Here is a 57671-nt window from a genome sequence, read left to right as displayed (position 1 = left end):
TGGTCTTCAATAACGAGTCGAAGAAGGTTGTTCTGGACCGGGGTAAGCGATCTGGGAAGAATCTCAAGCGAGGACAAGCCTACCTGCAAAAGATTTATGACACCATCGATCGGTTGGCAACAGAGCCTGTGAAAGAGGGCAACAGGCATTGAGTTCGCAGAGAATAGCCTTTCACGTCACCCGCGACATGGGCTGTTTCAGTTGGCAAAAACAAATGGTTTGCTGTCTGAAGCAGCCTATTTTATGTTGTTAAAGCAATCGGGTATGGGTGCATTCAGCGTCATGTGCTTGCTCGAGGTGGGATGAATAAAGGTGATGGAAGCAGCATGTAGGTAGAGCCTATCAGCCTGATGGCCGTAAAGTTCATCGCCCAGGATGGGACAATTCAGTCCCTCTTGATGGGCACAGTGCATGCGCAACTGATGCGTACGGCCTGTCATGGGCGAAAGAGCGAGCAGCGTTTTTCCCTGATGTACTGACAACACGCGGTAGAAAGTGATGGCCGGTTTGCCATGAACGCGGTCGACTATTTGTCGTGGACGGTCGAGTAAGTCGGGGCGAAGCGGCAGGTTAATGGAACCATCTTTCTGTGTTACCTCGCCATCCAGTACGGCTATGTATTCCTTTTGGATGGTGTGAGCCTTGAATTGGGCTTGCAAATGATGGTAAACCTTCATGTTCTTGGCCACAATGAGCAGTCCTGACGTTGCCATGTCCAAACGATGTACGGCATGCAAAGGCATGTCTTGAGGCATTATCTCCCGCAAGATTGACAGGACAGAGGAACGACTTGATCGTCCCGGAACGGACAACAATCCGGCTGGTTTGTTCACAACAACGAGGTCATCATCCTCATATACCACATGAAGCTGCATGGGTTCAGCATCATCTGGATATTCATCGTCCACCTCAAGACCTTGCAACATGAAACGAAGAATGGGCAGACATTTGCCTCGACAGGCTGGATAACATTCGCCATGGTGCCGTATGGTGGCCTTCGGTGAGGCTCCCCACCAGAACTCAGCCATGGTGATGGGCTTGTAATGGTGCTGATAAGCGTACTGCAACAGCTTGGGAGCGCAGCACTCTCCCGCCCCCGCAGGCGGAATATGTTGTGGCGTTTCAGCGAAAATATCCAAGAGATTGCGCTGCTCACCCCGTGCGTTGAGCATCACGAAATGAGTAAACAACCACCGTTGCAGTGCGTCTGACTGCTGCTTGCGCTGGTCTTTCAGTCGCCTAATACGCTCATCATACTGCGCCAACTCGGCTCGTTTGTCAGCCAAGACAGTCGCCCAACGGTGCTTGAGGCGGCGCAGTTCGGCCTTCATGAACTGACTTTCCCGAATGAGTTCGGCCTCTTTTTCTACCGAAAGTGAGGAAGTTTGCCGCAGATAATCACGATTCCGTTTGGCCTCTTTCATGCGGTTTTGAAACGCTGCAAGTGCTTGTTGTGCCTCTTCTTCCAAGCATTTAAGCTCATGTTTCAGCGTCAAATAGCCAGCATCCGTTTCCTCTTGCTCTACCAGTGCATTGATAAGCGTGATTTGTTCTTCATGTTTTTTGAAATAACCCTGCGGCTGTAGGTAATCGAACACGGCGGGAACGAAGCCCGACCAATCGCTCTTGCCCTCAATTTGTCCTGAATAAGCCGCCAAAAAACCCAGCTGTTGCTGCTGATTTTCAACCACCAAAACCCCGAACATCTTCCCTTTTGCCACCTCTTCCTGCCACGTTTGCATGCCCTGAATGTACGCTTGGACGTGCTTCATGGCCAACAAAGCCAAAGGATGGGGCTGATAATGAAAGGGATTGTTCAGCCTCAACGGTCGCTCCACGTCCGTGTTCAACGGGTGAAAACACGAGGTTGTGAAGGATGAGGGATGCGACTGGGGAAGATTGGGCATACTACTTGATTTGAAAACATGCGCTAAGGGGCTAGCATGATACACGCCATGCTCCCAATAAGGGGCAGAGAAGAGCAGGCATTCGCCATCCCCTTAACGGCGCACAAGCCTGACTATGGCACACTATTCGAAATAATACAAGAAGGTAGCGATGCCCTCCAAGGCCGGTTTTCGCTGACCTTCAATCTCTATTTTGAAGTTGATTTCGGTCTTGCAGATGCCGCGTAGGTTGCTGATGGCATGCAGCTTGGTCACCATGCGCACCCTGCTTCCCGTGACAACCGCCTGTCCAAAGCGCATCTTGTCCATGCCATAATTGACCAACATCTTGATGTTGTTCACCTCAATGATCTGTGACCAGAGGTAAGGCAACAGTGACAACGTCAGATAGCCATGTGCGATGGTGCTTTGATACGGACTCTCTTTCTTGGCACGGTCAGCGTCTACGTGAATCCATTGATGATCCAATGTCGCGTCAGCAAATAGATTAATACGCTCCTGGTCAATCAGCAACCAGTCTGATGCACCCAATTCTTTGCCCTCAAAGGCTGCAAACTCGTCGTAAGAGTTGACTACTAATTTACTCATACTTATCTCTTTTTACGTTCAATACCTATGGATGCCCTTCATCATGCGCCTGCAATCAGGCGCGAAAGGCTTCTTGTTGTTCGTTCAGACGGCAAAGATAAGCAAACCAAACGAAATGCACAAACAAAGAAAACGTTTACCGGCACCGCGTTGTGTGCCATGCTGCTGTGTACCAAAAATATAAGGGCAAAGTTGTCATTTCTAAATAATTGGTTTATCTTTGCAGTGCATAAACTACGTTCCAGCATTCGGAGAGAGAGGTTGCGGCTTTCTGCTTTCCGCATCATTCTGTTATTACATGAAAGAATTCATACAGGTTTTGCGACGCTTTGTAGCACCCTACAAGCGTTATTTAGGGTTTTCTGTACTGTTCAACATATTGTCTGCGGTATTGAACATCTTCTCTTTCGCAGCCCTCATCCCCATTCTCAACATCCTTTTCAACATTGGTCAGGAGCGCGTAACCACGCTGATGCCATGGCCCTCGTCGATGAGTGAACTGCCCGACGTACTGAGTAATAATGCCAATTACTATGTACAGATGATGATTGACCATTACGGAGCCACCACCACCCTGCTGTTCATCGGCTTGTTTTTGGCCTTCATGACGTTTCTCAAGACAGGTTCTTACTTTCTTGCCTCAGCCAGTGTGATGCCCATCCGCACGGGTGTGGTGCGCGACATACGCAACCAATTGTACCAAAAGATTACGAGTCTGTCCCTTGGATTCTTCTCCGAGGAGCGCAAAGGCGACATCATCGCCCGCATGAGTGGTGACGTTCAAGAGATTGAAAACTCCATCATGGCCTCGCTGGACATGCTGTTCAAGAATCCCATTCTGGTCATTGCCTACTTCACCACGCTGCTCATCATCTCGTGGCAGCTCACCCTGTTCACCATTCTCTTCGTTCCTCTCTTCGGCTGGTTCATGGGATTGGTTGGACGAAAGCTGAAACAAAACAGCGTGAAGGCGCAAAACTTGTGGAGCGACACCATGAGTCAGGTGGAAGAAACGTTGGGCGGACTGCGCATCATCAAGGCTTTTTCGGCCGAAGAAAAGATGAACGCGCGCTTCGACAAGATTAATTCCAACTACCGAGAGAGTATCCTCAAAGTCACCATCCGGCAGCAATTGGCTCATCCCATGAGCGAGTTTCTGGGTACGTTGATGATTGTCATCGTGTTATGGTTCGGTGGTACGCTGGTCTTGAACGAGCAAGTGCTCAGCGGCCCCACGTTTATTTATTACCTCGTGATGCTCTACAGCATCATCAACCCGTTGAAAGAACTGTCAAAGGCGAGCTATGCCATCATGAAAGGACTGGCATCCATCGAGCGGGTAGACAAGATACTGAAGGCCGAAGTAGCCATTAAAGAGCCCGAAAAACCGATTCACCTCAACAGCTTTGAACATCAAATTGAGTTCCGCCACGTATCGTTCAGGTATGCGGAACAATGGGTGTTGCGCGACATCAATCTGGTGATTCCCAAAGGAAAGACCGTAGCGTTGGTGGGACAGAGCGGCAGTGGCAAGTCAACCTTGGTCGACTTGATTCCACGATACTATGACGTGCAGGAAGGTGAGGTGCTCATTGACGGCATCAACGTGCGTGACTTGGGCGTACGCAGCTTGCGCCATCTCATCGGAAACGTCAACCAAGAAGCCATTTTGTTCAACGACACGTTCTTCAACAACATCACCTTCGGCGTTGATCACGCCACGCAAGAAGAGGTAAACCAAGCCGCTCGTATCGCTAACGCTTACGAATTCATTATGGAGTCAGAGGAAGGATTCGACACAAACATCGGAGATCGGGGCAGCAAGTTAAGCGGCGGACAGCGTCAGCGTATCTCCATCGCCCGCGCCATCCTCAAAAATCCACCCATCCTGATACTCGATGAGGCCACCAGTGCGCTGGACACCGAGAGCGAACGCTTGGTGCAAGATGCGCTGGAACGGCTCATGAGCACCCGCACCACGGTGGCCATCGCTCACCGTCTGTCCACCATCAAGCACGCTGACGAAATCTGTGTGCTGCACGAAGGACGCATCGTGGAGCGGGGTACGCACGAAGAACTGATCGCCAAAGAGGGCTATTACAAAAAACTGCATGACATGCAAGAGGTTTAAGGCAATGATGAAACAAGTAAAAGCAACATTCCTACACACTTCTTTCGGGCCTTTCGGCGCCATGATCCTCAACCTGTTGATGGCATTCGTGGTATACTTCATTGCCCGCGTGGAATTCCTTTTCGAGAATTACAGCTATTTCTCCGGCAACCTGTCGGCGTCCCATCTGATCGAATTGTTCTACGGTGGTTACATCTTCGACCGCTCCGCCATCGCCTACACCAATGCCCTGTACATCCTACTGATGCTCTTTCCGCTGTGGATCAAGGAGCGCAGAGGCTATCATCTGATGTGCAAATGGGTGTTTGTGGTCATCAATGCGCTGACGCTGATCATCAACTTGTGCGACTCGGTGTACTTTCCTTACACCCTGCGGCGCACCACGACGAGCGTATTCAGCGAATTTCGCAACGAAAACAACCTCGCCGACGTATTTTGGGGCGAGTTGGTGGGCCACTGGTATCTCGTGCTGTTGGCCATCATAGTCATCACCCTGCTGTGGAAACTCTACGTCATGCCCCGCACCGTACACACACATTACGCCACCGCCACACAGCGATGGAAGTTCGGCCTCATCCAGTTTGTGCTGCTGGCCTTGCTCACTCCCCTCATCATCGGTGCCTGCCGGGGTGGACTGGGGTCGGGAATACGCCCCATCACCGTCAACAACGCCAACCAATACGTGGGCCGTCCAACCGAGTGTGCGCTGGTACTCAACACGCCGTTCTCATTGATCAGAACCATTGGGAAGAACGTTTTCGACGTTCCCACCTACTATCCCAACATCGAGGCTGCCGCCAAAGTGTTCACGCCGATACACCATCCAAAGCCCACTCATGCGTTCCAAAAGACGAACGTGGTGGTGCTGATTGTCGAAAGTTTTGGCCGCGAGTATATCGGAGCTTTCAACCAACAGCTCGAAAACGGTCGGTACAAGGGCTACACTCCATACGTTGACCAGCTTATCAGCCAAAGTGCCACCTACAAATACTCGTTCTGTAACGGACGGAAGAGCATTGATGGCATGCCATCCGTGCTCTGTGGCATTCCTATGTTTAAAGAACCGTTCGTGCTCACCACCGCCTCGATGAACAATTACACCAGCATGGCCGGCCTGTTGGCGCGCGAGGGCTACCACACGGCGTTCTTCCACGGTGCCAACCGGGGCAGCATGGGATTCCTGGCTTTTGCCAACAAGGTGGGCTTCCAAGCGTACTATGGCCGGCAAGACTATGCCGCCGACCACCGATTTGGCGGCGATGCCGACTTTGATGGGCACTGGGGCATCTGGGATGAGCCTTTCCTGCAATACTGGTGTACGAAGATTGGCGAGATGAAAGAACCCTTCATGACGGCCTGTTTCACCGTGTCGAGCCACACGCCCTACGTCATTCCGGAAAAATACAAGGACGTGTATCCCGAAGAGGGGCTGCCCATCCACAAGTGCATACGCTATACCGACATGGCCATCGGCAAGTTTTTCGAAGCGGCCAAGCAGCAACCGTGGTACAAGAACACCCTCTTCGTGCTGACCAGCGACCACACCAACCTGAGCGACCATGCGCAGTATCAGACTGACATCGGCGGTTTTTCGGCGCCGCTCATCATCTTTGATCCCAGCGGAGAGGTGCCCGTGGGCATGCACGACGGCATTGCACAGCAGATAGACATCCTGCCCACCGTGCTGAGTCTGTTGGGCTACGACAAGCCTTTCTTGTCGTTCGGCTGCGACCTGATGACCACTCCCGCCGCAGAAACCTACGCCGTAAACTACCTCAACGGCATCTATCAGTATTGTAAGTATGGCTATGTGTTGCAGTTCGACGGTCAGCAAACGCGTGGCATCTATGCCTTGGACGACCTACTGATGCGCCACAACCTAAAGGGGAGGGTAAAGGAACAGCGCAAGATGGAGCAAGAACTGAAAGCCATCATCCAACAATACATGTACAGGATGGTGAACGACAAGCTGATGCCCCACCCTTGCAGGCACTCGGCCGGCAGTATGACGGGGCAGGTCATCGAATCTGCCCGCTTTAACCGCTCTCTACGAGCTTCACAAAACACAGGCGCATCTGCCCAAGTGAGGGCATTTGCACGCCAAAAATTGTTTAATTTTTTATCCAAAAACAGCCTTAAAACAGCCCTTTAATATTTTCAATCTGGAAAAAATCAATAGGCTTGGAGGATGCATACAGGCAGTTGTCGTAGCAGGAAAAACCGACTTTCACCCTCAAATCTTTGTTTTTACACCATTAAAAGCATCTTTTTGACCGCCAATCTGTATGCCCCAATCAGGTAAAAGCATGGATGTTTCACCCTAATAGCAATGCTTTTAGCTTAAAGGCGCATGTAAGATGGACGCACATCAACACCATACCGACGTAAGATATTAATAATTAGTCAAATAAGAATGCGGCCTATTTTGGATGAATTTGCGGCAGCAATCAAGGTTGTTTTGAAATAAGCGAAATATGAAGCGGTGTGTTGTCAAGAAAATTCATCATCATGACCAGTCATCACTCGCATGATGCTGTGGCTGTTTTTGCAGAAGGGACCACAGGAATGCGTGGCTCTGAAAAAGAAGGGCACCACAGTTTTTCATGTTCTTTCCTTACCGTTTGCCGGGATGGTTTCCGGCATTTTGCTTGCTGTACTCAGATTCATTTCGTATTTTTGCAAAAGCATTTGATAAAGCCACTATGACAATTTCACAATAGTTCGTTAAGAGTTGAGCGAATGCTTACGCGGCTATCCGCCGACAGCCAAGGAGTTCTTTGATGGCATGACTAAGTAACTTTTGGTTAGGTGTGTGCGCATAAGATACGGAATGAACTGAAATTCATGACTCAACCATCTTATTTTTAACCGACTAAATGAGAATTAGCGGAGTTATTGATAAAGAAAAACGTAGATATTGATTGTACACCACCCCTTGGTGAACAACTTAGTACCTAAGCTTTCTCCGTAAGCAGAAAGACATCATGTGGATAACAAGAACGGAAAGGAATAAAATGGAAAAAGACAGTTTGATTATAGTGAGTGGTGGCATGGATTCCATTACCATGCTTTACGAGTATCAACAGCGTATCGCTATAGGCGTTTCATTCGATTATGGCAGCAATCATAACCAAAAAGAAATACCCTTGGCAAAGATGCATTGCGACCGATTAGGCATTCGGCACATCGTCATCCCCCTGTCGTTTATGCACGATTACTTCAAAAGCAGTCTGTTGGAAGGTGATGATGCCATTCCCGAAGGGCATTATGAGGAAGAGAACATGAAGTCGACGGTTGTGCCTTTCCGCAATGGAATCATGCTGGCCGTGGGATGCGGATTGGCTGTAAGCAACCATTTGAAATATGTGATGATTGCCAACCATGGCGGCGACCACACCATATACCCCGACTGCCGGCCTGCGTTTATCGACAGTTTTTCGCAAGCCATGGCTGCCGGAACCTTTGAGGGTGTCACCATCTTGGCACCTTATACGCAGATTAGCAAAGGTGAGATAGCCTTGCGGGGTAAGAAACTGGGTATCAATTATGCCGAAACCTGGTCGTGTTATAAGGGCGGAGACAGGCAGTGTGGCAAGTGTGGGACATGCGTTGAGCGCAAAGAGGCATTGGCGTTTGCAGGTATCAAGGACGACACACCATACGAAGACTAAAAAGGCATTGATAACAAATAGAAATTAAAAGAGGTGAGGAAAGAACCCATGCCGTTCTTTCAACGCCTACTGGTAACATCAAGAAATATGATTTATTGCGTATCCAAACGTATGGAAATCAGTGCGGCTCACCGGCTTTCGCTCTCTTACGAAAGCAAGTGTCAAAGTTTGCATGGGCATAACTGGATAATTACCGTGTATCTTTTTAAGAAAGACAAATTGAACGCCGATGGGATGGTGTTCGATTTTACGCACATCAAAAAGGCCATTCACGACCGGTTAGACCATGCTTACATCAACGACGTCGTTCCCTATAATCCTACAGCGGAGAATATTGCGCGATGGGTCGTTAATCAATTCGACGAGTGTTATAAGGCAGAGGTGCGAGAAAGCGAAGGAAACGTGGCCCTGGCGATAGACGAAACAAAGATAGTGGGTATAGAAAACCTCGTCATGTAAATATAGCTGGAAATGAATCGCGACGCGCGCACCTATAAGGTTAACGAAATATTTTATTCTCTGCAGGGCGAAGGGCATCATGCAGGTAGGGCAGCCGTGTTTGTAAGGTTTGCTAAATGTAATCTACGCTGCTCGTTCTGCGATACGAATTTTGACGCGTATACGGAAATGTCTGGACGTCAAATCATGGAAAACGTGCAACGATATGCGCCCTGTAACTTTGTTGTCATCACCGGAGGAGAGCCTACTTTGCAAGTAACGCCCGCACTGTTGCAGCTTTTTCACGCACATGGTTATTATGTTTCGATGGAAACCAACGGCACTCATCCCATTCCGGAAGGAGTTGATTGGGTAACCTGTTCGCCAAAAAAGGCATTTATAGAAGCTGGTGACGTGCATATTAAGCAAGCCAACGAGATAAAGGTGGTGTATGATGGCATACACCAGATAAGCACGTTTGGCATCGAGTCGGAGGAACGATATGTGCAACCTTGTGACGTGGGCGATGAATTGAGGAATAAAGAAATTATGCAGCAAGCAATCCAGTTTGTGAAAACACACCCCCAATGGAAACTGTCTTTGCAATTACATAAGCTCATAGGAATTCAGTAACGATAATGACAGTTTGTTAAAATTTGGGATAAAGGAGCAAGACTTTTTTAAAATTCTAAAAATGACTCAATTGTTTTGCCTACCAATCGTTTTTTGATAACTTTGTAAATTCAACAGAAATATTCCCCTATGGCACAGAAAGATAAAGGTCTTACACCAATGATGAAACAGTTTTTCAGCATGAAGCGGCAGCACCCTGATGCGCTGTTGCTCTTTCGGTGTGGCGACTTTTATGAGACGTATGGCGATGATGCCATTGAGGGTTCGCGCATCTTGGGCATCACGCTCACGAAAAGAAACAATGGAGGCAATAGTGGCGAAACGGCTATGGCGGGTTTTCCGCACCATGCTCTTGATACTTATCTGCCCAAATTGATAAGGGCTGGCAAGCGCGTGGCTATTTGCGACCAATTAGAAGACCCTAAGAAAAAGCGAGAAGAACTGAAAGGTAAGAAGGGACTTTCCGCCACCGACAAGATGGTGAAGCGGGGTATTACCGAGCTGGTGACGCCAGGTGTGGCAATGGGGGATAACGTGTTGAACTACAAGGAAAACAACTTCTTGGCAGCGGTGCATTTTGGTAAGGCGGCTTGTGGCGTGAGTTTTTTAGATATTTCGACGGGCGAATTTCTCACAGGTGAGGGTACTTATGATTATGTGGAGAAGCTATTGGGCAGCTTTGCGCCCAAGGAAGTGTTGTACGACCGCAACGACAAGCGCAATTTTGATACTCATTTTGGCACCAAATACTGTGTCTTTGAATTGGAAGACTGGGTGTTTACCGAGCAGAGCGCACGCCAACGACTGCTGAAACACTTTGGTACCAAGTCGCTGAAAGGCTTTGGCGTAGAGCAAATGAAAAGCGGTATCGTGGCTTCGGGCGCCATTTTGCAGTATTTGGAGATTACCCAACACACGAATATCGGGCATATCACGTCGCTTGCCCGCATCGAAGAAGAACGCTATGTGCGGTTGGACAAGTTTACCATTCATTCGCTCGAGCTGATTGACACCATGCAAGAGGGGGGACGGTCGTTGCTGAATATCATCGATAAGACCATCACACCCATGGGAGGACGTATGCTTCGCCGCTGGATGGTGTTTCCGTTGAAGGACGTAACGCCCATTCAACAACGCTTGGATGTGGTGGATTATTTCTTCAAAGACCCCGATTTTCGACAGTTGGTGGGTGAACAATTTCAACGCATAGGCGACCTTGAGCGCATTATCTCAAAGGTGGCTGTGGGCAGAGTGTCGCCCCGAGAGGTGGTACAGCTAAAGAATGCGTTGCAAGCCCTACAACCCGTGAAGGCTGCCTGCATGAAAGCATCGAACGAAAGCTTGCGGAGAATTGGCGAACAGTTGCAGCTTTGCGATACCATTCGCGACCGCATTGAACACGAGATACAACCTGATCCGCCCCTGTTGGTGAACAAGGGTGGGGTGATAGCCGATGGTTATGATACCGAACTCGACGAGCTGCGACAAATATCGCGCAACGGTAAGGATTATCTGATACAGATACAAGAGCGTGAAGTAGAGCGAACGGGCATCGCATCGCTGAAGGTGGGATATAACAACGTGTTTGGGTATTACCTCGAGGTGCGCAACATGTATAAGGACAAAGTGCCTGAGAACTGGGTTCGCAAGCAAACATTGGCACAGGCAGAACGCTACATTACCGAGGAACTGAAGGCTTATGAGGAGAAAATATTGGGGGCTGACGAGCGCATCATGATGTTGGAAGATAAGCTGTTTCGTGAACTCATTGTTGATATGCAGCCATACATTCCGCAAATACAACTCGATGCCAACCTGATAGCCCATTTGGATTGTCTGCTTGGCTTTGCGCAGGTGGCGGAGGAAAACCAGTATGTGCGGCCGCAAATAGACGCCACCGACGTCCTTGACATCAAGCAAGGCCGCCACCCTGTCATCGAGATGCAATTGCCCTTAGGCGAGACTTACGTGCCTAACGACATCTACTTGGATACGGAAAAACAGCAGGTCATGATGATTACCGGACCCAATATGGCTGGAAAGTCGGCGCTGTTGCGTCAAACGGCATTGATAGTACTATTGGCGCAGATAGGCTGTTTCGTACCTGCGGAGCGTGCGAAAATAGGTTTGGTGGATAAGATTTTCACGCGCGTAGGGGCTTCTGACAATATTTCCTTAGGTGAATCGACCTTCATGGTGGAGATGACAGAGGCGGCAAATATCCTGAACAACGTCACCAACAGGTCGCTGGTGCTCTTCGATGAGTTGGGTAGAGGAACATCAACCTATGATGGTATCTCCATTGCCTGGGCAATTGTGGAGTACTTACACGAGCAACCGAGGGCACGGGCGCGCACGCTTTTTGCCACACACTACCATGAATTGAACGAAATGGAGAAACATTTCCAGAGGATTCACAATTACAATGTGAGTGTGAAAGAGGCAGATGGCAAGGTGATTTTCATGCGTAAGTTGGAACGTGGCGGCTCAGAACACAGCTTTGGTATTCATGTAGCCGAGATTGCGGGCATGCCACGAAGCATCGTCAAACGCTCTAATGAAATTTTAAAACAATTAGAGTCGGACAACAGTCAGGTGGGTTCGGTGGGCAAGCCCAACGTGAAACATTTGGAAGAGAGCAGGGAAGGCATGCAATTGAGCTTCTTTCAGCTGGACGATCCCGTGCTGTGTCAGGTTCGTGACGAGATACTCGGACTTGACATCAATAACCTTACACCCATGGAGGCATTGAACAAACTTAACGAAATCAAGAAAATCATAGGGGCAGAATAACCAGGTGAAATTCTAATATATGAATCAATTATTTTCCTTGGCACTGGCTTTGTGCTTGTCAGTGTCAGCTTTTGCACAATCAGTAGCTACCACAACCAAAGCTCATGATTATCAACCAACAGCAGAGAATATGGCTTCACGCCAAGCGTTTCAAGACGCTAAGTTTGGTATTTTCCTGCACTGGGGCTTGTATAGCATGTTGGCAACGGGCGAGTGGACCATGACCAACAAGAATTTGAACTACAAAGAGTACGCTAAACTGGCAGGAGGTTTTTATCCTTCTCGGTTCAATGCAGCTGCTTGGGTATCGGCTATCAAGGCATCGGGAGCGAAGTATATTTGCTTTACTACCCGTCATCATGAGGGATTCTCTATGTTCAAAACTCGATATTCTGACTATAATATCGTGGATGCAACACCTTTCAAGCGTGACATCTTGAAGGAGTTGGCAGACGAATGTCACAAGCAAGGCATCCGACTGCATCTGTATTATTCGCATATCGACTGGTACAGAGAGGATGCAGTGTGGGGAAGAACAGGACGAGGAACAGGGCGTCCCAACCCTCAAGGCAATTGGCAGCATTATTATGCGTTTATGAACAACCAACTGACCGAACTATTAACCAACTATGGAAAGATTGGTGCGATATGGTTTGACGGGTGGTGGGACCAGCAACCCGATTTCGATTGGCAACTGGAAGGGCAATATCAGCTCATTCATCGCTTGCAACCAGCGTGCTTGGTGGGTAACAATCATCACACCACTCCTTTCCAAGGCGAGGACATTCAGATATTCGAACGGGATTTACCTGGTGAGAACAATGCTGGTTTGTCAGGGCAAGACATCAGTAGGTTGCCGTTGGAAACGTGCGAAACGATGAATGGTATGTGGGGATATAAGATTACCGACCAGGACTATAAATCGGATACCACCTTGATACGTTACATTGTCAAGGCGGCTGGCATGAACGCTAACCTATTGATGAACATTGGGCCACAGCCCGATGGCGAACTTCCAGCCGTGGCTTTGGAACGCTTGCAGAAGGTGGGACAGTGGATGAAAGTGTATGGAGAAACGATTTATGGCACTCGAGGGGGCATGGTGAAGCCTCACGATTGGGGTGTTACCACGCAGAAAGGCAATCGTCTCTTTGTGCATATTCTAAATCTGCACGACCGTAGTTTGCTGTTGCCCATCGGCAAACAGCGCATCAAGAAAGCCTTTGTCTATGACACCAAACAGCCAGTAAAGGTGGAAAAATGTCAGACAGGTGTGGTGCTTACCTTGCCAACGGCATTGTCAAAGGATTGCATTGATAAGATTATAGAGGTACAATTTTAGGCAAGTTGAGTTTGAGCCGCTACTGAACTTGTAGTGCGTTTTTCCTTGATTCGTTCTTTCACAGAAGCGGTTCTTCCATTAGTTCCTGTGCAGAAATATCGTAGGAAGGTGTATCACAATTCATCTTTATGGTACACCCTCACTATATATGTCCCGCTTATATTCTCGCAGTTATATATCGTGATTTTTATTTAAATGTGCAACATGAATTTTCTGTGCAGCATGTAGATGGTAGCCTAGGGTGGAGCTGTGGGTTCGGCCATGAAGTATCTTAAATTAAAAGTAACACAAGGGCTGACTGGGATATCCTCGTTGAAAAGCTTAACAGACACTTTGTTGGCAATTTTACAGCCCTTTTTGCGCGTGGCCAAGTGATAATCGTGCAGGAAAGTAGGAAAATAAAAACTTCAACTTCGAAGGTACAAACGAGCAAGCGCACGGCAGGCTGGCGTTGATAGTTTGTAAAAAGTACTCCCACCGGGAATCGAACCCGGATCAAAGGTTTAGGAAACCTACGTTCTATCCATTTAACTATGGGAGCGAATCTGCGTGTGCCGCAGCATTGTGTGGGTGTGCAAAGATAAACATTTTATTAGTTCGACCCAAATAAAAGCCCCACTTTTCTATTTGATAGGCTATGTCCACCCCAGCGTTACGTTCGTTAAAATCAAGGATAGACGGAAGGCTTTCGGATAGAATGCACATAGACAGAAATTGAAGCTATTGTGCGCTTTTTTTACCAATAAACGCCCCAAAAACGGCACATTGAAACTTTCAATATAGAAAAAATTAATAGGCAAACAGGCGACAAACAGGAGGTAAATTAGGAAGCAAAATAGATTTTTACCCCCAAATTCTTGTTTTTGATCGATTAAAAGCAGCATTTAGGGTGGCAATGGATAAGGTTTAACCAGGCAAAAGCATGCAAATTGCACCCTTCAAGCAATGCTTTTAACCTACAAAGGCATATTAGATTACGATACGCAGCGATGCCACAGACGTAAACCATTCATAATGAACAACATAGAAAGATGACATTTGTAGGGCAAATTTGCGACACAAGGCAGGTCTATTTTGAAATAAGCGAAATATGAAGAGGTAGGTTGTCAAGAAAATTCATACCGGTGTGGCATGCTGAAATGAAACCTTATTAACTTGTTAAATTAAGCAAAATCTATACAAAAAGACTATATTTGGCGCAATTGATGAGATTATCATTCAAGCATTCAGACTTGATATGGGCCATCCCTAATCGTAATCCTAAATTGAAACCAACAGAGGGGTATCAATACTAACCTGTGGTTGAAGGAATTTATCATCATTGAGAAAGAAGGATCGAGAAACCCTCCTTTATCATTTTTAAATTCTTATAAGTGCGCTGAAATGATTAACTTTGCAACAAGTTAAACTTGTTATTAAACTATTACTAATCATTTTTATGAAGAAATCATTGAAGAGTTTGCTCTTGACCTGTGCCCTTTTGGCATCACAAATGACCTATGCTACAGATGTGGAGAGCCATATCAGTTTGAAACAACCGGGAAACAAGGCCGTTACTTATACCTTAACCGATCGCAATGGGAAGCTAGAAGCCTCTGCTCCATTGCCTTTAACCCTCACCAAGACGGTGAGTCGCAACGGACAAGACGAGGTTATTGCCGTGACTATCCGCGCCAACGAGAAAGTGTATTTCAACTTTGGTGGGGCGGTTAGCACGGGATTCAACACCAACGACTGCGACTTCTACCTGCCGGGATTTTGGTATCATAAGAATTTGCGGTCGCCCAAGGAAGCACCATCCTTCCACACTTCGAAGAGTTGGAACGTTCGGGAAGACCGCTTGTCGTCGCCATTGAGTGGCGCTTTCAACCTGAAATCAGGTCAGGGAATGACTATTTTGCGTCAGTTGGATGAGCCTGCCGAAGCACTAACCACGGCACAAGAAGGTGAGGTTATCGTGTCGGGCAAGACCTCTATCGGCTATGTTGGCTTTGATAACGAGAGCGGAGTAGCCAAGTTGACCTTTGGTTTCCCATACGTGGAAACGCCGAAACGCTATATTCGTAAATTGACCTTGGCACCTGCCATCAAGGCTTTCATGAAGTTGGAAAAGGGTGAGAGCCGCACTCTGACATGGGTTGTGCGCAAGGAGCAGGCTGCCGACTTCAGTGAGTTCTTGACCAACACATGGACAAGCACGTTCGACCGCATGCAACCGAAGCCGCTTCGTGCCTTATATACCGCTGAAGAAATGAAGTCTACCATGAGCAATTACTTCCGCAGGTCGTATGTTTCCAAATATCCTTTGAAGTTTAATTCAGGCATGACGCTACACATCGACCGTTGTACACCGGTAGGTGAGGTTCAGTTGGGCTTCGTGGGTCGCGTGCTGTTGAATGCGTTCAACCAGATAGAATATGGTGAGAAAAACGGACAGGGCGATTTGGTTCGGCAAGGACAGGCCATCTTTGACAGTTATCTCGAGCATGGCTTCACGCAAAATGGCTATCTGCGCGACTTCGTTAACTTCGATCGCGAGGGACTTAACGCCGAGGAGGTGCACTCCATTCGTCAACAGTCTGAGGCGGTTTATGCCATTCTTCATTATCTGAAATACGAAAAGAGCAAAGGACGTAAGCACAAGTCTTGGGAAACAAAGACGCGCGCACTGCTCGACAACCTTATCAAGTTGCAGAAGACGGACGGTCACTTTGCCCGCAAGTTCAACGACGATGGTTCTGATGTAGATGCCAGTGGCGGCAGCACACCGTCGGCCACCTCGACGTTGGTCATGGGATATCGATATTTTGGCAACAAGAACTATCTCAAGTCAGCCAAGCGAACGGTGGACTATGTGGAAAAGAACATCATTGCCCCCGCTGATTATTTCTCATCAACCCTCGACGCCAACTGTGAAGACAAGGAAGCTGCCATCGCCGCCGTCACGGCTACTTACTACCTTGCCATGGTGACCAAAGGCAAAGAACGCCAGCATTATATCGACCTATGTCGCAAAGCTACCTATTTCGCCTTGTCGTGGTATTATCTTTGGGACGTGCCATTTGCCGAAGGTCAGATGCTCGGCGACTTAGGTTTCCGAAGCCGTGGGTGGGGCAATGTGTCGGTAGAAAACAATCATATCGACGTCTTCGTCTTCGAGTTCCCGCACATCATGAAGTGGTTGGGCAAACAGATTAACGAGCCTCGGTTTGGTAGCATGTACGACGTTATCTATTCCTCACTGAATCAACTCTTGCCAACCACCAACCGTATGTGCGGCATTGGCATGGAAGGTTTTTATCCTGAAGTGGTTCAGCACACCGCATGGGACTACGGACGCAATGGCAAAGGATTCTACAACGACATCTTCGCACCGGGCTGGACCGTGGCCTCTCTCTGGGAATTGTATTCTCCTACCCGAACCTCTGATTTCTTGTTGAAAAAGTAATTCCATCCTATTTATGAAGAAGATAAAAACATTTTTATGGATATGGTTGTGCATGACATCAGTCATGCCCATCCATGCTGCGCAGAATGATGCGCAAGTATACCGCAATCCCATTATCGATGTTAGCGTACCCGACCCCACTGTTATTCGTGCAAAGGATGGTTATTTCTATCTTTATGGTACTGAAGACATCCGCAATCTGCCCATCTACCGCTCATCCAACCTTGTAAATTGGTCGTTCGTGGGTACGGCTTTCACGGATGAGACGCGCCCCCAGTGGAATCCGAAAGGGAACATTTGGGCGCCCAGCATCAGTTACATCCATGGCAAGTATGTTCTCCACTACGCCAAATCAGAGTGGGGTGGCGAGTGGACCTGTGGCGTTGGCGTGGCAACAGCCGACAAACCCGAAGGACCTTTCACCGACCATGGTGCCATTCTCATCAGTAAAGAAATAGGTGTGCAAAACAGCATCGACCCTTTCTATTACGAAGACGGAGGGCACAAGTACCTCTTTTGGGGAAGTTTTCGCGGCATTTTTGCCATTGAGCTAACCGATGACGGACTGAAAATCAAGGACGGCGCTCGTAAACAGCAAGTGGCTGGCACCTTTATGGAAGCGGTTTACGTTCATAAGCGTGGCGACTATTATTATTTGTTTGGTTCCGCAGGCAGCTGTTGCGAAGGCAATCGCAGTACCTACCATGTCACGGTTGGCCGCTCTAAGAATCTTTTGGGACCCTATGTCGACAAGCAAGGACGCTCGTTGTTGGACAATCACTACGAGGTGGTGCTGCATGGCAATGAGCTGGTGGCTGGACCTGGACACCATGCCGAGCTGATTTCTGATGACAATGGTGACGACTGGATGCTGTATCACGGCTTCAGTCGCAACGATCCCGATGCCGGACGTAAGGTGTGGCTCGACAAGGTGGAATGGATAGATGGCTGGCCGCACATGCAAGGCAGTCAACCTTCGAAAGTCGCAGCGCGTCCTGTGTTCGACGAAATCACGCTGGCCGACCCTACCATCTTCTTTGATAACGGTACCTATTACCTCTATGGCACATCGCCTGGCCAAGGGTTCGATGTCTACACCTCGAAGGATTTGGAAACGTGGACAGGTCCTGTCGGCGCAAACTACGATGGCATGGCACTGGTCAAGGGCGACGTGTTTGGCACCAAGGGATTTTGGGCTCCACAGGTATTCAAACGCGGTAGCAAGTATTACATGGCCTATACCGCCGATGAGCAAATGGCCATTGCCGAGGCTGATAGCCCACTGGGACCTTTCAAACAAAAGAAAAAACAAATGCTTCCCGCCAAGATGCGTCAGATTGACCCCTTCGTGTTCTTCGACGATGATGGTAAGATTTATCTCTACCATGTACGCCTCATCAACGGCAACCGCATCTTTGTGACCGAAATGAATAAGAACCTCAAGTCGGTCAAAGAGAAGACTGCGCGCGAATGTGTTGCAGCCGAGAACGGATGGGAGGATACTTGGAATGCCGAATGGAAAGTATGTGAAGGCCCAACGGTCGTCAAGATAGATGGAACCTATTACCTGTTCTTCTCTTGTAACGATTTCCGTAATCCCGATTATGCCGTTGGTTATGCCACGGCCAGCTCGCCTTTGGGGCCTTGGACCAAGCACAAAGAACCTCTTATCAGTCCGCGTCTGACGGGTTATAACGGCACGGGCCATGGCGATTTGTTCAAGAATGCGGCCGGCGAGTGGCAGTATGTCTTGCATACTCATCGCAGTACCACCCAGCCGATACCTCGAAAGGTAGCCTTGGTGAAGCTCCGTCATACCGATCGAGGCTTCAGTTTGGTCAACGGTTCGTTCCATTTCCTGAAACAAGATAAACGGTAACGCCGCAAATTCTCATCATCATCTTCGCTCCATCGCAAGATAGAACGGAGTACATTCATAGAAACTTTAATCTATACATCTTATGACCTATACTAAATTGTTCAAATCTTTCATCGTTGTCACGGCGTTTTTGTTGTTACCAGGCCATGGCATGATGGCTCAGTCAAAAGACGTTTCAGCGCAATTGACGCGCTATGTCAATCCTTACATCGGAACGGGTGGACACGGACATGTGTTCCTCGGAGCCAATGTTCCCTTTGGTGCCGTGCAGTTAGGGCCCACACAAATCACCCGTGGGTGGGACTGGTGCTCGGGCTATCATTACAGCGATTCGCTCATCATTGGCTTTGGTCACACCCATTTGAGTGGTACCGGCATTGGCGATTTGGGCGACATTGCCTTCTTGCCAACATTCGATGCCAAGACCTACACCGAGCGTTTCTCGCACGATGGCGAGTATGTGCGTCCCGGTTATTACACTGTTCGCCTAGCCGACAGCAAGATACTGGTGGAGCTAACGGCTACCCAGCGTGCGGGCATGCATCGTTATACCTTCCCGCTTAGCAGTAAAGAGCCTCTCGTGAAGATTAATCTTAAACAAGGCATTGGCTGGGATAAGATGACCAAATGCCAGTTGACGCAGGAAAACAGCACGACGGTGAGTGGTTATCGTTACTCAGAAGGCTGGGCAAAAGACCAGCGCATTTATTTCTTTGCCGAGTTTTCGCAGCCTCTGAAGCTCAAGGAAATGCAAGGCGACAGCGTGGGTGTCTTCTCCGTAGGGCAGAACATGAAGCCTCTGTTGGCGCGTGTTGGCATCTCGGCCGTGAGCGTTGACAATGCCAAAGCCAACCTGCGTGCCGAAATCAAGGACTGGGATTTTGACCGTGTTGTCGACAACGCCGACGCTGCCTGGAACAGAGAACTTGGCAAAATCAAGGTAGAAACCGCCGATCTCAATGACAAAACCATCTTCTACACGGCGCTCTTTCACACCATGACGGCTCCTTCCGTCTTCTCGGATGTCAATGGTGAGTACCGGGGCAGTGACGGTAAAATTCATAAAGGCGACTTTACCAACTACACCACCCTATCGCTTTGGGACACCTATCGCGCGGCTCATCCACTGATGACCATCATCCATCCCGAGAAACAGCGTGACATCGCGCAGACCTTCCTGCACATCTTTGAGCAGCAAGGCAAGCTGCCCGTGTGGCATCTCGTTGGTAACGAAACCGACTGTATGGTGGGCAACCCAGCCATTCCCGTGTTGGCCGATATCGTTCTCAAAGGATTTGACGTGGATAAGCTGGCCGCTTTCAAGGCCATGCGCACCTCTGCCCTGCTCGATGAGCGTTCACTGGACAACCTAAAGAAGTATGGTTACATTCCTTGGAACCGCGATTCTACCTACGAAACGGTTGCCAAGGGTCTGGAATACGCCTTGGCAGACGCCTGCGTGGCCAAGGTGGCCAGACTGGTGGGGGCAAAGAAAGATTACCGTTACTTCATGAAACGCTGTCAGTCGTACAAGTATTACTTTGACAAGAAGACCGGTTTCATGCGCGGTGTGGCCAATGGTAAGTTCCGTGAGCCATTCAATCCGTTCCATTCGTCCCACCGCAACGACGACTATACCGAAGGAAATGCCTGGCAATACACATGGCTCGTGCCTCATGACGTGCCTGGTTTGATTAAACTTTTCGGCGGCAAGCGGAAGTTTGTCACTAAACTTGACTCGCTGTTCACGGTCGTTGGCGACCTCGGTGCCGATGCCTCACCTGACATCTCGGGACTCATTGGCCAATATGCGCATGGCAACGAGCCCAGCCACCACATTATTTATATGTACAACTATGTGAACCAGCACTACAAGACGGCTGAGAAGGTGCGTGAGGTACTGAAAACTATGTACCATAACGACTTTGATGGTCTGAGCGGAAACGAGGATGTTGGACAGATGTCGGCCTGGTACATATTGTCGTCCATGGGTATCTATCAGGTGGAACCCTCTGGTGGGAAGTATATGTTTGGCTCGCCCTTGTTTGACAAGGCTGAGGTGAATGTGGGCCATGGCAAGACGTTTACCATCCTGGCGCATGGCAACAGTCCGAAGAATGTGTATGTCAGCCATATCAAACTCAACGGCAAGCCCTACAATAAGCTGTACATTGATTACAAGGATATCATGGCCGGCGGCACGCTGGAGTTCTTCATGACCGACCGTCGCCCATAAAAATCAACTGCAGTTTTGTTCTTTTGATATTGAAAACATGATGGATGTTTGGTAGCCGGGCAATTTCCTGCCTACCAAACATCCATTCCGTTTCGGTCGTGTTTTATTCCTCTCCCGTCTCGTCTTTCTTCATCTCAGAAAGCAGGTAGTAAGCACCCGACTGCACAATGCGCGAAAGGCGGTCTGCCGGCTCCTTGGTTTCTATGGCCACGAGGTCACCTTCTTCCTTCACTTTCTTGACCATCGTGGGGACAAACTGCCAGTTGCTCCCTTTCTTTGCTGCCGTGAAGATATAGAATTTTCCATCCACTTCGACGATGGCATCAGACGAAACGGCTTTCGTCCTTTCGCTACTTGTCGCAATCTTCGCCTGAACATACATCCCTACAATCAGTCCTGTGTGCTGTCCATCCAAACGAACACGCACATCAACCGTTTGCGTTTCGGCTCTGAAAGTCTTGCCTATGGAGTACACCTTGCCCTTGCAGGCGGTTCCGTCTGCATGAACTATCTTCATTGCTACATCCTGTCCCACCTTGATTTTCGGCACATCACGTTGGAAGACCTGCAATTCTGCATACATGTTGCTGGTGTTGGCAATCTTCATCATGGCCATCTCGGGCGAGACATATTGCCCCGTTTGCACGTTGATTTGTTCCACCGTGCCGTTGATAGGACTGGTCAATGCGATGGCCAGAATTGGCTTTCCCTTGCGAAGGGCAGACGGACTGATACCCAGTTGTTTGAGTTGTGCGGCAAGCATCTGCACCTGACCGCTCACAGTTTGCAGCTCCGACTTCGTGCGGTCGTAGTCTTTGCCGGCTCCTACGCCTTCGTTCAGCATCATGGTCTGTCGGTCAAACTCCTTTTTCAGGTATCTCTGTCGGTTCAATGCCGAGAAATAATCCGTCTGAAGGTTTACCAAATCAGGATGAGACAGATAGGCCACCACCATTCCTTTGGACACAGCTTGCCCTTCATGAACTAATATTTGTTTGACGTTACCGCCCATTTGCGGGGTTATGGTTGCCTCGCTCTGGGGGTCAACGGCCAGCTTTCCATTGACATCCACGCTGCCGATGAGCATCGTGTCGACGACACTTGCCACCTTGATGCCCAGTTCTTTCACCTGTTCATCGGTGAGTTCTACCTTTGTCATGCTGTCCGATGACTTTTTTTCTTGTTCGCCAGCGTCCTTAGTTTGCTTGCCGCAAGCTGCCAAAAGGACGATGAGCGAAAGGATGAGATATGCTTTTGTTTTCATTTTTTAAATGGTTGGATATTGTAAATTGATGATTGTGTTGATGAATTCTTCGTATGCTTTCCAATAATCAAGCTCGGTTTGCACGGCATCACCCATGGTCTGAATGAATCCAATGTAATCGGTTGCGCCCAGTTTGTACGCAGAAGACGCACCACGTTGCTGCGCCCTGGCCGTGGGAAGAGCTGTTTCTCGGTAATATTGCAGTTTGTGAAGCCACTTCTGATACGCTGTCTGCAAGCGTGCTTGGTTGTCACCCAGTTGCTTTTTTAGCAAGTCAAACTGCGTGTTTTCGATGTCCCTGTCCAGGGCGGCAGCCTTTTGTCGGGCCTTGTACGAACGTCTGAACAGCGGAACACTCACACCAACGTCGAATGTCCAGTAGCCGTTTTTGTCGCCAATGCGCTGTGTACCACCCTCCACGAAGAATGCCGGAAGCCCTTTGGACCTTTCCAGTCGGATGTTTTCTTCGGCCAATTTGACCCTCTCCGACTGACAAGTCAATACGGGATTTGCACTGCCTGCGACCTCTCCAAGCGTCTCGTCTGGAGCCGTAGTGGGTTCATAAAGTCCCTCTCCCAGCCACCGTGACAAGGCCTTCAGTGCCACTTGGTAATCAAACACCGACTGCTTGAAGTTTTCTTTGGTTTCAACAGCCTTCTTCTTAGCGGCCAGATAAGCCAGCTTCGACGTTTCCCTGGCCTCGTAACGCACTTTCGCCGCATGCTCAAAGTTCTGGTAGATAGAATCTATCATGGCATGCACGTTCATCCTTTGCCTTAGAATATAAGCCTGCGCATAATCGCGGTAAACGGCTTTGCGCAATTGATGTTCGGTGAGATTCATCTCCGCACGAGCCACATTCACCTGTTGGCGCTGGGTGCGCACGCGCTGTCTGTTCCCCAGTACGTCAATGTTTTGCCTGACAGACAGCAGGGTAAAGGTGGCGTCGTTGCCTCTTCCAAGCTCTTCTACCCCTGCCGACAACTCAGTAAGCCCCACCTCGCTTACGCCCTTGACCATGGCCTCTTCACGACTGACACCCATCCGTGCCACACGAATGCTTGGGTGATATTGCTCAGCCAGCTGCAGGGCTTGTTGCAAATTCACTGGCTGTTGGGCCTGCATACCGCATGGTACCAGCAGTGTCAGCATTAGGGCAAAGGCCGCTTTGGGTATCCTACTGGCAGTTTTTCGCTGCGCTTTCTCTTCCAAGGCGTACAATAAAGGAACGACAAGCAAGGTAAGTAGCGTAGCCGTGAACAGTCCGCCAATGACCACAGTGGCCAAAGGTCGCTGCACTTCAGCACCTGCCGACCCCGACACTGCCATGGGCAGGAAGCCCAACATGGCGGCCGTAGCCGTGAGAAGGATAGGGCGGATGCGCTCTTGCGTACCCTTGATGATTCTGCGGTTGATGTTGTTCATACCTTCTTTCTTTAACGAGTTGAAACGATTGATGAGTACCAGACCGTTGAGTACGGCCACTCCGAAGAGGACGATGAAGCCCACTCCGGCCGAGATGGAGAAGGGCATGCCGCGCAACAGCAAGGCCAATACGCCGCCGACTGTGGCCAGCGGAACCGCCATGTAAATCATGAGGCTCTGCTTGAGCGATTTCAAGGCGAAATAAAGTAGCACGAAAATCAGGAGCAGGGCGATGGGCAAGACAATCATCAAGCGATTCTTGGCCTCCTGAAGTTTCTGGAATTCACCGCCATACGCCAGCCGATAGCCAGCCGGCAGGCGCAGTTGCTGATCGAGTTTGTCCTGTATCTCATCCACAACCGACTGCACATCCCGTCCTCTGACGTTCACGCCGACATAGATGTTGCGCGAGGTTTGTTCGCGGGAAATCTGCATGGGTCCCGACTCATAATCGATTTTTGCCACCTCGCTCAAGGGTATCTGTGCCCCGCTGGGCAGCGGTATGTATAGTTGGCGCAGGTCATCGATACTCTTCCGGTAAGCGTCAGAGAGCCTGATGACAAGGTCAAAACGTTTCTCACCCTCAAACACCGACCCTGCCGAACTTCCGGCAAATGCGCTGCTGACATAGGCATTGAGGTCATCTATGTGCAAACCGTATTGCGCCACCCGCTGTCTGTCGTACTTCACCGTGATCTGCGGCAGTCCGTCCGTGCGCTCAAGGGTCACGTCTTCGGCTCCCTCTATCCTACTGATGATGCTCACCATCCGCTCACCCAGTTCGCCGAGCTTGTCGAGATCGTCGCCATAAAGTTTCACGGCCACATCCTCGCGCACACCCGTGAGCAGCTCGTTGAAACGGAGGGCTACCGGTTGTGAGAACGAGAAGTTGAGCCCCGGCAGGATTTGCAATTTATCCTTAATCTTTTCTATCAATTCTTCTTTTGTCTTGGCCGATGTCCATTTGCTACGATCCTTTTCCAGAATGATGAAGCTGTCCGTGTAGTCGAACCCCATCGGATCGGTGGGTATGTCGGCCACCCCAATGCGAGCGCATACGGTTTTGATTTCCGGAAAACTCTGAAGCAGCAGGCGTTCCACCTCTTCCTCTCGCTTGATGGTTTCCGAGAGCGAACTGCCGGGGCGGAGGAAGGTTTGCATGGCGATGTCGCCCTCATCGAGTTCTGGCACAAATTCGCCTCCCATCCGTGTGAAAGCGAATGCGGCAGCCAGAAACAAAGCAGCGGCAGAAACAAGCACCATCTTTTTATGACGCAGGGCATACAACAGCAGCGGGTGATAAACATGTATGATGCGCCCCGTCACACGGTTGCCCACGCGCTGCAAGCTGCGTTCCATCCGCGCCATCCTTCCGCCCTGATGGCTCAGTGGACGAATTAGCAAAGATGAAATCATCGGCACATACGTCAGACACAGAATGATGGCTCCCAGTACGGCGAACGAGAAGGTGTAGGCCATGGGGGAGAACATTTTTCCGCTGACGCCAGAGAGAAAGATGATGGGGGTGAACACGATGAGGATAATCAGCTGACCGAAGAAGGCCGAATGCATCATCGAAGAGGCGGCCTCGAAGGCGACAGCGTTCATGCCGCCCCGTCCCAGTTGGCTGTACTTCTTGATTCTTTTCTCCATTTCGAACACCGTGCCTTCTACGATAATCACCGCTCCATCGACGATAATTCCAAAGTCGATGGCCCCCAGACTCATCAAGTTGGCGCTCACACCGAAGAGCCGCATCATGATGAGGGCGAACAGTAAGGACAGCGGAATGACCGATGCGGCAATGACACCTCCGCGCAAACTTCCCAACAACAGCACCAACACGAATATCACGATGAGCGCTCCTTCTGTCAAATTGCGCGCGATGGTGCTCGTTGTTCGCTCGATAAGGTCAGACCGATCGAGGAAAGGTTTGATGTCGATGCCGTCGGGCAGCGACTTTCTGACGCTCTCCATGCGCTCCTTCACCGCCCTGACCACCTTGTCAGAGTTGGCACCCTTGAGCATCATGATCATGCCCCCGACGGCCTCATGACCGTCTTGCGTGAAAGCACCGTACCTCACTTGCGAGCCAAAGCCCACCTTGTCGGCTACGTCGCGCACGAGAACAGGGGTGCCGTTGACATTCTTCACCACGATGTTCTCAATGTCGTCAACCGACTTCACCAGTCCTTCGCCCCGGATGAAACTGGCCATGTGGTCACGCTCTATGTAGGCGCCGCCCGTGTTGACGTTATTTTTTCTCAGGGCTTCGTACACCTCGCCCACGCTCACGCGCATGGCGTTGAGCCGCTGGGGGTTGAGGGCCACCTCGTATTGCTTGATGCTTCCGCCAAACGAGTTGACCTCCACCACGCCCGGAATCATGGACAGCTGGCGCTTCACAATCCAGTCTTGAATGGTGCGCAGCTCCTGCGTACTGTAACGGGCGGTGTCTTTGGGAACAAGGGTGTACTGTAAAATCTCGCCCAGTCCCGTGCTGATGGGGCCCATCTCGGGCGTTCCGAAGCCTTTCGGGATGTCCTCGCGCACATCTTCCAGCTTCTCTTGCACCAGCTGGCGGGGCAGGTAGGTGCCCATGCCGTCTTTGAAAACGATGGTAACAACAGACAGGCCAAAGCGTGAGATGGAACGGATGTCTTCAACGCCGGGCAGGTTAGACATGGCCAACTCCACGGGATAGGTAACGAACTGCTCGATGTCGGCCGTCGAAAGATTTTCAGAAACCGTGATGACCTGCACCTGGTTGTTTGTGATGTCGGGCGTGGAGTCTACGTTGATGGTTCGCAATGAATACACTCCGCCGCCGATGATGGCCGCCAACAGGAGTACCACCAGAAATTTATGTTGAATGGAAAAATAGATAATCTTGTTAATCATAACCTTGGTATGAACGTGTACGACTTACTGCGGAACAGTTGTTGACAACTGCTCTGCCGCTCGATAAAAACAATGGGTTATGGGCGGTTCTATAAATTAGCTTTGACAGATTGTGAGACTATTTTTGAGGTCAATTTGTTCGTGAGTGAAGGAGTATAGCGAGCTATACGACTGAACGAACAAGCAAATTGAACCAAAAAGAGTCCACAAGATGACAAAACGTAAAAAGACTGACGTAAAAAAAACTTTACGGTGGTAATTTATAGAACAGCCCTTATGATAAGGTGGGAGGTCCCCTTCGTCCACTTGAGGCTACATGCGCCTCAAGCAATCGGGCGATGGGTTCGGATGTTTCGCTAACTGGCGAAACTTCCAGCACATGCGGGTGCGTGTCGGCAGCGTGGGTGCACAGCCAATGAGGTTGCTGCCGCACCACTTGTATGACGGGCTGCGCATGCTCGTCGTCCTTGACAATGTGCCTGATTTGCTCTACGGGACAGTTGTCCGCCTGCGTTTCCTGTCCGGAAGACTGATGGTGAGTGTGACGGTCATTGATTTGGCCGTCTGTCTCGCACATCTCTTCCACGAAACAAACGTTGCTCAGGTGGTGATGATGAGGCACGGCCAAAACCAGCAACACCATGAGCATTGCCAGCCAAAGACTTACTATGAGCACTTTTCCCCTCATCATGATGCAAAGGTAGCAAAAGATTGTTGCAACTTGGTTGCAAAGTGCGCATCAACCTATTTTTTCAATTGCATTGAGTTTGAACGCCAAAGTCATGTGAATTGGACACCAAAGTCAATGACTTTGGGTGCCAATATCATTGACTTTGGTTTTCAAGGTAAATGCGCTTGTGTACCCATCTTATACAGTTCATCACCGAATGTTCTGATTGTCAGCACACTAACCGTTCTCCTGGCCATAAGAAACAGGCTTTTCCACCACCACTTTCGCATAACACGGCGATTTTGTTTAAGGCTATTGGGGTTGGACAACAAATGATTGTTTTTGCTAACAAGCAACCGTTTTAATGGAAGAGCTGTGACCGCTGAATAAATATTCACTACGCCTTTTCGGTTAAATAAAGTTAATATAATAATTACTTATAGTACTATGTTTTGCAAGGTACTTATATTTTACCTACTTTTGTGACATCAACTTGAAAAATTGATGATTATGAATGTAGACAATGTGAAATCGCAAATGCGCAAGGGAATGCTGGAATACTGCATTTTATTGTTGCTGGAAAAGCAGTCGGCCTACACGTCGGACATCATTCAGCGGCTCAAGGAGGCCGAACTGCTGGTGGTGGAGGGAACGCTATACCCGCTGCTTACGCGACTGAAAAACGACCACTTGCTGAGTTACAAATGGCAGGAAAGCACGCAGGGGCCTCCGCGAAAATACTATATGCTCACCGACAAAGGGGCGGTTTTCCTCCGCGAATTGGACAAGGCGTGGGGTGAGATTGCCGCCACCGTCAACTACCTGAAACAACCTAAGTAAGTTCTATTTATTATTCAACCAGTCATTATGAAAAAGAATATCACCATCAATATGTTAGGCAGGCTTTACGCCATCGATGAAGACGCCTACGGACTGTTGCAACAATATATCGACACGCTGCGCAGCTATTTTGCGCATAAGCCCGATGGAAAAGAGATTGCCGACGACATCGAGGCCCGCATCGCTGAACTGTTTGACGACCTGAAGGCACAAGGTGTTGAGGCTATCAACATCCAGCACGTGCAGAACATCATCACACGAATCGGAGATCCCAAAGAAATGTTCGAAGATGAACCCCAAGACGAGGAGGCGGCAGTGCAAGAGGAGGAGCAGGCAGAGGAAAAGAATATGGGCAACCGACTGAAGGAAGAAGTAGTGGCGTATTTCGAACGATTGAGAAAATCGGGCAAACGTCTTTACCGAGACCCCACCGACAAGAAGATAACCGGACTGCTGGCTGGGTGTGCCCGCTACTTTGGTGGCGACCCCTTGTGGTGGCGACTGGCTTGCGTGTTGCTCGTATTTATCACTTTTAATACATCATTGTCTTCTGGCATGTTCTTCCATGTAACGCCATTCACATGGACACCGCTCTGGCTGGTAATCATCTATTTCATGATTTCGATCATCACACCTGTTGCACAGAATCCCGAAGACCGACTGAAAATGAAAGGCAAGGATGTGACACCACAAAACCTGGCGCAGGAAGTGACCGAAGAACACATTCAGGCCGACACCCCTCAACCTCGCCAGAGTGGAGCGTCGGGATGCGTAGCTGGTTTTTTCAAGATTATCCTGCTGCTGATAAAAGGCGTATTTATTCTTGCTTGTATTGTTGCCGGACTGGTTTTGGTGGCTGCATTGGCCACCCTCATCGTGCTGCTGACCATGCCCGATTTGTTTGGCGACATTGAGTTTGCGAAGCTCTATTCACATGCGGTTAGTCCGTCATTGAGCATCGTGTGTGTTGCGGGTATGGCAGGAGTGCTTTTCATTCCCCTTTATTGTGGCATCCACGCAATACTTAGCAACACTAAGAAACTCACGCCGATGGGCTCTCCACAACGACTGATGTGGGCGGGACTATGGACCGTGAGCCTCATTGTGGCCATCGTCAGTGGTATCGCCATTGGCGCAAGAATGACTATTGCCGAGGAGAAACTGGATGATATAAGGCACGAGGCCTACATCAAGGAGAACACCCACAATGGCGTATTCATCAACGAAACCGATTGGGATTTCCTGAATCAGGGCGGATGGTATCTGCTGGTTGCTCCGTCAAATCGTGAGGACCACTACACTTCAAGTGGAGAATATTATACTGGCAACCAGGGTATGCGCTATCTGAGCGGATACTCTGAATGGGGGTTGAGCTATCAAGTGGAGCGTGAGAAAACTGATGTGACTCCAGGCATATATACCTTGAGCGTGGCCGCTCGCACCAATGGCAAGGGGGCTTATGTATATGCTATTGCCGACGGACGTAAATATACAGTGGAGATACCAGCCAATGGTAATACAGGCGGGAATATCTGGGCAGAGGCCAAACGTAGGTTGAGCATCGCAGACTCGCTGTCATCCGATCCGGACAGGACCTATTATCAGAATATCGTTGACGCTAACGACGGCAATGGATATGGATGGAACCGCATAGAAATCAATAATATACGCAGTACCACAGGCTCCATTCGCTACGGCGTTTCCACAAAATCGAGCTTCACTGGCACCACGTTCGCAGGGCAATGGGTATCAGCAGCAGACTTTAACCTGAAATAGAAAGGGCAATTAAGTTTGTTTTTGCGAACAACAGTGTGGATGTTAGTGTGAAGGGTGGCTTATATTGACTATTTACTAAGAGTTGATGAAAATTCATGATTTTTAGGTATTGTAATACTTTTATTTATTTAATACCTTTGCAAAATGATTTAGTGATTCATCAAATACATTAAAATGAATCGCTTAATATAGTATTTACAAATATTATTTCACATGAAGAAAAAATTTTACTTAATTCTTAGTATGCTTATTACGACGTATGCATTTGGTAATGCCAAAGAGCATATTAAGACAGATTCAACGTATCTTTTAAAGGAAGTCGTTATAAACACTACACGTATCCCTGAAATAAAGTCTAATGCTGCTGCAACTGTAACAATTATAGATCAAAAGCAAATTGCAGCAATGAGTAAAGCTGAACCTGATTTATCTCACCTTTTAGGTTTACTCACTCCAAGCATGGCGTTAGCAAGCAATACAACAAGTTCACGCTCACAAACTCTTCGAGGCAGGGGTGCTCTCATATTAATAGACGGGATTCCACAATCCACTCCATTAAGATCTACAGACCGAGATATACGCTCTATAGATGTCTCTGCTATTGATCACATTGAAATAGTAAAGGGTTCGACTGCATTATACGGAAATGGTGCTATCGGTGGTGTGATAAACATTATCACAAAAAAGAATACAAAGAACAAAAAAATTGCAGGTGAGTCTTCTCTCTCAGGTTCAACTTATAATTTCTATCATGGAACACAAGGAATGGGCTATCGTGTTAACCAACAACTTTATGGTTCTATAGATAAGTTAAACTATCTTGTTAGTGGTTCTCTTGTAAAAACAGGTAGTAGTATTGATGGTTCTGGTGAATATATCTCTCCACGCTATGGGTTAGGTGATACTTATACGTCAAATGCTCTTATTAAATTAGGCTACGCATTATCAGCCAAAAATAAAATAGAATTTATGTATAATTTCTATCGGAGCTTGCAGCATACTGCTCTTGTTCAAAAAAAAGGAGAATATCTAAAGAGTCCAGCTATAGGTATCTTCGGTGAAAAAGACCCACAGGCTGTCGATGAAGGTACACCTTACAATCATAATGCGTATCTAAAATTTTCCTCTCGTAAATTATTTTCAAATACAGATTTTGAAGCGTCCATATATGGTACAAGTTTATATACAATATTTGATTTCAGAAAACATAACCCGAAAAAACCACGCTGGGAAGAAAAAAGTGGACAAGCTACCATCAAAGATCAAAAGATTGGTTTCCGTTCTCAATTTAATACATTCTTGTCAATATCTGACAATCTCTTCACTCGTCTTACTTATGGATATGATTATCTTTTAGATAAAACCTCTCAGCCACTTGTAGATGGACGTTATTGGGTTCCTAATCTTCAGAGTAGTAATCATGCTCCATTCTTGCAAACAAAGACAACTCTTTGGGAATGTCTTAATGTAAAATTAGGAGGACGTTATGACGTTATAGATGTCAACGTACCTGATTACGATATATTGCGTACAAAACTCAGCAGTCCTGAAGTACATGTTAAGGGAGGTAAACTAAAATATGATAATTTCTCATTTAATGCAGGTATATCTTTCAATAAGTTGTCAATATTTCAACCTTTCGTTGCTTTTTCGCAAGGTTTTTCTATTTTTGATTTAGGGCGGACGCTGCGTGCAGCTAAAGAAGACGTTTTATCCAAGATTATTACTGAGCCAGTAAAGACAAATAACTTTGAATTAGGTGTATACTCTGATATCAATCATAGGTTACAGCTAAATGGATCTGTTTTTTATACTTATTCAAAGTTGGGAAGCGATCTTAAAATTGATGAAGCTGGTTTTTGGGTAGTCAACCGTACACCTCAAAAGGTATATGGAATGGAATTGAATGCAGATGCGCAAATATTAAATAACTTAAAAGCAGGTGTTAATTTCACATGGTTTGAGGGGAAGCTCAAGTCTACTTCAGACAAATGGGATACTTATATGTCTAACATATCTATCCCTGCAGCCAAGTTTGCTATGTATATTGATTATGCTCCCGTTAAGAATATGTATATGCAGCTACATTACGTTCATACAGGAGACCGTAACCGCTTTAACACCACAGATAAAGGTAAATATAACGAGGGAGAAGGAAAAGTTAGTAGTATAAATTTACTCAACTTTTCAGCAGGAATAAGTTTAAAGGATTGGGAACTTAATTTAGGTATCTCAAACTTGCTTAATAATACTTATTATACGCCAGCTTCTATGTTGATGGCAAGAGATGCAGAGTATGCGCATGCTGATGGACGTAAGATAACATTAACTGCTACATTTAAGTATTAGAAACTGAGGTCATAATGATGACCAGCATTAAATATATATTGGGAGTTCTACAACAATGTTCTCAAACAACTTGTTCAAAAAGCTCATTTTTTTTGATACAAATTAGAGGAATATAATTCATAAGAATTTCGTACTAATAATATTATAATAATGAGTCAAGATGGAGCGCCAATGCTCCATTGCAATAAGTACGAAATTATAATATTGAAACAAACCCTCTCCTAAAAGATAGAAAGAGCCATATCAACACTCGAAAACAGAGTTTGATATGGCTTTCTTAATATGCTCGTAAGAATCTGATATAGGGCGCCTTTAATGAAGGTTAGTTATTAAAACTCGTGAGGAATGATGATACATTTAGCTTTGTTTTTATAACCACATGAAAATCAAAAATAATCACTGATAAAAGTTGACCAAGTGAGCTGGTTTTGTAACCTTATAAAAAACAAGTAATTATGAAAGAAAAAAAAGCCACTTGACAATACTAATGGGATTGTCGCTAACAGAGTCAACTACACCGCCAAGTTATTAAATACCAAAATTAGAAGGTAGCATTCTCACGGCTCTTTCATTTAAAAATGAAAGAGCCGAGAATGACGGTAAGGGATATGGATGGAACCGCATAGAGATCAAGAATATACGCAGTACCAAAGGCTCCATTCGCTACGGTGTTTCCACCAAATCGAGCTTTACTGGCACTACGTTCGCAGGGCAATGGGTGTCAGCAGCAGACTTTAACCTGAAATAGAAAGGGCAATTAAGTTTGTTTTGACGAACGACATGGTAGCAGCACACAACGGTTAGCGCGGTTCATCCCCCACCCTATAATGGTTGATGCGCATTGAGCGTGATCAAATAAGCATGTACCAATTAGCGTGTTTGGCTCATATAGCAAGCTGTTTATTATTTTAGATAAAGATTTAAATTGAATTACAAATAAAAAGGAGTTGCGAACTTCGTAACTCCTTTTTTTGACTGTGGACCAGCCTGGGCTTGAACCAGGGACCTCCAGATTATGAGTCTAATTGACCTATATTTCATGAAATAACAAATAATCTTAAAATGCAGTAAATAAAGTACTTACACGTTTTGCGCTTTTCACGAAATTCCTTAAATTTGCAGTAGTTTGCACGTTGTAAGGTCACTTGAAGGTCACCCTTTTTAGTGCTAATGCCCCAGTAAACAAAGGAGATTTCAGATATGGAAACAGTCACTAAGGTTACCAAAAGCAAGAAAATGGCTTCAAAAGTAGGTTCAAGAGGCGACAAGTGCCTTGCAAAGTTCACTTCGTCTAACGGCTGTGTATTCGGCTCTTTAACACTCGATATTCGTAAGGCTGCTGAAGATTACACCCAGGAACTTCCTGTAGCTGTTCGTGTGAGTTATGACAGCCAAAAGGTTTTTCTTAGACTTGGGGCGAAGTACACGATGACCGACTGGATGAACCTATGCGATTATGAGAAAATAGGGAGGCGTGTGCAGCAAACAGAACGCACAAACCTGAAAGATCTACTGTATGGGGTGGAAATGATGACCAACCAGCTGATAGCCGAAGGCAACTTCTCGTTGCGGCGTTTGAAAGATAGATTCCAAGGACGAAAGGATGATTCTTGCACCATCTACTCTATCTGGGACGAGTATCTGCAAAACAAAAAGGATGAAGGAAAAGCTGGCTCCGCCCGTTGTAGTGGGGATGTGAAAAGCCGCTTTATCAAGGATATGGGCAAAGATGTTTCTTTGGCTGATATAGACAGGAACTTTATTCAGCGTTGGGTGAGAATAATGAAGAAAGGTGGGTTGAGTGCCACGACTATAGCCATCGACTTGCGTACGTTTCGTACGATTGTCAATATCGCCATAGAGCGAGGACTGATCAATGGCAATACAAAGGAAATGTTCAAAGACACAGGTTACAATAAATGCCAAAGTCGTAAGCATGAATTTCTTGATGTGGCGACCATGCGTAGGCTATATGACTTTTGGGAAGCTGAGATAGCTGTAGATGCTGATGGGAAAGAGTTGTTCTTCCCCAAAGAGAAACATGCTATCTTTCGAGACTTAGGACTATTCCTTTTCATGTATCTCGGTGATGGGCAGAATTTAGCCGACACATTACGTTTGACTTATGATGGCTGGTACTTTGCAACGCATGGCAAACAACTACGCTTCCTCCGTCACAAGACGAGAGATAGAAATGAGAGTGCCAGTGAGGTCATATTCCCCATTACTCCAGAATTGCAGAAGATACTTGACAAGTATGGCAATAAACCAGAGCTCGGCAAGCGTGTGTTCCCTATTATGAGCGAATTTATCACTCCTGAGAAAGAGGTTTGGGTGATTCAGAGATATAATCGCTATATACGAGAGCACATGGCTAAGATAGCAGAACTAATGGATATGGTTCAGCGTCCTTCTTCAACATGGGCTCGCCATAGCTTTGCCACCAACCTGAATAATTCTGGCATTGTTCCCTATAAATACATCAGTGACAGTATGGGGCACAGTGGCAATAGCGACATCACGTCAAACTATATAGGCTCTTATCCTTTGGAAAAGATGCTGGAATACAACTGGTACTTGCTCCACGAAAAAGAAGAGAAAGGTCAACCGCAGTCTGTGGATAAGCAAGCTCTATTGGAGCTTCTGAAGAGCATGAGCGTAGAAGAGCGAAAGGCGCTGCTTTTATCATTCTGATAAATTTTCCCACAACTTGTGGGAAAATTGAGTTTTTTCGTAAATTTGCCAATTATAAGTATTCAAGCCTGTATGATAGACATTAAAGACATAACGAGTTATAAGGAAAACAACCAACTGGAAGCCAAGAAAGCATCAGGTGGCTTGCCAGGTAGTCTTTGGGAAACGTACTCATCGTTCGCCAATACGGATGGAGGCATCATCCTGCTTGGTGTTGACGAAAAGAAAGACGGTGCGTTTGAAATAACGGGTGTACAGGATCCCGACCGTATGCTCAAAGATTTCTGGAATACGGTAAACAATCGACAGAAGGTAAACATCAATATCTTGACGGACAAGGATGTCACAGTAAAGGACTATGAGGGCAAGAAAGTCATTGTGGTCAAAGTACCGCGTGCCGAACGCTATCTGCGTCCTGTCTATGTTGGTACAGACCCTCGCTCTGGTGCCTATCGCCGTAATAACGAAGGGGACTATCATTGTACTCCCGAAGAGGTTTCGGCCATGTTCCGTGACGCCTATCAGCTTACCCAAGACAGAAAACTAATCAAAGGTCGTGATATGAACGTGTTCTGCATGGACACAGTACACAGTTATCGCAATACCTTCAATATCTCTCACCACAACCATGTGTGGAGTAATCTGGACGATGAGGAATTCCTAATCAAGATTGGTGCCATGGGATATAGTTCAGATGATGGCAAGTTCTATCCTACGGCCGCAGGTCTGTTAATGTTTGGTTATGAGTATGAGATTCTCCAAGAGTACCCACTGTATTTCCTCGACTATCAAGACCACCGAGACCCGAGCATCCGTTGGGTGGATAGACTTATTTCCTCCAACGGAGAGTGGAGCGGCAACGTGTTCGACTTCTTCTTTGCCGTATCCAACAAGCTCACATTCAACCTTCCCCGTCCGTTCAGGTTGGAGGGTATCTTCCGTGTGGATGAAACTCCTCTGCACAAGGCGGTGCGTGAAGCGCTGCTGAATACGCTCGTCAATGCCGATTATTACGGCAGACGTGGAGTTGTTATCAAGAAATATCCTGATGGCTTCACCTTTGAGAACCCAGGCGACTTCCGTGTCGGGGTGAAGGAGGCGATGAGCGGCGGTGTGTCTGACCCTCGCAATGCCATCCTCTTCAAGATGTTTGCCCTCATAGACCTTGGCGAGCGTGCTGGTAGCGGCATACCTACTATCATTGATGGCTGGCAGTCGGCATATGGTGAGCAACCTACATGGGAAGATACCCACAATCCTGATCGTACTATTCTAAAATTACATTGCAAGGCTCTATCAGAGGTTCTATTTGAGAAATCAAAGAAGAATGATACTGTAAACGGCGATAAAAATGCAGTAAATGGCGATAAAACGGCGATAAATCAAAAAAACGGCGATAAAACGGCGATAAATAATAATAGAGGCGATAAATCTGACGATAAAATGCAAATGATATTGGAATTTATTGTGAAACATTCGGAAGTGAAGACTTCTGATATTATGCAAGCATTTGGATTGAAAGCTTCGCGATCACGTCTTTATCTAAGTACATTGGTGGAGCAAGGGAAAATCGAGGCTTGTGGAAGTAATAAGAACCGAACCTATAAAGCAATAAAATGACATTATACGATTTCTTTCAGGAGAAGATCCTTCCGTGGTTTAAGGATGATTATCAAGAGTTCAGTTCCAAGACTGTTGATGGATATTCCCTCTATGTTGCCACATGGGATAAGACACCAAGACAAGCCATGATTACCAAAAATGCACCGGCTCTGTTACAGCGCATCTTTGATAAGTTTTCAGCATCCACTGGAAATAAAGAAGCTGGCCTGCAAAGCTCACAAGTTAGTCGATGGTATGTGAATGGTTTTACGTCTGCCTACAATTACTGTCGAAGATATGACCTTGACCATCCTTTTGAACACACCGACTTCGCACAGTGGAGTATAAAATTGAACTCGTCAGACGATTTGGAGCGTGGCGAATGGGACATTGACATGTTCCGTAAATATACGATTAACTTTGGGCGACGTGAGGGAACATTGTTCTATGTTGCAGAAAGGGAAGCTAGTAACGGCAAAATCGAGGATAAACAGGGTGAACTGTCAACGGGTGACAATAACACTCTACCTTCAGATGTGAACAATGAGAAAAAGCTTTATGAATTCTCTAAGGGCTTGATAAATGAACTTTATGATAGGTTCAATGGAGAAATCTTTGAAGATTTAAGTTCTGTAGAAGAATTTGAAAATATTCTCACACGCAAGGATCGCACGAAAACGTTGAAAATATGTTATCGTAAGAAAACACAGATGCAAAAACTTCTGTATAACTTCTACCACATGCTACTGGAGGATTTTTGTGATTCTTGGCTTGTAGATATAGTAGAAGTATGTGGATGTACGGTGGATGATGTCAAGAAAAAGCATAATGCTGGTGACAGCTATTCTGTAAAATATAGAGAAACTTTGGACTTAATCGATAAAATCTTTAATAAATATAGTCGTCCATAGTCATTTTCAATATTCATCTATATACAAATGGCGTATCTCCACTTCGGAAATACGCCATTTGTGCATTTTATACGATACCATGTAATTCTCAAATACGCCCACTTATCCCCACCTTTGATTAACAGACAGAAAGCCTCTAAAATATTTTTGATTGCAACAATTTGATTAACAATGACTTATCATCAATAATCACCAATAAACTTAAAATTCTTTAGGTGCCACTTGTAGTCACTTTTCCACTTACGACATTTGCAGCATCACTTTTAAATTACATAACATGAAAGGAAATTTTATCATGCTGCAAAAGGACGACCTCAAGGAGGCCATTGCAGAAGTATTAGAGACTATGGTTGGCAAGAACCTTCTGGCAGAACAGAAGTCGAAGGACGATGCCGAGTATTTAACCCGTGACGAGCTTTGCGCACGTCTACACATTACTTATACTACACTCTGGCGAATGGAAAAGCGTGGGGAAATCCATGTTCATAAGATTGGACGTCGCAACCTCTATTCTAAGGAGGAGGTGGATGCGCTCATTACACAAGGCTCATCCATGAGCAATACTAATATATAAGGTGGAGTAATATGGACGAACTTATAAAGACAATCCCTAAGCCACCTAATGAGGATTATATCCTTTCTTCATTTCAGCAACTCCAGAATAAAAGTGCTGTTGATGCAGGTGGCTTCCATGTCGCATCAATGAATGAATGTCTTATGAAAGCTAAATCACTTCCCCCTATCGTTGTCCTCTATCCCAACATAGTCCTTGAAGGTGATCTCTGTATTATCTTCGGACAGTCGGGAATCGGAAAGACCATCTTTGCCATGCAGGTGGCAAGGGAAATTGCAGTCCAAGGTAAGCGAGTTCTGTATGCCGACTTTGAGATGACACTGCGCCAGTTGTGCCTGCGCTATGAGTCTGCCAACTTCCCTCCAATCTTCTTCCGTGCCGAGATGGATAAGGACAATCCCATAGATGATGTGTTGAAGGGTATAGAACTGGCTGCTGTGGCAAACTTAGCCGAAGTGGTATTCATCGACAATATCACTGCTCTGAGTCAGTCGCTCGACAAGGGTACTGATGCGGGTTCTCTCATGGCTTCGCTCAATGCACTAAAGAAGAAGTACAACTGGACACTGGTTATCCTGAACCATGTGCCTAAGATGTATTCTGGTTCCGTACCTCTCTCACTTTCTGCCATCCAAGGATCTGCCAAACTCAATCAGCTGGTAGATGATGCTGTGGGACTATCCCAATCATCTAAGGATAAATCCCTTGTTTATGTCAAGCAGTGCAAATGGCGCAACGGAGAGTTGGTACTTGATTCTGAAAATGTTGCTCTCTATGAACGTGGCAAGAATACAGAAGGTAATCTGTGCTTCACCTTTAGGGGATATGACTCTGAATCTTCTCACCTCATTACCGAAACAACCAACGAGCGTGAGGAACTGAAGCGCAGGGTGGAGGAACTGGCAGCTGGAGGTATGCGGCAGCAGGACATCGCTGTTGAATGTGGCGTCTCCCAAAGTAAGGTTTCAAGGCTCCTAAAAAGCTGAATTATTCATTTTATTCACTTTATGCAGTATGCATAACTGAATAATCTGCATAAAACTAAATATGGAGACAACAAACGAGTGTGAAAAATCGAGATGAAGGAGCTGAATTATTCATTTTATTCTCTTTATGCAATATGCATAATTGAATAATCTGCATAAAACTAAATAAGATTAATTATGGAACAGACAGAATTAGAACGTGTAATGATAACGAAACTACCCGAACATAGAAGAATGTTGATAGAAATATCCAAGTCGGATATAGGGTTGCGACATTCTTCCCTCACTGACTATCTCGACAAGGTAGTGGGTTACGATGCAAATATGCTGAGGGAGATTGATGTGCTTATCTCCAGATTTCATCTGGGAGCAGTGAAAAAGTCTATCAACAATCACCTCGGTACGGTGCTTCCACGCATCGACCAAGCAGGAAGAATAGTCGGTGGCAACGTGATGTATTTCGACAGCAATACAGGTGTCATTCTTAAATTGGAGCCTATTACAAGCCACCTCTATCAGTGGTATTGCTTCGACTATTTTATCAATCGTGAGGTATTTTTCGGTGAGCATCTGTTATCAGGTAAGCCCATTGCGGTAGTCATGGAAGAGAAAACCGCTTTGCTCGGTTTGCTTGCCGAACCATCAGTGGACTGGCTTGCTGTGGGAGTGGACTATCTGCTTACCGACAAAATGATGAATAGGCTATCGGGCAAGCGTGTAATACTTTTCCCTGACGGCTTGGGCTATAATTATTGGAACGAGCACTTCGGTGCAAGGTTCAAGGTGGACGGTGGTTTTACCCAGCGTGACATCAACGAATACCTCATTGATAAAATCAAGTGCCGTGGAAGCCCTTAGTCGCTGAAGGGTGGGGTGGACGAACAGGGCTGTGCCCTTGTTATAGCCCACTATAACTACACGGCTAAAGCCTTTCGTAGTTGTGGGCTCAAGGCGCTGCCTTAAGGAACCGGCGGGAGTGACTCTCTCCCTGCACCCTCCACTCATGGGCATCTGCCCCCAAGACCCCTGACCAAAGCGTGACCCTCTCTTTGAATTCTCCGCTTAGGGCTTATCCCTAAGAACCTTTATGAGAATAATAAGAGATTATAATATTATTGTATTATCGAATGAATTAATGATTTTAATTATGGCTAAGACTTCAATACATATCAAGTCCTGTAATATCGGGCAGAGTGAAGCTCACAATAAGAGAACAAAGGAGTACCTTGCGCATATCAATGCTGACAAACTTTACATCAGGGAAGACCTGACTTCCTGTAATCAGTCGTGGATAGCCGAGCAGCAACAAGGTTTATCTCTCCAGCAGTATTATGACAACATCGGCAAGATGGTGAAGGAGAAAACTGGCAGGGCGATGCAGACCAAGGAACGTGAAAAGGTCAACAAGAAGACTGGGAAGATTACCAAGATTGCTGGTTGCACTCCTTTGCGTGAGGGTGTGATTGTCTGTAAGCAGGACACCACAATGGAGGATCTACAGCACTTTGCTTCCCTGTGCCAGTCAAGGTTCGGTATCACCGCCTTGCAGATACACATTCATAATGACGAAGGACACTTCGCTGTTCCCAATGATGCTAACTCATGGAAGTCCAACTATCATGCCCATATCATCTGGGACTGGATGAATCATGATACAGGTAAGTCCTACAAGCTCAACAGTGATGACATCAGCGAAATGCAGGACATGGTGGCCGAGGTACTGGGCATGGAGCGTGGCGAGTCGAAGATGCTTACAGGGACGCAGCACCTGGAACGCAATGACTACATTGTAGCCAAGCAGAAACGTGAGCTGGAGGAAGCCAAGACAAAGAAAACTGAAATGGAAAAGGGGAATGAGGTCAAGGCTCAGCAGAGTAAAGCTCTTGATAGGGAGATTGAACAAAAGCAACAGAAGGCTAATCGTGAGAATGGCAATGCCATCCTGTCGGGTCTGGCTAATCTTGCAGGTAAGGGCAAGTTTGCACAGCTTGAAGCTGAAAATATAGAAATGAAGAAGCAGGTGGCAGTAATCCCGCAAGTGGTAGCCCAACAGGTGGAGAGATTGACCATCACCTATAAAGAAGAGATTGCCAAGGAACAAAAACGAGCAGACTTTTGGCTGGAAGAATGCAATAAGCAAGAACGCATTTACAAGGGGTTGCTTGCCAAGTCGAAGAATCGGGAAGAAACTCTCAGACAGGGAATTCAACAGCGTGACCAAATCATCGAAACGATGAAAGCGAGCCTTGCCGATTTCCTCGGCCAATGCACGGCCATTTGTCAGAACGCCATCAAAGCTGTCATCCAGTTTGCCCATGACACAAAGGCACAGTTCTTCACCTTCCCTCAGGCTTTCGCCGTCAACAATTTTCTCACCACCGAATCGCACGATCGCCGCAGTGGTGCCAACATACTTATCACTTTCACTCGCCCCTTCCTCAACCTATTTGAGCATGAGAAGGGAAAGACGGAAATCAAGAATGTGGCTGATAACTTTGATTGGTACAAGGAAAGGCAAGAACAGAAGCTGAAGCAGCAAGAAGAAGTAAGGACAGGACCAAGATTTAGAAGATAACATCATACATAGACTACCGAACGCAACATTTAGCTGTTTTCGGTAGTATTTAGACTGACAACACCACATTTCTATATTTTTATTTGATAGTATCACTAATAATGTTTATCTTTGAACACATAATGATAAATACGGCTATGACAAAAGATATATTTCACCCCAACAGGCTCAGAGTGGTGCTGGCCGAAAAGCAAATCACCAACCGATGGCTGGCCGAACAATTAGGCGTTACTGATATGACGGTATCGCGCTGGAGTACCAATAAGGTACAACCCTCTGTGTCGCAGTTGGTAGAGATAGCCAAGCTGCTTGATGTGGACATCAAAGAACTGATAGAGGCTGATTTGTAATTGAAGAGGAAAAGCAAACTATGAAATTTCGATTAGAGTCACCAGAGCATCAAATCCAAGCCATCAAAAGCGTGGTAAGCATTTTTGATGGCTTGGAGAAGAATATCCCAGACAACGCTCAGATAGAAGATATCTATGCCAACGTGTGTTCTTTGCGCCCACAACAGATTTGGGACAATATACATCGAGTAGCTGAGGAAAACGGAATCACTGAAGCCAATGCACATTACGCAGAGACCAATGATGTCTGTATTGAGATGGAGACGGGAACGGGTAAAACTCTCACCTATCTGCAAACGGCATACGAACTCTATAAGGAACACGGCTTCACAAAGTTTGTGATTATTGTACCATCTGTACCTATCCGTCAAGGTGTTATTGATACTTTTGAGAACTTCAAAGAACAGTTGGACGACAAATATGGCTTTACGCCCAATGCCTTTGTCTATGATAGTTCTCGTTTGAGTAAACTGCGCGACTTCATCACGCAGGATTATCCACAGATTATGATCCTCACAATGGCATCGTTCAATTCTGAGGATAACATTCTCAATAGGAAAGAGCAAGAAAACCTGTTGAATAATCTGCCCCATATCGAATCTTTGGGGAGAACTCACCCCATCATTTTTATGGATGAGCCACAGGAAGGTATGGACACCGACAACTCTATAGCGTGGCTCGCCAAGATGCAGCCTTTGTTCAAAATACGCTATTCGGCGACCCACAAAGTGAAGTGGAATACTATCTACCGTCTTACGCCTGCCGAGAGTTACAGATTGGGACTGGTCAAGAAGATAGAAGTGCTTACTGTAGCCGAGAAAAACGACGAGGCAACGATGAAGATTGAATTGTCTGCCGTTCAGGAAACCAAAACGGAGCCAAAAGTTAAATTGAAATACTGGAAGCTCAATAGGGCCAAAGATCGTTTTGAGTTCAAAGAGTCGGGGCTCCTCAAGAAAGACGACAATCTGGCCGTGAAGTCGGGTAACGACTCGTATGCCGACTTCAACATCAGCCGTATCTATAAGCAGATGAGCAACCGTCGATGGAAGGTTGTCTTCAGCAATGGCACCTCCGTTGAGGAGAAGCAGACTTCCACCTCTAAGGAACAGGTGTGGGCGCTGCAACTGGAATGGCTCATCCGTAGACACTTCCAAAATAAGGCCTGGCTGAAGCCGCAGGGCATCAAGAATCTTTCGCTCATATTCATTGATCGTGTGGCCAATTACATGAGCGAAGAATACCCCGTGATCAAGCAGCTCTTTGAAGAGAAATATAAGCAGCTCTACCCCGAATACAACAACGGTCAAACGCCAACCGAAGAACAGGTAAAGGCCGTGCAGGGGTTCTACTTTGCCAAGACCACGCAAGGCGAATATACCGACAATGAAACGTCGATGAAAGGCAATAAGGAGATCTACGACCAAATACTCCACCGCAAGGAGTTACTGCTCTCGTTCGACAGCCCCATCGAGTTTATATTTTCTCATTCGGCCCTCGGTGTGGGTTGGGACAATCCCAATATCTTTGGCATTGCTACACTCAATGAGAGCTATTCGGAGAACAAAAAGCGACAGGAAATCGGTCGTGGACTGCGCATCTGTGTCAATCAGGAGGGCCAGCGTGTGTACGACAAGGATGGCACGCCCGAGGACGACTTGATCAATCAGCTCACCATAGTGCCCAATGAGACTTATGAGACTTTTGCTAAAAGCTATCAGGCAGAAATTACCGAAGCCTACGGTACTCCCGATGCCGGACCCAAGATGAAGCCCACACACAAGGGCAACCCCACACATCGTGTGACCTTTAAGCTCAATAGCAAAGACAGCGTACGACAAGCTTTCCGCGAACTGTGGAAACGCATATCGCACCTCACCACCTATCGTGTGCATTTCGACGAAGATACACTGGTAAACCGATGCATCGAAGCGGTGAATACAATCAATATAGAGGATTATATGGCAGAAGTGTCCATGTATCGGGTACAAAACATCAGTGACTTCACGCAAAGAGAATACGGAGGATCGGAGAATTATAATTTGAAAGGACACTTCACTCCGACCGATTTCATCGAGGATGTGAGCGAAAAGACCGGACTTTGTTACCGCTCGGTAATGCGCATCTTCAGCGGTATAAACAACAAACAGCAGTATGTGAAGAATCCGCCCGTGTTCATCGAACGGGCCGTGGTGCAGATCAGGTCTATGCAGCTGGAGGAACTGGTACGCTGTGTGGAATACACGCCATCCGACGAGAGATACAACATCGAGCGATTTGTCGATTACTACCGCGACGACTGCCGAGAGTTTGTTTCCACACCTAATCATGGTTTATGGGACAAGACCCTCTACGACAGTCTGCTCGAACGTGATTTTGCACGCGATGCCGACGAGGAGGACAAAAGTGTGGTGTGCTTCTTGAAATTCCCCACATGGTATAAGATACCCACACCAATAGGAGAATACATACCCGACTTTGGCGTAGTGCTCAAACGCAAGCGGCTCAGCAATGCCGATGAAAAGGAATACTACTTTGTAGTAGAAATCAAAGGCACCAATGACATCAACGACCAGAAGGCGCTCACCCCACATGAAGTAGCACGCATCAAGTGTGCTATCCGCCATTTCGATGCACTCGGCATCGACGTACAATATAAAGCACCCATCAAAGACTTTGAGACATTCACCAAACAGACAGAACTTGAAAGAAAATAACAGCAATGGAAACCTATAAAGACCATATCACCCTCACTCCCGACGTAAACGACGAGCGTCTGCAAACGCTCCGCCGTCTGTTTCCCGACTGGTTTACCCAGGAAGGAAAGCTCGACATCAACGAGGTCAAGAAAGCCGCAGGCTCACAAGATACAGGCGAAACAGAGCGTTACGAGTTTCGCTGGTTTGGCAAGTCGGCTGCCAAGCGCAATGCCTTCTCGCCCACGCGTGCCACCCTGCACTATGACCCAACACGCAGCGTCAATGCCGACAAAACGGAAAACATCATCATTGAGGGCGAAAACCTCGAAGTGCTCAAGATTCTCCAGCAGGGCTATCGCGAGAAGGTGAAGTGCATTTATATTGATCCACCGTATAACACTGGAGAGGATTTCCTTTACGATGATGATTTCAAAGAAGGCAAAGAAGCCTATTGGGAGCATACGGGGGTTAAGAAAGAAGGAGTTACCCTTGATACCAATACGGTGAACGAAGGTCGGTTCCATAGCAACTGGCTTGACATGATGTATCCTCGTCTGCTTGTAGCAAGAACACTGCTCCGCCCAGACGGTGTAATCTTTATCTCTATGGATGACCATGAGATACACCATCTGCGTAAGATATGCGATGAGATCTTTGGGGAAGAAAACTTTGTAGCACAATTTATATGGGAAAAAAGATTAAATAGAGAAAATAGAGTTGAGGTCTCTATAAGGCACGATTATATTCTGTGTTATGCCAAGGATTCCCAAAAGGATATTCGACGTATAGCACAGCTACCGATGAATGAAAAAGCTTTGGCAAGCTATTCCAATCCCGATAATGATCCCCGTGGTCTTTGGAAGTCAGACCCAGCACATGCGCAAGCTGGACATGGCACGAAGTCGCAATTTTATACTCTCGTTGCGCCCAATGGTAAAAAGCATGAATTACCAAGTGGTCGTTGCTGGGTGTATAACCAAAGAGTTATGGAAGCTGCCATTAAAGATAATCGTATTTGGTTTGGAAAGGACGGTAATGCTGTTCCAAGAATAAAAACATATTTAGATGCCAAGGAACGAGGTCTTACGCCTGAGAGTATTATATTCGCCAAAGATGGGTCAACTAATGAAAATGCAAAAGAAGATCTCAAGACACTATTTGATGGCGTTGCAGTCTTTGATACTCCCAAGCCAACAGAACTAATCAGTTACCTCCTTTCCCTGTGCAAGGGCGGAGGCATTGTATTAGACTTTTTTGCAGGTAGCGGTGTAACAGCCCATGCTGTAATGCAAGCAAATTCTCAGCGTACAGCTGAAAATCAATTTCAGTTTATATGTGTTCAAATTCCAGAAATAACCCCAAAAGAAAGTGCACCTTTCAAAATAGGACTGAAAACAATTTCTGAAATCACAATAGAGAGAGCTAAACGTGCTTGCAAACTTGTAAAAGGAGAAGTAAACATTAAGATAAAGGCAGAAAAGGAGAAATTATCCTTTGATGATGAAGAAAATATTTATATGCCGGATTTAGGTTTCAAAGTGTTTACACTTTGTAAATCCAGCTTCCCACGTGTTGATTTTGCGCCTGATTCAGAGAAGACCGATGAGGAAAACCTCCAGCTCTTGCAGGAGTATATCAGCCAAAAGGAGCAGCAGCTCACCATCCAGTTTAATGACGAGGAGCTGATTACTGAGATTCTGATCAAGCAAGACTTCCAGCTTACCTATAAACTTGAACTACAACCGCAGTTTGAGGCCAACCACGTGTTTTTCGCCACCGATGCCACCCACAAGGCCTACATCACCGTGGATGATAAGCTGAACGATACCACTGTAGATTACTTCCTTACCCATACCGACACGAAGTTTATCTGCATCGAGCGGGCCCTTGATACCACAAAGAAGTATAACCTGAAAAAGGCAATGGACACCAAGTTCTTTGCCTTCTAAATACTGCACATTATGGAATATAGTAACATTTCAGGTATAGCTCAGAAAATACTGTCAGACATTATGAATGATGCACCATTATCAAGCATAATGCTAAAAGTAAAGATATTTGCAGCAAAGAAACCTGATAAAGATTTGTTAGATTGGGTATCAAATGAGCTGAAAGGATACAATGACAAGCCACCAATATATAGAATTATTGATTGTGGTGTGAAAATTGATATTCATAGAGGTTTCCAAGAATTCTTAGGTTTTGAGTATCCTGTAGAAATGATTAAGGATGAGAAGATAAGAGAAAGAGTTCTACATATAGCTCTACAACAACCTGTTTCTGAAATTGAGGAATTCGTAAAAGGGGCAAACACAACAAACATAATTCATGTTCCCATCCCCGTTCCGATATGGTATAATCATATGGGACACTGCATCTCTGGACAGATTCAAAGAGCATATCAATTCGCTACTGTTGCTTCTATGAAAAATGTTCTTGTAGAGATTAAATCTAAATTAATAGATTATTTTCTAAAAATAGACAACAATGAAGAAATTGATTTTGCATCAGTAATGAGAAAAGAAGAAATGCAGTCCAATATCACTCATAACACAACATATAATGCTGCAATTGTGAACACTGGAAACGGCAATGTAGAGGCACATCAAATTACAAACATAGCAAGTAGCAGGGTGATATTAAATGACGATAAAAAGTCAGAACTAAAAGAAATCTTAGATAAAATTGCTTCAATTGCAAAGCAAGCGAAATCCCCAGAGTTTGCAGATCTCGTAAATGAAGCAGACGAAGAAATAAAGAAGCCTCAATCTGAGGTCAAAATAATAAAAAGATGCTTTCAGGCAATGAAAGGATTATCATACGAAGTTGGTGTAAGCGTTATTGCAGACCAGTTATCTTCTTTACTAACAAAAGCTTTATCATTGTTACCTTTTTAGGTGTTGCTAAAGCGTCGAGGAGCTATCTCTACGTAAAACTGCACTTTTCACAACTTATTAACTATAATTTTCAAAATTAGTTTTATATGGCAAAAATATATCATTACACATCAATAGAGAATCTTGCTCTAATTCTTAAGAATAAGAGCATAAGATTTAATAGGCTTGATCATGTTGATGATAAGGAAGAGGCTAATATTATTTCATCTGGAAAGAATCTTTCCCAATATTTTTTTACTTCTTGTTGGACCAGAGATAACATTGAAAACATCCCTTTATGGAAAATGTATACCAATAATGGACTTGGTGTTAGAATTTGTTTAGAGGATGATCCTTTCGTTGATTATCCTCTTCCAGAAGATCCGTATGGTATTTTACATGCAGGTAGCATAAAACGCTCGAAAATTCCGACCAATGAAATATTTGGAAGGGATAGAGTAGTTGTCCCTGTTGTTAATGGAACAAATGGGTTTCTAAAAGATGTGATGTATGTAGATGATGCCATTGCAAAAACTTCTGAGTGCTTAAAAATAGACGATAATGGTACAACAACAAATATATCGCTTTCGTACCATGACGTTGGTTATTTCAAAAATAAAAATTGGGCTTTTGAGAAAGAAACTCGTTTTGTAATTCCTATTTTCCCAATTTCCTCTAACTCATATCACAACAAGAAGGAATGGAACGATGAGGTTACTCGGATGATGTACCACAATTATCCTAATACAATGACAAATGACTATTTTTTAACTATAAAGAATGAAGTTCTCAATAATATCATAGTGAGATTAAGTCCTAATGCAAAGATAGAACATTTCATCATTGTTGAATCTCTATTGAGGCAATATACCACTAAAGGTATTTTAGAGCGAAGTCAGCTTGCAGACAAAATAAATATGAAATAAAAATTACTGATTAAAGGGAAGCAAATGCAACACGCCTCCACAATGTGTTATGAAATTCCCGAAAATGTAACATGTTCCCTTAACGTGTTAAGAAATCGCGAAAAACTTAAGTATCTTGTTAGAAGTGCTCGGATATATTCCAAGAAACCTTATGTAATCGCTTTGGCTTGCATGAGGTTTCTTCGTCTTACTTTGCGCTTAAAAAGGTCACCTAAAGGTCACCCATGGGCGCTAAAAAAGGAGTTACATTGCTGTAACTCCTTGATTTCCTTTGTGGACCAGCCTGGGCTTGAACCAGGGACCTCCAGATTATGAGTCTGTTGCTCTAACCAACTGAGCTACAAGTCCGACTTATTGCAGAAAGCGAATAAGTTTATGGCTGCAAAGGTAAAAAATAAAATTGATAATCGGAGGAAGAAGTGAGAAAAACTTTTGTTTAACACATTTTTTCGTAAAAACATCATTCAGACGTTGCATTGCAGGAATTACTGAAAAAGACACCACGGAGGCTAGCCTGCCAGTTTAATTCCAATCAATACCATGATCATTCCGAGGCAAACACTTCCTCCCACATACAGAACGGCATACGAAAGATGACCTTGTTGCACGAGAGACAAACTTTCATGAGAGAAAGTGGAAAAGGTGGTAAAGCCCCCACAAAAACCTGTTATCAAGAGTAGTTTGAGATTGTTGTTACCAAGTATGTTCTGATCAACCAGACCATAGAGGATTCCAATGACCAGACAGCCCAAAAGATTGACTGCAAACGTACCATAGGGAAAGGCATTGGGAAGCCAATCTTGTATGACTTTAGACGTAAGATACCTCATGGCCGAACCCACAGCTCCACCCATGGCTACCATCAACATACTGCGTAGAAAATTCATGTTGCAAAGATATGAAATCATTTTGAATGTCCCTTCACGGGCAAAGACAAATATCATTGGGTAGATTCAACTTCAAATGGTTTTTAGGTTAATAATTTGTCTGGTTTAGTCAAAAATACTAACTTTGCAAAGTTAGCAAATCATACAAAGAGCTTATAATCACCATGGAAGAAAATTATGTTAAAAAGCAAATGACCAACTTTCGTTGGATTATCTGTGCCATGCTTTTCCTGGCCACCGCCATTAATTATATGGATCGCCAAGCCTTATCCTTAACTTGGAAAGATTTTATCGCACCCGAATTTCATTGGACCAACACAGATTATGGTAACATCGCAGCTGCTTTTTCCATCGTTTACGCCATTGCCAACTTATTTTCCGGCCGCATCATCGACTGGCTGGGTACAAAGAAAGGTTATCTTTGGGCTATAGGTATCTGGTCTGTCGGTGCGTGTTTGCATGCACTTTGTGGTTGGGCTACCGAACAAGTCGTTGGCCTTAACGATGCCGCTTTGCTGATTGGGGCTGCAGGTGCCACAGCCTCGACCATATCCATGGTGAGTGTTTATTTCTTTTTAGCTGCACGTGTCATCCTGGCTGCCGGTGAAGCCGGAAACTTTCCTGCTGCCATCAAGGTGACTGCCGAATACTTCCCCAAAAAAGATAGAGCGTTTGCAACGGCCATCTTCAACGCCGGAACGACGGTGGGTGCACTGATTGCCCCACTAACCATCCCAACTTTGGCACGATGTTTCAAAGATATGGGCGTGGGAAACGGCTGGGAAATGGCTTTCGTGGTAATTGGCTTATTGGGGTTCTTGTGGATGGGACTATGGATTTTTATGTACAAAGATCTCGATAAGAATCCGCATGTGAACCAAGCCGAACGCGAATATATCTTGCAAGACAGCAAGAATGAGGCGGGTGAGGACGACAAAGGCCGAAAGATTCCGGTGAAAGAATGCATCAAACTGCGTCAAACATGGGCTATTGTGCTTGGCAAGTTCTTGACAGACGGCGTTTGGTGGTTCTTTCTGTTCTGGACTCCTGCCTATATTTCGGACGTCTACGGATATACCTCCGACTCGTTCATGGCACAAATGCTCATATTTGTCTTGTACGCCATCACGATGCTTTCTCTCTTTGGAGGCAAGCTACCCACCATCTTCATCAACCGAACCGGCAAGGATCCCTACAGCTGCCGCATGCGCGCCATGCTCATTTTTGCCGTATTCCCCTTGCTGGGCTTGCTGGCACAACCCTTAGGTGCCTACTCGTGTTGGCTTACCATTATCATCATTGGCATCGTTGGGGCAGCCCACCAATCCTGGTCTGCCAACCTTTTCTCTGTCGGCAGTGACCTCTTCCCCAAGAACACGGTTGCCACGATAACGGGAATGAATGGCATGGCGGGTGGCATCAGCTCGTTTTTAATCAACCTCGGCTCAGGTAGATTGCTCGACTATGTTGATGCCACGCAACTATCTTTCTTGGGATTTCAGGGGAAAGAAGCTGGTTATTTCATGATCTTCTGCTACTGTTCGGTGGCTTACCTTGCAGGCTGGAGTGTCATGAAGAGCTTGGTACCTAAATACAAGCCTGTGGTATAACTCAACTGCTCACGGATTATAAAGAATACGAAACAATACATGGAAAAAACTTGGAGATGGTTTGGCAAGAAAGATAAGATCACGCTTGCCATGCTCAAACAAATAGGAGTTGAAGGAATTGTCACCGCCCTGCATGATATTCCGCTGGGCCAGGTGTGGACACGTGAGGCCATACATGACCTGAAAAGTTATATAGAGCAGCACGGCATGCGATGGAGCGTTGTCGAGTCGCTTCCGGTCACCGAAACAATTAAATATGGAGGACCCGACCGTGACCAACAGATTGAGGTCTACAAACAAAGTCTGCGCAACCTGTCTGCCGAAGGCATCCACAACATCTGCTATAATTTCATGCCCGTATTGGACTGGGCACGAACCGATTTGGAGCATCCAAACCCCAACGGAACAACCAGCCTTTACTTCAGTTGGGCGCAGTTTGCCTATTTCGACATTCACATCTTGAAACGCGATGGAGCAAGCGATGACTGGAGGAAAAGAGGTGATGAGATGCATCGTGACATACTCGGTGAGGTTGCAAAATTAAAGAAGTCCATGACAGCGGCAGATGACATGCGGCTCGTCGAAAACATCATCGTCAAGACACAAGGCTTTGTCAGTGGCAACATTCAGGAAGATGAGGCTCGACCTGTTGACCTGTTCCGAAAACTTCTGGCCCATTACAAAGGCATTGATAAAGAACAACTCAGGAAAAACCTCAGAGATTTCCTCAACGCCATCATGCCTGTTTGTGACGAATGCGACCTGTACATGTGCGTTCATCCCGACGATCCGCCCTTCCCCATCCTGGGACTGCCCCGCATCATCAATTGCGACGAAGACATTCAATGGCTGATGGAAACGGTTCCAAACCCACGAAACGGCCTCACATTCTGCGCCGGAAGCCTTTCTGCCGGTGCTCATAACGACATCACAGCGTTAGCCAACAAATACGCCGAGCGTACCTGGTTCGTTCACATGCGTTCGTGTCACATATTCCCCAACGGCGACTTTACCGAGGCCAGTCATCTGGGAGGACGCGCCGACCTGATTGAACTGACGAAGATTTTCGAACAAGAAGAAATGAAAAGAAAAGATAATCCTACCACACGACTGTTGCCCATGCGCGTAGATCATGGTATGACCATGCTGGGTGATGAGAAACATGCCTACAACGCAGGCTACTCATTCCTCGGAAGAATGTTTGCCATGGGGCAGGTGCAAGGCGTGATGGCCGCCGTAGACAAACAACTGGGAAAGATAAATAGTCAACAAGAAATTTACGAGTAGATGATGAACAAGTTATTTAATATACACGACTATGTAGTCGTTATTACAGGCGGTACCGGCATTTTAGGACGTTGCATCGCCAAATATCTGGCAACGGAAGGGGCCAAAGTGGCCATTCTCGGTAGAAAAGAAGAGGTAGGAAACAAGATTGTCCGTGACATCCAGGCCAATAGTGGTGTGGCAAAGTTTTACAAAACAGACGTCATGAACAAAGAGGTGGTACAACAAAACCGCCGTGATATCTTGGCTGATTTCGGTCGCATAGACACTCTTCTCAATGCAGCAGGAGGCAATATGCCTGGTGCTACGATAGGCCCAACACAGAATATCTTTGATTTAGATCCCACCCAGTTCCAAACCGTACTCAACCTAAACCTCGTCGGGACAGTCATCCCTACCCAGGTATTTCTACAACCAATGGTGGAACAAGGCAAGGGAAGCATCATCAACTTTGCCAGCATGGCGGCTTTCCGTCCGCTCACAAGAGTTTGCGGCTATGGGGCAGCCAAGGCAGGCATCTGCAATTTTACTGCCTACATGGCACAGGAAACGGCAAAGAAGTTCGGCGAAAAGATACGTGTCAACGCTATCGCTCCGGGATTCTTCATCACAGAACAGAACCGAGCATTGCTCACCAATCCCGATGGAACATACACCGAACGAGGCCGGGATGTCATCCGACAGACTCCTTTCGGCCGCATGGGCGATCCAGAAGAACTTTGTGGAACAATACACTACCTGATGAGTGACGCTTCCAAGTTTGTCACTGGAACGGTAGCCGTAGTGGACGGAGGCTTCAACGTCTTTTCCATGTAATGTAGGCAACTTGAATAACGAATATAGAAGGTAGGAATCATGAAAAATTTTATGGACGACGACTTCTTGTTGCACACGCCAACTGCACACAAGTTATATTTCGAACATGCGGCCAACATGCCCATCATAGACTACCACTGCCACCTGGATCCCAAGATGGTGGCCGAGAACCAACCCTTCAAGTCCATCACGGAGCTATGGCTCGGCGGCGACCATTACAAATGGCGTGCGCTTCGTGCCAATGGCATTGACGAGCGATACATCACCGGAACGGACACTTCTGACTGGGAAAAGTTTGTGAAATGGGCCGAAACCGTGCCATATACGCTTCGCAATCCGCTTTATCACTGGACACACTTAGAGCTGAAGACAGCTTTTGGTATTGATAAACGCCTCAATCCCGATACGGCAAAAGAGATTTACGAAGCTTGCAATGCCAAACTGAAAGAAGACCCGCAGCTCACCCCTTGGGGCCTTTTGAACAAGTATCGCGTCGAGGTTGTATGCACTACCGACGATCCCACAGATGACTTGCGATATCATCAGCTGACGAAAGAGTGTGCTTTGAAAACCAAAATGCTTCCTACCTGGCGACCCGACAAAGCCATGTCGCCAGAATGTCCTGATGCCTTCCGCGCCTATGTGGAGAAACTGGCTGCCGTTTCTGGTATCGACATCCACAACTTCAACGATTTCTTGGATGCCCTTCAGCAACGTCACGACTTTTTCAACAGCATGGGATGCCGCCTCTCTGATCATGGAATCGAGAAGTTTTATGCCGAACCATACACTGATAACGAGATCAAGATTATCTTTGACAAAGTATATGGTGGCTATCAACTTTCTGCGGAAGAAACCCTGAAATTTAAGAGTGCCATGCTCTATATCTTTGGCATTCAAGACCATGCTGCCGGCTGGACACAACAATATCATTACGGGGCCATGCGCAACAACAACACCCGCATGTTCGAGAAAATTGGCGCTGACACGGGATTTGACTCGATTGGCGAGTACAATACGGGCAAGGAGTGTTCGAGGTTTCTTGACCGGCTTGACCAAGAAGGTCGGCTCAGCAAGACCATTCTCTACAACCTCAATCCCAACGCCAACGAGGTTTTGGCCACTATGATTGGCAATTTCCAAGACGGCACAATACCCGGAAAGATTCAATGGGGATCGGGTTGGTGGTTCATGGACCAGAAAAACGGGATGCAGAACCAACTCAACACCCTCTCTCTGCTCGGCCTTCTCAGCCGGTTTGTCGGCATGCTGACCGACTCCCGCTCGTTTCTATCTTACCCACGTCACGAATATTTCCGCAGAATCCTCTGCGATCTCATCGGCACCGACATCGAGAATGGGGAACTACCCTACACTGGTTACGAGCAACAACGCATCAACCAAATGGTAGAAGACGTGTGCTATTACAACGCAAAACAATTTTTCAATTTCTAAAACGTTCATCACAAAAGACTGACACATCATGGCAAAAATAATAACCTTAGGCGAAATCATGCTACGCCTCTCACCCATGGGCAACAATCGTTTCTTGCAAGGTGATGAATTTCGCATCATCCCTGGTGGTGGCGAGGCCAATGTGGCCGTCAGCCTGGCCAACTATGGACACGATGCCTACTTCGTCAGTAAGCTGCCCCAGCACGAGATTGGACAAATAGCCGTCAATGCCTTGCGCCGTTATGGCGTTCATACAAAGTGGATTGCCCGTGGGGGCGACCGTGTTGGACTCTACTATGCTGAAACCGGTACATCGATGAGACCCAGCAAAGTGATTTATGACCGTGCGCATTCGGCCATCGCCGAGGCCACACCAGACGACTTCAACTTTGATGCCATCATGGAGAACGCCCAATGGTTTCATTGGAGTGGGATCACACCTGCCATCAGCGACCAAGCTGCCGAACTGACCAAACAAGCTTGTGAGGCTGCCAAACGACATGGTGTGACCGTCTCAGTAGACTTGAATTTCCGCAAGAAGTTGTGGACATCAGAGAAGGCAATCGCCGTGATGCGACCGCTGATGCAATATGTCGACGTGTGTATCGGTAACGAGGAAGACGCTCAGCTATGTCTGGGCTTTAAGCCCGATGCAGACGTGGAGGGTGGCAAGACCGACGCTTCTGGCTATCATGCCATTTTCAAACAGATGACCCAAGAGTTCGGGTTCAAGTATGTGGCTTCTACCCTGCGCGAGTCTTTCTCAGCCACGCACAATGGCTGGAAGGCACTCATCTATGACGGAACGCATTTTTACGAAAGCAAACGATATGACATCGAACCCATCATAGACCGCGTAGGCGGCGGCGATTCTTTCTCGGCAGGCCTCATCCACGGGCTACTCACGAAGGACAACCAGGCAGAGGCTCTGGAGTTTGCCGTGGCAGCTTCGGCCCTGAAGCACACCATCAACGGCGATTTCAACCTGGTTTCCATTGAGGAAGTAGAGGCCTTGATGGCAGGTAACGCAAACGGACGAGTACAAAGATAACGACAGTTTATACAGAAAGATATGGCAAAATTTGATAAGTTAGCAGTTCTCAACAAGATTCACGACACCGGCATGATTCCGGTATACTACCAACGGGATGTTGAAACCGCCCAAAAAGTATTGAAAGCCTGCTATGACGGCGGCGTGCGTGTTTTCGAATTCACCAACCGTGGTGATTTCGCACACGAAGTATTTGGACAACTGGTTAAATGGTCAAACATTGAATGTCCCGAACTGGCGCTTGGTGTAGGAAGCATCGTCGATGCCGCCACCGCAGCGCTGTACATCCAACTGGGTGCCAATTTCATCGTGGGACCCCTGCTCAACCCCGAAATCAGCAAGGTGTGCAACCGGCGGGCCATCCCTTACTGCCCGGGCTGCGGCACGGTGAGCGAGGTGGGTACGGCGCAAGAACTGGGAGCAGAGCTGGTCAAGCTTTTCCCCGGAGACGTGTATACCCCAAAAATGGTCAAAGCCTTGCTGGCACCCTGTCCATGGTCTAAGATCATGGTCACCGGTGGCGTGGCACCTACACGCGAGAACCTAACCGAATGGTTCCAAGCTGGTGCGTTCTGTGTTGGCATGGGATCAAAACTCTTCCCTGCTGACAAAATTGCAACAGGTCGTTGGACTGACATCACCAACCGATGTCAGGAATGCCTGGAAAACATCAAAGAAGCAAAAAGTACGCTGAAGCCATAAATCACGAGATATGAACCAGAAGATTTTTAGAATGCTCCTCATCGGATGCGTAGTGGCATGCCTTGCCGCCTGCAGCGACACTTTTGAGGAAGGCGACCCTACACCACCAGAGATTTCTGTAACCGAGGTGGTAACAACAGACCAGCTCACATTTTCGTTTGACGTAATCAAATGCAAGGGCAAGTTCACAGTAGAAACTGAGGATACCCAATCGCCTACTGCACCCAAAATCACCATCAAAGACCACCATGTGACAGTAGAACTCATCGCCGACTATACTTTTCTGAAGGTTACGGACGAGAGTGGATTGTCACAACACATCAAAATAAAATCCACACACCCTGACTTAACTCCCATTATCTACGACATGAGCCAATCGTATGGGGTGAGACAGAGATATCCAAGCCTCAAGTTCGGAACAGGAAAGATAAAGATACTGCGTAGCAACCAGGAAAATGGTGTGGTCAAAGTCGGCATCGACCCAGATGGCGTGCTGGTCATCGAAAGCATCAAGCCGGGAAGACATTCATTCCAGCTCGCCGACACCCGAGGTGTCGTCCGCTACGTCATCGTGGACGTCAACAAAGGCTGGGACGTTACTGGCAGCACTCTTGAGGTAGAATGTCAACAAGGTGAACTACTGAATTTCTTAATCAAATATGGTAACGGTGGATGGAAACTGGTGTCGGCAGCTGTTGAAACACCTTTCAATGTCCTAGTAGCAAAAGGAACAAATGGCGACAGCACTTATCTATACGATTGGCTACAACTAAGCATTCCAATGGATGCCTCAGGACAATTAATCTACAAACTTGAAAACAGCGATGGCCTGCATGTTACCATCACCGTGAGCGTGAAAGAAAGTTAGACGGTTACTGCTTAATCGTGATTCATCACATTCCACCATCTCCAAATAGGGATGGTGCACGAGCGCGTTATAATAACCCAAGTTTCATACTTGGATTTTGACATAGTGAGCACATACATCACAAAATTATTTTTCGACAGATTTCGGATTATACCAAGTCGAAAGTTAATTAGTCATACCATCAAAGAACTCTTCGGCTGGCAACGGAAAGCTGCGTAGACATTATCTCGAATTTTAAAGAATTAGCCATAAAGTATGCTCCATTTATTTGTTTTCTAAAGGTTCTCTCACCATCATGCTACCGTCTTTTAATGTAATGCTCATTAGCCCTCATTTCTTTTCCCATATAAAGCTATGAACTCCCATTAGTTTTTGATTTACACCATTCTCAGCATTAACACCTTCGACAACAGTTATTTTCTTCTCTTTGGGGGATATACTAATATCTTGAGAATACAAGCCTCCTAATGTTAGCATTGCTACAATATTAGAATCTTTAAAGCGTTTTTCT

General features: G+C 46.6%; 39 protein-coding genes, 2 tRNA genes and 1 pseudogene (1 of these 42 running past the window's edge). 33 read left to right on the top strand and 9 right to left on the bottom strand.

Annotated elements, in window-relative coordinates; translation table 11 throughout:
• Positions 1-152, top strand: the 3' end of a protein-coding gene (locus HMPREF1254_RS06145) for an LTA synthase family protein (RefSeq protein WP_051331292.1). The gene continues 1732 nt to the left of window position 1, outside the view; 152 of the gene's 1884 nt are visible here — the last part of the coding sequence; its start codon lies off the left edge, out of view; the stop codon is at positions 150-152.
• Between the two features lie 84 nt (positions 153-236).
• Here HMPREF1254_RS06145 and HMPREF1254_RS06140 read toward each other — a convergent pair whose 3' ends face one another.
• Positions 237-1907, bottom strand: a complete 1671-nt coding sequence (locus HMPREF1254_RS06140; RefSeq protein WP_023057820.1) for an RluA family pseudouridine synthase — start codon at positions 1905-1907, stop codon at positions 237-239.
• Between the two features lie 123 nt (positions 1908-2030).
• Positions 2031-2495 (bottom strand): MaoC family dehydratase, encoded by a 465-nt coding sequence (locus tag HMPREF1254_RS06135; protein ID WP_023057783.1) that lies wholly within the window; start codon positions 2493-2495, stop codon positions 2031-2033.
• Between the two features lie 298 nt (positions 2496-2793).
• Here HMPREF1254_RS06135 and HMPREF1254_RS06130 point away from each other — a divergent pair, with 298 nt between their 5' ends.
• From HMPREF1254_RS06130 to HMPREF1254_RS06100, 7 genes are all read left to right on the top strand, one after another.
• The gene (locus tag HMPREF1254_RS06130; protein WP_023057774.1) at positions 2794-4626 is read left to right on the top strand and encodes an ABC transporter ATP-binding protein; all 1833 of its coding nucleotides are present in this window, start codon (positions 2794-2796) and stop codon (positions 4624-4626) included.
• Positions 4627-4633: 7 nt separating this feature from the next.
• Positions 4634-6778 (top strand): LTA synthase family protein, encoded by a 2145-nt coding sequence (locus tag HMPREF1254_RS06125; protein ID WP_231385822.1) that lies wholly within the window; start codon positions 4634-4636, stop codon positions 6776-6778.
• 862 nt (positions 6779-7640) lie between these two features.
• Positions 7641-8297, top strand: coding sequence for a 7-cyano-7-deazaguanine synthase QueC (gene queC / locus HMPREF1254_RS06120; RefSeq protein ID WP_036891134.1), 657 nt, complete (start codon positions 7641-7643; stop codon positions 8295-8297).
• A 90-nt stretch (positions 8298-8387) separates the two neighbouring features.
• Complete coding sequence (gene queD / locus HMPREF1254_RS06115) at positions 8388-8756, top strand: 6-carboxytetrahydropterin synthase QueD (RefSeq protein WP_036891142.1); 369 nt, start codon at positions 8388-8390, stop codon at positions 8754-8756.
• 12 nt (positions 8757-8768) lie between these two features.
• A complete protein-coding gene (locus tag HMPREF1254_RS06110) occupies positions 8769-9368 on the top strand; it encodes a 7-carboxy-7-deazaguanine synthase QueE (protein ID WP_023057821.1) in 600 nt (199 codons plus the stop codon).
• A gap of 129 nt (positions 9369-9497) precedes the next feature.
• Positions 9498-12161: a DNA mismatch repair protein MutS gene (gene mutS / locus HMPREF1254_RS06105; RefSeq protein ID WP_023057765.1), complete on the top strand. Its 2664-nt coding sequence runs from the start codon at positions 9498-9500 to the stop codon at positions 12159-12161.
• Between the two features lie 19 nt (positions 12162-12180).
• On the top strand, positions 12181-13503 hold the full coding sequence (locus HMPREF1254_RS06100) for an alpha-L-fucosidase (RefSeq protein WP_036879792.1): 1323 nt from the start codon (positions 12181-12183) through the stop codon (positions 13501-13503).
• A 469-nt stretch (positions 13504-13972) separates the two neighbouring features.
• On the opposite strand, the gene HMPREF1254_RS06095 is transcribed toward HMPREF1254_RS06100, so the two are convergent.
• Positions 13973-14044 (bottom strand) — tRNA-Arg (locus HMPREF1254_RS06095).
• Between the two features lie 897 nt (positions 14045-14941).
• On the opposite strand from HMPREF1254_RS06095, the gene HMPREF1254_RS06085 reads away from it, so the two are divergent.
• The 3 genes from HMPREF1254_RS06085 (at position 14942) to HMPREF1254_RS06075 (ending at position 21066) form a co-directional block, all read left to right on the top strand.
• Positions 14942-16951: a hypothetical protein gene (locus HMPREF1254_RS06085; protein WP_023057771.1), complete on the top strand. Its 2010-nt coding sequence runs from the start codon at positions 14942-14944 to the stop codon at positions 16949-16951.
• Positions 16952-16964: 13 nt separating this feature from the next.
• Positions 16965-18830: a family 43 glycosylhydrolase gene (locus HMPREF1254_RS06080; protein ID WP_023057786.1), complete on the top strand. Its 1866-nt coding sequence runs from the start codon at positions 16965-16967 to the stop codon at positions 18828-18830.
• Between the two features lie 151 nt (positions 18831-18981).
• On the top strand, positions 18982-21066 hold the full coding sequence (locus tag HMPREF1254_RS06075; RefSeq protein WP_051331293.1) for a GH92 family glycosyl hydrolase: 2085 nt from the start codon (positions 18982-18984) through the stop codon (positions 21064-21066).
• A 103-nt stretch (positions 21067-21169) separates the two neighbouring features.
• Here the strand turns inward: HMPREF1254_RS06075 and HMPREF1254_RS06070 are convergent, their stop codons facing one another.
• From HMPREF1254_RS06070 to HMPREF1254_RS06060, 3 genes are all read right to left on the bottom strand, one after another.
• Positions 21170-22330, bottom strand: a complete 1161-nt coding sequence (locus HMPREF1254_RS06070; RefSeq protein WP_023057761.1) for an efflux RND transporter periplasmic adaptor subunit — start codon at positions 22328-22330, stop codon at positions 21170-21172.
• 3 nt (positions 22331-22333) lie between these two features.
• The gene (locus HMPREF1254_RS06065; RefSeq protein ID WP_023057808.1) at positions 22334-26656 is read right to left on the bottom strand and encodes a CusA/CzcA family heavy metal efflux RND transporter; all 4323 of its coding nucleotides are present in this window, start codon (positions 26654-26656) and stop codon (positions 22334-22336) included.
• Between the two features lie 274 nt (positions 26657-26930).
• Positions 26931-27347: a hypothetical protein gene (locus HMPREF1254_RS06060; RefSeq protein WP_051331290.1), complete on the bottom strand. Its 417-nt coding sequence runs from the start codon at positions 27345-27347 to the stop codon at positions 26931-26933.
• Positions 27348-27836: 489 nt separating this feature from the next.
• Here HMPREF1254_RS06060 and HMPREF1254_RS06055 point away from each other — a divergent pair, with 489 nt between their 5' ends.
• The 15 genes from HMPREF1254_RS06055 (at position 27837) to HMPREF1254_RS05985 (ending at position 48484) form a co-directional block, all read left to right on the top strand.
• Positions 27837-28166 carry a PadR family transcriptional regulator gene (locus tag HMPREF1254_RS06055; protein ID WP_023057773.1) on the top strand — a complete coding sequence of 110 codons (330 nt, stop codon included), beginning with the start codon at positions 27837-27839 and terminating at the stop codon, positions 28164-28166.
• A 27-nt stretch (positions 28167-28193) separates the two neighbouring features.
• A complete protein-coding gene (locus HMPREF1254_RS06050) occupies positions 28194-29942 on the top strand; it encodes a PspC domain-containing protein (protein ID WP_023057795.1) in 1749 nt (582 codons plus the stop codon).
• Between the two features lie 213 nt (positions 29943-30155).
• A complete protein-coding gene (locus HMPREF1254_RS06045) occupies positions 30156-32291 on the top strand; it encodes a TonB-dependent receptor (RefSeq protein ID WP_023057790.1) in 2136 nt (711 codons plus the stop codon).
• A gap of 1200 nt (positions 32292-33491) precedes the next feature.
• A complete protein-coding gene (locus HMPREF1254_RS06040) occupies positions 33492-34985 on the top strand; it encodes a tyrosine-type recombinase/integrase (protein ID WP_036871825.1) in 1494 nt (497 codons plus the stop codon).
• 72 nt (positions 34986-35057) lie between these two features.
• Complete coding sequence (locus tag HMPREF1254_RS06035; protein ID WP_023057796.1) at positions 35058-36605, top strand: RNA-binding domain-containing protein; 1548 nt, start codon at positions 35058-35060, stop codon at positions 36603-36605.
• Positions 36602-37498: a hypothetical protein gene (locus HMPREF1254_RS06030; protein ID WP_023057784.1), complete on the top strand. Its 897-nt coding sequence runs from the start codon at positions 36602-36604 to the stop codon at positions 37496-37498. The genes HMPREF1254_RS06035 and HMPREF1254_RS06030 overlap by 4 nt, the downstream gene beginning before the upstream one ends.
• 277 nt (positions 37499-37775) lie before the next feature.
• Positions 37776-38072: a helix-turn-helix domain-containing protein gene (locus HMPREF1254_RS06025; RefSeq protein WP_023057805.1), complete on the top strand. Its 297-nt coding sequence runs from the start codon at positions 37776-37778 to the stop codon at positions 38070-38072.
• An 11-nt stretch (positions 38073-38083) separates the two neighbouring features.
• Positions 38084-39058: an AAA family ATPase gene (locus tag HMPREF1254_RS06020; RefSeq protein ID WP_023057788.1), complete on the top strand. Its 975-nt coding sequence runs from the start codon at positions 38084-38086 to the stop codon at positions 39056-39058.
• A 177-nt stretch (positions 39059-39235) separates the two neighbouring features.
• The gene (locus HMPREF1254_RS06015; protein ID WP_023057785.1) at positions 39236-39916 is read left to right on the top strand and encodes a DUF6371 domain-containing protein; all 681 of its coding nucleotides are present in this window, start codon (positions 39236-39238) and stop codon (positions 39914-39916) included.
• 289 nt (positions 39917-40205) lie between these two features.
• A complete protein-coding gene (locus HMPREF1254_RS06010) occupies positions 40206-41633 on the top strand; it encodes a recombinase (RefSeq protein ID WP_036871822.1) in 1428 nt (475 codons plus the stop codon).
• Between the two features lie 137 nt (positions 41634-41770).
• On the top strand, positions 41771-41983 hold the full coding sequence (locus HMPREF1254_RS06005) for a helix-turn-helix transcriptional regulator (RefSeq protein ID WP_036871821.1): 213 nt from the start codon (positions 41771-41773) through the stop codon (positions 41981-41983).
• Between the two features lie 20 nt (positions 41984-42003).
• Positions 42004-44700 (top strand): restriction endonuclease, encoded by a 2697-nt coding sequence (locus HMPREF1254_RS06000; protein WP_023057768.1) that lies wholly within the window; start codon positions 42004-42006, stop codon positions 44698-44700.
• 5 nt (positions 44701-44705) lie between these two features.
• A complete protein-coding gene (locus HMPREF1254_RS05995) occupies positions 44706-46631 on the top strand; it encodes a site-specific DNA-methyltransferase (RefSeq protein WP_023057776.1) in 1926 nt (641 codons plus the stop codon).
• A gap of 12 nt (positions 46632-46643) precedes the next feature.
• Entirely contained in the window at positions 46644-47579 is a 936-nt protein-coding gene (locus tag HMPREF1254_RS05990) for an AbiTii domain-containing protein (protein ID WP_023057815.1), read from the top strand.
• An 86-nt stretch (positions 47580-47665) separates the two neighbouring features.
• The gene (locus HMPREF1254_RS05985; protein ID WP_023057811.1) at positions 47666-48484 is read left to right on the top strand and encodes a DUF2971 domain-containing protein; all 819 of its coding nucleotides are present in this window, start codon (positions 47666-47668) and stop codon (positions 48482-48484) included.
• Between the two features lie 274 nt (positions 48485-48758).
• On the opposite strand, the gene HMPREF1254_RS05980 is transcribed toward HMPREF1254_RS05985, so the two are convergent.
• Together HMPREF1254_RS05980 and crcB are read right to left on the bottom strand one after the other, a co-directional pair.
• Positions 48759-48832, bottom strand: a tRNA-Ile gene (locus HMPREF1254_RS05980).
• 161 nt (positions 48833-48993) lie between these two features.
• Positions 48994-49371, bottom strand: coding sequence for a fluoride efflux transporter CrcB (gene crcB / locus HMPREF1254_RS05975; RefSeq protein ID WP_036879851.1), 378 nt, complete (start codon positions 49369-49371; stop codon positions 48994-48996).
• Between the two features lie 164 nt (positions 49372-49535).
• Here crcB and HMPREF1254_RS05970 point away from each other — a divergent pair, with 164 nt between their 5' ends.
• From HMPREF1254_RS05970 to HMPREF1254_RS05940, 7 genes are read left to right on the top strand one after another with little or no spacing between them, the layout of a single operon-like run.
• Complete coding sequence (locus HMPREF1254_RS05970) at positions 49536-50981, top strand: MFS transporter (protein ID WP_023057760.1); 1446 nt, start codon at positions 49536-49538, stop codon at positions 50979-50981.
• A 39-nt stretch (positions 50982-51020) separates the two neighbouring features.
• A complete protein-coding gene (uxuA, locus tag HMPREF1254_RS05965; RefSeq protein ID WP_023057769.1) occupies positions 51021-52268 on the top strand; it encodes a mannonate dehydratase in 1248 nt (415 codons plus the stop codon).
• 3 nt (positions 52269-52271) lie between these two features.
• Positions 52272-53084 carry an SDR family oxidoreductase gene (locus HMPREF1254_RS05960; protein ID WP_036879855.1) on the top strand — a complete coding sequence of 271 codons (813 nt, stop codon included), beginning with the start codon at positions 52272-52274 and terminating at the stop codon, positions 53082-53084.
• A gap of 39 nt (positions 53085-53123) precedes the next feature.
• On the top strand, positions 53124-54539 hold the full coding sequence (gene uxaC, locus HMPREF1254_RS05955; RefSeq protein ID WP_023057787.1) for a glucuronate isomerase: 1416 nt from the start codon (positions 53124-53126) through the stop codon (positions 54537-54539).
• Positions 54540-54567: 28 nt separating this feature from the next.
• A complete protein-coding gene (locus tag HMPREF1254_RS05950; RefSeq protein WP_023057766.1) occupies positions 54568-55590 on the top strand; it encodes a sugar kinase in 1023 nt (340 codons plus the stop codon).
• Positions 55591-55611: 21 nt separating this feature from the next.
• Positions 55612-56292: a bifunctional 4-hydroxy-2-oxoglutarate aldolase/2-dehydro-3-deoxy-phosphogluconate aldolase gene (locus tag HMPREF1254_RS05945; protein ID WP_023057763.1), complete on the top strand. Its 681-nt coding sequence runs from the start codon at positions 55612-55614 to the stop codon at positions 56290-56292.
• A 10-nt stretch (positions 56293-56302) separates the two neighbouring features.
• Positions 56303-57160 carry a hypothetical protein gene (locus tag HMPREF1254_RS05940; protein WP_023057757.1) on the top strand — a complete coding sequence of 286 codons (858 nt, stop codon included), beginning with the start codon at positions 56303-56305 and terminating at the stop codon, positions 57158-57160.
• A 330-nt stretch (positions 57161-57490) separates the two neighbouring features.
• Here HMPREF1254_RS05940 and HMPREF1254_RS12160 read toward each other — a convergent pair.
• Positions 57491-57671, bottom strand: a pseudogene (locus HMPREF1254_RS12160) (hypothetical protein); the annotation flags it as partial.

Source organism: Prevotella sp. BV3P1 (assembly GCF_000479005.1).
GTDB lineage: Bacteria > Bacteroidota > Bacteroidia > Bacteroidales > Bacteroidaceae > Prevotella.
The sequence above is the reverse complement of the archived record's forward strand: the minus strand, read 5'-3'. Positions and strand labels throughout refer to the sequence as shown.

Coding starts and splice junctions, on each gene's coding strand:
- HMPREF1254_RS06140 (WP_023057820.1), bottom strand. CDS start 1,907: ATGCCCAATCTTCCCCAGTCGCATCCCTCATCCTTCACAACCTCGTGT.
- HMPREF1254_RS06135 (WP_023057783.1), bottom strand. CDS start 2,495: ATGAGTAAATTAGTAGTCAACTCTTACGACGAGTTTGCAGCCTTTGAG.
- HMPREF1254_RS06130 (WP_023057774.1), top strand. CDS start 2,794: ATGAAAGAATTCATACAGGTTTTGCGACGCTTTGTAGCACCCTACAAG.
- HMPREF1254_RS06125 (WP_231385822.1), top strand. CDS start 4,634: ATGAAACAAGTAAAAGCAACATTCCTACACACTTCTTTCGGGCCTTTC.
- queC (WP_036891134.1), top strand. CDS start 7,641: ATGGAAAAAGACAGTTTGATTATAGTGAGTGGTGGCATGGATTCCATT.
- HMPREF1254_RS06110 (WP_023057821.1), top strand. CDS start 8,769: ATGAATCGCGACGCGCGCACCTATAAGGTTAACGAAATATTTTATTCT.
- mutS (WP_023057765.1), top strand. CDS start 9,498: ATGGCACAGAAAGATAAAGGTCTTACACCAATGATGAAACAGTTTTTC.
- HMPREF1254_RS06100 (WP_036879792.1), top strand. CDS start 12,181: ATGAATCAATTATTTTCCTTGGCACTGGCTTTGTGCTTGTCAGTGTCA.
- HMPREF1254_RS06085 (WP_023057771.1), top strand. CDS start 14,942: ATGAAGAAATCATTGAAGAGTTTGCTCTTGACCTGTGCCCTTTTGGCA.
- HMPREF1254_RS06080 (WP_023057786.1), top strand. CDS start 16,965: ATGAAGAAGATAAAAACATTTTTATGGATATGGTTGTGCATGACATCA.
- HMPREF1254_RS06075 (WP_051331293.1), top strand. CDS start 18,982: ATGATGGCTCAGTCAAAAGACGTTTCAGCGCAATTGACGCGCTATGTC.
- HMPREF1254_RS06070 (WP_023057761.1), bottom strand. CDS start 22,330: ATGAAAACAAAAGCATATCTCATCCTTTCGCTCATCGTCCTTTTGGCA.
- HMPREF1254_RS06065 (WP_023057808.1), bottom strand. CDS start 26,656: ATGATTAACAAGATTATCTATTTTTCCATTCAACATAAATTTCTGGTG.
- HMPREF1254_RS06060 (WP_051331290.1), bottom strand. CDS start 27,347: ATGATGAGGGGAAAAGTGCTCATAGTAAGTCTTTGGCTGGCAATGCTC.
- HMPREF1254_RS06055 (WP_023057773.1), top strand. CDS start 27,837: ATGAATGTAGACAATGTGAAATCGCAAATGCGCAAGGGAATGCTGGAA.
- HMPREF1254_RS06050 (WP_023057795.1), top strand. CDS start 28,194: ATGAAAAAGAATATCACCATCAATATGTTAGGCAGGCTTTACGCCATC.
- HMPREF1254_RS06045 (WP_023057790.1), top strand. CDS start 30,156: ATGAAGAAAAAATTTTACTTAATTCTTAGTATGCTTATTACGACGTAT.
- HMPREF1254_RS06040 (WP_036871825.1), top strand. CDS start 33,492: ATGGAAACAGTCACTAAGGTTACCAAAAGCAAGAAAATGGCTTCAAAA.
- HMPREF1254_RS06035 (WP_023057796.1), top strand. CDS start 35,058: ATGATAGACATTAAAGACATAACGAGTTATAAGGAAAACAACCAACTG.
- HMPREF1254_RS06030 (WP_023057784.1), top strand. CDS start 36,602: ATGACATTATACGATTTCTTTCAGGAGAAGATCCTTCCGTGGTTTAAG.
- HMPREF1254_RS06025 (WP_023057805.1), top strand. CDS start 37,776: ATGAAAGGAAATTTTATCATGCTGCAAAAGGACGACCTCAAGGAGGCC.
- HMPREF1254_RS06020 (WP_023057788.1), top strand. CDS start 38,084: ATGGACGAACTTATAAAGACAATCCCTAAGCCACCTAATGAGGATTAT.
- HMPREF1254_RS06015 (WP_023057785.1), top strand. CDS start 39,236: ATGGAACAGACAGAATTAGAACGTGTAATGATAACGAAACTACCCGAA.
- HMPREF1254_RS06010 (WP_036871822.1), top strand. CDS start 40,206: ATGGCTAAGACTTCAATACATATCAAGTCCTGTAATATCGGGCAGAGT.
- HMPREF1254_RS06005 (WP_036871821.1), top strand. CDS start 41,771: ATGACAAAAGATATATTTCACCCCAACAGGCTCAGAGTGGTGCTGGCC.
- HMPREF1254_RS06000 (WP_023057768.1), top strand. CDS start 42,004: ATGAAATTTCGATTAGAGTCACCAGAGCATCAAATCCAAGCCATCAAA.
- HMPREF1254_RS05995 (WP_023057776.1), top strand. CDS start 44,706: ATGGAAACCTATAAAGACCATATCACCCTCACTCCCGACGTAAACGAC.
- HMPREF1254_RS05990 (WP_023057815.1), top strand. CDS start 46,644: ATGGAATATAGTAACATTTCAGGTATAGCTCAGAAAATACTGTCAGAC.
- HMPREF1254_RS05985 (WP_023057811.1), top strand. CDS start 47,666: ATGGCAAAAATATATCATTACACATCAATAGAGAATCTTGCTCTAATT.
- crcB (WP_036879851.1), bottom strand. CDS start 49,371: ATGAATTTTCTACGCAGTATGTTGATGGTAGCCATGGGTGGAGCTGTG.
- HMPREF1254_RS05970 (WP_023057760.1), top strand. CDS start 49,536: ATGGAAGAAAATTATGTTAAAAAGCAAATGACCAACTTTCGTTGGATT.
- uxuA (WP_023057769.1), top strand. CDS start 51,021: ATGGAAAAAACTTGGAGATGGTTTGGCAAGAAAGATAAGATCACGCTT.
- HMPREF1254_RS05960 (WP_036879855.1), top strand. CDS start 52,272: ATGAACAAGTTATTTAATATACACGACTATGTAGTCGTTATTACAGGC.
- uxaC (WP_023057787.1), top strand. CDS start 53,124: ATGAAAAATTTTATGGACGACGACTTCTTGTTGCACACGCCAACTGCA.
- HMPREF1254_RS05950 (WP_023057766.1), top strand. CDS start 54,568: ATGGCAAAAATAATAACCTTAGGCGAAATCATGCTACGCCTCTCACCC.
- HMPREF1254_RS05945 (WP_023057763.1), top strand. CDS start 55,612: ATGGCAAAATTTGATAAGTTAGCAGTTCTCAACAAGATTCACGACACC.
- HMPREF1254_RS05940 (WP_023057757.1), top strand. CDS start 56,303: ATGAACCAGAAGATTTTTAGAATGCTCCTCATCGGATGCGTAGTGGCA.